Annotated in this window: 48 protein-coding genes and 5 pseudogenes (1 of these 53 running past the window's edge); 27 read left to right on the top strand and 26 right to left on the bottom strand. The window is 72.9% G+C overall.

Annotation, left to right across the window (positions count from 1 at the left end; translation table 11 throughout):
* Positions 1-161: 161 nt before the first annotated feature.
* Positions 162-599, top strand: a complete 438-nt coding sequence (locus ACGF13_RS28360; protein WP_392880301.1) for an Imm1 family immunity protein — start codon at positions 162-164, stop codon at positions 597-599.
* A gap of 133 nt (positions 600-732) precedes the next feature.
* Positions 733-984 (top strand): hypothetical protein, encoded by a 252-nt coding sequence (locus tag ACGF13_RS28365; RefSeq protein WP_392880303.1) that lies wholly within the window; start codon positions 733-735, stop codon positions 982-984.
* A gap of 153 nt (positions 985-1,137) precedes the next feature.
* On the opposite strand, the gene ACGF13_RS28370 is transcribed toward ACGF13_RS28365, so the two are convergent.
* From ACGF13_RS28370 to ACGF13_RS28385, 4 genes are all read right to left on the bottom strand, one after another.
* Positions 1,138-1,803, bottom strand: coding sequence for a hypothetical protein (locus tag ACGF13_RS28370; protein WP_392880305.1), 666 nt, complete (start codon positions 1,801-1,803; stop codon positions 1,138-1,140).
* Positions 1,804-1,815: 12 nt separating this feature from the next.
* Complete coding sequence (locus ACGF13_RS28375; RefSeq protein ID WP_392880307.1) at positions 1,816-2,118, bottom strand: RNase A-like domain-containing protein; 303 nt, start codon at positions 2,116-2,118, stop codon at positions 1,816-1,818.
* Between the two features lie 6 nt (positions 2,119-2,124).
* On the bottom strand, positions 2,125-2,289 hold the full coding sequence (locus ACGF13_RS28380) for a hypothetical protein (protein ID WP_392880309.1): 165 nt from the start codon (positions 2,287-2,289) through the stop codon (positions 2,125-2,127).
* Between the two features lie 242 nt (positions 2,290-2,531).
* Positions 2,532-2,954, bottom strand: a complete 423-nt coding sequence (locus tag ACGF13_RS28385; RefSeq protein WP_392880311.1) for a hypothetical protein — start codon at positions 2,952-2,954, stop codon at positions 2,532-2,534.
* 26 nt (positions 2,955-2,980) lie between these two features.
* Between ACGF13_RS28385 and ACGF13_RS28390 the strand changes: the two genes are divergently transcribed.
* Entirely contained in the window at positions 2,981-3,493 is a 513-nt protein-coding gene (locus ACGF13_RS28390; RefSeq protein ID WP_392880313.1) for a DnaJ C-terminal domain-containing protein, read from the top strand.
* A 708-nt stretch (positions 3,494-4,201) separates the two neighbouring features.
* Positions 4,202-4,849 (top strand): annotated as a pseudogene (locus ACGF13_RS28395) (aminoglycoside N(3)-acetyltransferase); the annotation flags it as partial.
* Between the two features lie 108 nt (positions 4,850-4,957).
* Here ACGF13_RS28395 and ACGF13_RS28400 read toward each other — a convergent pair.
* The 4 genes and pseudogenes from ACGF13_RS28400 to ACGF13_RS28415 form a co-directional block, all read right to left on the bottom strand.
* Entirely contained in the window at positions 4,958-6,484 is a 1,527-nt protein-coding gene (locus tag ACGF13_RS28400) for a M1 family metallopeptidase (RefSeq protein ID WP_392880316.1), read from the bottom strand.
* A gap of 186 nt (positions 6,485-6,670) precedes the next feature.
* Entirely contained in the window at positions 6,671-7,498 is an 828-nt protein-coding gene (locus ACGF13_RS28405; RefSeq protein ID WP_392880800.1) for a sulfurtransferase, read from the bottom strand.
* A gap of 480 nt (positions 7,499-7,978) precedes the next feature.
* Positions 7,979-8,404, bottom strand: a pseudogene (locus ACGF13_RS28410) (zeta toxin family protein); the annotation flags it as partial.
* A 220-nt stretch (positions 8,405-8,624) separates the two neighbouring features.
* Positions 8,625-8,759 (bottom strand): hypothetical protein, encoded by a 135-nt coding sequence (locus ACGF13_RS28415; RefSeq protein WP_392880318.1) that lies wholly within the window; start codon positions 8,757-8,759, stop codon positions 8,625-8,627.
* Positions 8,760-9,179: 420 nt separating this feature from the next.
* Here ACGF13_RS28415 and ACGF13_RS28420 point away from each other — a divergent pair, with 420 nt between their 5' ends.
* Positions 9,180-9,485 carry a hypothetical protein gene (locus ACGF13_RS28420; protein ID WP_392880321.1) on the top strand — a complete coding sequence of 102 codons (306 nt, stop codon included), beginning with the start codon at positions 9,180-9,182 and terminating at the stop codon, positions 9,483-9,485.
* On the opposite strand, the gene ACGF13_RS28425 is transcribed toward ACGF13_RS28420, so the two are convergent.
* The 4 genes from ACGF13_RS28425 to ACGF13_RS28440 all read right to left on the bottom strand — a co-directional run bounded on the left by ACGF13_RS28425 (position 9,451) and on the right by ACGF13_RS28440 (position 13,296).
* Positions 9,451-10,323: a bile acid:sodium symporter family protein gene (locus ACGF13_RS28425; protein WP_392880324.1), complete on the bottom strand. Its 873-nt coding sequence runs from the start codon at positions 10,321-10,323 to the stop codon at positions 9,451-9,453. The two genes, ACGF13_RS28420 and ACGF13_RS28425, sit on opposite strands and share 35 nt — an antisense overlap.
* Before the next feature lie 60 nt (positions 10,324-10,383).
* Positions 10,384-11,718 carry a Dyp-type peroxidase gene (locus ACGF13_RS28430; protein WP_392880327.1) on the bottom strand — a complete coding sequence of 445 codons (1,335 nt, stop codon included), beginning with the start codon at positions 11,716-11,718 and terminating at the stop codon, positions 10,384-10,386.
* Positions 11,719-11,737: 19 nt separating this feature from the next.
* Positions 11,738-12,676, bottom strand: coding sequence for a hypothetical protein (locus tag ACGF13_RS28435; protein ID WP_392880330.1), 939 nt, complete (start codon positions 12,674-12,676; stop codon positions 11,738-11,740).
* An 86-nt stretch (positions 12,677-12,762) separates the two neighbouring features.
* Entirely contained in the window at positions 12,763-13,296 is a 534-nt protein-coding gene (locus ACGF13_RS28440; protein WP_392880332.1) for a hypothetical protein, read from the bottom strand.
* A gap of 1,355 nt (positions 13,297-14,651) precedes the next feature.
* Here ACGF13_RS28440 and ACGF13_RS28445 point away from each other — a divergent pair.
* Positions 14,652-14,927 carry a hypothetical protein gene (locus ACGF13_RS28445; protein WP_392880334.1) on the top strand — a complete coding sequence of 92 codons (276 nt, stop codon included), beginning with the start codon at positions 14,652-14,654 and terminating at the stop codon, positions 14,925-14,927.
* 2 nt (positions 14,928-14,929) lie between these two features.
* A complete protein-coding gene (locus tag ACGF13_RS28450; protein WP_392880337.1) occupies positions 14,930-15,289 on the top strand; it encodes a hypothetical protein in 360 nt (119 codons plus the stop codon).
* 199 nt (positions 15,290-15,488) lie between these two features.
* Here ACGF13_RS28450 and ACGF13_RS28455 read toward each other — a convergent pair whose 3' ends face one another.
* A complete protein-coding gene (locus ACGF13_RS28455) occupies positions 15,489-16,664 on the bottom strand; it encodes a hypothetical protein (protein WP_392880339.1) in 1,176 nt (391 codons plus the stop codon).
* A 216-nt stretch (positions 16,665-16,880) separates the two neighbouring features.
* On the opposite strand from ACGF13_RS28455, the gene ACGF13_RS28460 reads away from it, so the two are divergent.
* The 5 genes from ACGF13_RS28460 (at position 16,881) to ACGF13_RS28480 (ending at position 20,986) form a co-directional block, all read left to right on the top strand.
* Positions 16,881-17,630, top strand: coding sequence for a hypothetical protein (locus ACGF13_RS28460; RefSeq protein WP_392880342.1), 750 nt, complete (start codon positions 16,881-16,883; stop codon positions 17,628-17,630).
* A 44-nt stretch (positions 17,631-17,674) separates the two neighbouring features.
* Positions 17,675-17,908 (top strand): hypothetical protein, encoded by a 234-nt coding sequence (locus ACGF13_RS28465; RefSeq protein ID WP_392880344.1) that lies wholly within the window; start codon positions 17,675-17,677, stop codon positions 17,906-17,908.
* 687 nt (positions 17,909-18,595) lie between these two features.
* A complete protein-coding gene (locus tag ACGF13_RS28470) occupies positions 18,596-19,399 on the top strand; it encodes a peptidoglycan-binding protein (RefSeq protein ID WP_392880346.1) in 804 nt (267 codons plus the stop codon).
* Positions 19,400-19,945: 546 nt separating this feature from the next.
* On the top strand, positions 19,946-20,578 hold the full coding sequence (locus tag ACGF13_RS28475; protein ID WP_392880348.1) for an SMI1/KNR4 family protein: 633 nt from the start codon (positions 19,946-19,948) through the stop codon (positions 20,576-20,578).
* 132 nt (positions 20,579-20,710) lie between these two features.
* A complete protein-coding gene (locus tag ACGF13_RS28480) occupies positions 20,711-20,986 on the top strand; it encodes a hypothetical protein (RefSeq protein ID WP_392880350.1) in 276 nt (91 codons plus the stop codon).
* Positions 20,987-21,132: 146 nt separating this feature from the next.
* On the opposite strand, the gene ACGF13_RS28485 is transcribed toward ACGF13_RS28480, so the two are convergent.
* Entirely contained in the window at positions 21,133-22,458 is a 1,326-nt protein-coding gene (locus ACGF13_RS28485) for a hypothetical protein (protein WP_392880353.1), read from the bottom strand.
* Positions 22,459-22,604: 146 nt separating this feature from the next.
* Positions 22,605-23,009: a DoxX family protein gene (locus ACGF13_RS28490; RefSeq protein ID WP_392880355.1), complete on the bottom strand. Its 405-nt coding sequence runs from the start codon at positions 23,007-23,009 to the stop codon at positions 22,605-22,607.
* Positions 23,010-23,234: 225 nt separating this feature from the next.
* Between ACGF13_RS28490 and ACGF13_RS28495 the strand changes: the two are divergent.
* Both ACGF13_RS28495 and ACGF13_RS28500 read left to right on the top strand, forming a co-directional pair.
* A pseudogene (locus ACGF13_RS28495) lies at positions 23,235-24,426 on the top strand (IS3 family transposase).
* Positions 24,427-24,636: 210 nt separating this feature from the next.
* Positions 24,637-24,939, top strand: a pseudogene (locus tag ACGF13_RS28500) (transposase); the annotation flags it as partial.
* 36 nt (positions 24,940-24,975) lie between these two features.
* Here the strand turns inward: ACGF13_RS28500 and ACGF13_RS28505 are convergent.
* From ACGF13_RS28505 to ACGF13_RS28520, 4 genes and pseudogenes are all read right to left on the bottom strand, one after another.
* Positions 24,976-25,491, bottom strand: a pseudogene (locus ACGF13_RS28505) (DUF6368 family protein); the annotation flags it as partial.
* Positions 25,492-25,851: 360 nt separating this feature from the next.
* Positions 25,852-26,850, bottom strand: a complete 999-nt coding sequence (locus ACGF13_RS28510; protein ID WP_392880358.1) for a ScbA/BarX family gamma-butyrolactone biosynthesis protein — start codon at positions 26,848-26,850, stop codon at positions 25,852-25,854.
* A gap of 206 nt (positions 26,851-27,056) precedes the next feature.
* On the bottom strand, positions 27,057-28,421 hold the full coding sequence (locus tag ACGF13_RS28515) for an SMI1/KNR4 family protein (RefSeq protein ID WP_392880360.1): 1,365 nt from the start codon (positions 28,419-28,421) through the stop codon (positions 27,057-27,059).
* A 196-nt stretch (positions 28,422-28,617) separates the two neighbouring features.
* On the bottom strand, positions 28,618-29,355 hold the full coding sequence (locus ACGF13_RS28520) for a TioE family transcriptional regulator (RefSeq protein WP_392880363.1): 738 nt from the start codon (positions 29,353-29,355) through the stop codon (positions 28,618-28,620).
* Between the two features lie 136 nt (positions 29,356-29,491).
* Between ACGF13_RS28520 and ACGF13_RS28525 the strand changes: the two genes are divergently transcribed.
* On the top strand, positions 29,492-30,679 hold the full coding sequence (locus ACGF13_RS28525; RefSeq protein WP_392880366.1) for an erythromycin esterase family protein: 1,188 nt from the start codon (positions 29,492-29,494) through the stop codon (positions 30,677-30,679).
* Here ACGF13_RS28525 and ACGF13_RS28530 read toward each other — a convergent pair.
* Entirely contained in the window at positions 30,613-31,752 is a 1,140-nt protein-coding gene (locus tag ACGF13_RS28530; RefSeq protein ID WP_392880368.1) for a LysR family transcriptional regulator, read from the bottom strand. The two genes, ACGF13_RS28525 and ACGF13_RS28530, sit on opposite strands and share 67 nt — an antisense overlap.
* 71 nt (positions 31,753-31,823) lie before the next feature.
* Between ACGF13_RS28530 and ACGF13_RS28535 the strand changes: the two genes are divergently transcribed.
* Complete coding sequence (locus ACGF13_RS28535; RefSeq protein ID WP_392880370.1) at positions 31,824-32,486, top strand: maleylpyruvate isomerase family mycothiol-dependent enzyme; 663 nt, start codon at positions 31,824-31,826, stop codon at positions 32,484-32,486.
* Positions 32,487-32,496: 10 nt separating this feature from the next.
* Here the strand turns inward: ACGF13_RS28535 and ACGF13_RS28540 are convergent, their stop codons facing one another.
* Positions 32,497-32,850 carry a hypothetical protein gene (locus tag ACGF13_RS28540; protein ID WP_392880372.1) on the bottom strand — a complete coding sequence of 118 codons (354 nt, stop codon included), beginning with the start codon at positions 32,848-32,850 and terminating at the stop codon, positions 32,497-32,499.
* Positions 32,851-33,041: 191 nt separating this feature from the next.
* Between ACGF13_RS28540 and ACGF13_RS28545 the strand changes: the two genes are divergently transcribed.
* The 8 genes from ACGF13_RS28545 (at position 33,042) to ACGF13_RS28580 (ending at position 48,806) form a co-directional block, all read left to right on the top strand.
* A complete protein-coding gene (locus tag ACGF13_RS28545; protein ID WP_392880374.1) occupies positions 33,042-34,211 on the top strand; it encodes a PP2C family protein-serine/threonine phosphatase in 1,170 nt (389 codons plus the stop codon).
* A 437-nt stretch (positions 34,212-34,648) separates the two neighbouring features.
* On the top strand, positions 34,649-36,028 hold the full coding sequence (locus ACGF13_RS28550; protein WP_392880376.1) for an MFS transporter: 1,380 nt from the start codon (positions 34,649-34,651) through the stop codon (positions 36,026-36,028).
* A 164-nt stretch (positions 36,029-36,192) separates the two neighbouring features.
* Positions 36,193-37,506: a non-ribosomal peptide synthetase gene (locus ACGF13_RS28555; RefSeq protein ID WP_392880378.1), complete on the top strand. Its 1,314-nt coding sequence runs from the start codon at positions 36,193-36,195 to the stop codon at positions 37,504-37,506.
* Positions 37,507-37,916: 410 nt separating this feature from the next.
* Positions 37,917-41,018 carry an amino acid adenylation domain-containing protein gene (locus tag ACGF13_RS28560; RefSeq protein WP_392880381.1) on the top strand — a complete coding sequence of 1,034 codons (3,102 nt, stop codon included), beginning with the start codon at positions 37,917-37,919 and terminating at the stop codon, positions 41,016-41,018.
* Positions 41,015-42,190 (top strand): acyl-CoA dehydrogenase family protein, encoded by a 1,176-nt coding sequence (locus tag ACGF13_RS28565; RefSeq protein ID WP_392880384.1) that lies wholly within the window; start codon positions 41,015-41,017, stop codon positions 42,188-42,190. Before ACGF13_RS28560 ends, ACGF13_RS28565 begins: the two co-directional genes overlap by 4 nt.
* A gap of 40 nt (positions 42,191-42,230) precedes the next feature.
* A complete protein-coding gene (locus tag ACGF13_RS28570; protein WP_392880387.1) occupies positions 42,231-44,054 on the top strand; it encodes an AMP-binding protein in 1,824 nt (607 codons plus the stop codon).
* 70 nt (positions 44,055-44,124) lie between these two features.
* Positions 44,125-45,972: a non-ribosomal peptide synthetase gene (locus ACGF13_RS28575; protein ID WP_392880390.1), complete on the top strand. Its 1,848-nt coding sequence runs from the start codon at positions 44,125-44,127 to the stop codon at positions 45,970-45,972.
* A complete protein-coding gene (locus tag ACGF13_RS28580) occupies positions 45,969-48,806 on the top strand; it encodes a condensation domain-containing protein (protein WP_392880391.1) in 2,838 nt (945 codons plus the stop codon). The genes ACGF13_RS28575 and ACGF13_RS28580 overlap by 4 nt, the downstream gene beginning before the upstream one ends.
* 130 nt (positions 48,807-48,936) lie before the next feature.
* On the opposite strand, the gene ACGF13_RS28585 is transcribed toward ACGF13_RS28580, so the two are convergent.
* From ACGF13_RS28585 to ACGF13_RS28600, 4 genes are all read right to left on the bottom strand, one after another.
* The gene (locus ACGF13_RS28585; protein ID WP_392880393.1) at positions 48,937-49,464 is read right to left on the bottom strand and encodes a hypothetical protein; all 528 of its coding nucleotides are present in this window, start codon (positions 49,462-49,464) and stop codon (positions 48,937-48,939) included.
* Between the two features lie 37 nt (positions 49,465-49,501).
* Positions 49,502-50,764, bottom strand: a complete 1,263-nt coding sequence (locus ACGF13_RS28590) for a VWA-like domain-containing protein (protein ID WP_392880396.1) — start codon at positions 50,762-50,764, stop codon at positions 49,502-49,504.
* A 77-nt stretch (positions 50,765-50,841) separates the two neighbouring features.
* On the bottom strand, positions 50,842-52,065 hold the full coding sequence (locus ACGF13_RS28595) for an AAA family ATPase (protein ID WP_392880398.1): 1,224 nt from the start codon (positions 52,063-52,065) through the stop codon (positions 50,842-50,844).
* Between the two features lie 128 nt (positions 52,066-52,193).
* Positions 52,194-53,561 (bottom strand): hypothetical protein, encoded by a 1,368-nt coding sequence (locus ACGF13_RS28600; protein WP_392880400.1) that lies wholly within the window; start codon positions 53,559-53,561, stop codon positions 52,194-52,196.
* A 268-nt stretch (positions 53,562-53,829) separates the two neighbouring features.
* Between ACGF13_RS28600 and ACGF13_RS28605 the strand changes: the two genes are divergently transcribed.
* Positions 53,830-54,525: a polysaccharide deacetylase family protein gene (locus tag ACGF13_RS28605; protein ID WP_392880402.1), complete on the top strand. Its 696-nt coding sequence runs from the start codon at positions 53,830-53,832 to the stop codon at positions 54,523-54,525.
* A gap of 25 nt (positions 54,526-54,550) precedes the next feature.
* On the opposite strand, the gene ACGF13_RS28610 is transcribed toward ACGF13_RS28605, so the two are convergent.
* Entirely contained in the window at positions 54,551-55,045 is a 495-nt protein-coding gene (locus ACGF13_RS28610) for a DUF1772 domain-containing protein (RefSeq protein WP_392880405.1), read from the bottom strand.
* A 249-nt stretch (positions 55,046-55,294) separates the two neighbouring features.
* On the opposite strand from ACGF13_RS28610, the gene ACGF13_RS28615 reads away from it, so the two are divergent.
* Together ACGF13_RS28615 and ACGF13_RS28620 are read left to right on the top strand one after the other, a co-directional pair.
* Complete coding sequence (locus tag ACGF13_RS28615) at positions 55,295-55,873, top strand: TetR/AcrR family transcriptional regulator (RefSeq protein WP_392880408.1); 579 nt, start codon at positions 55,295-55,297, stop codon at positions 55,871-55,873.
* Between the two features lie 96 nt (positions 55,874-55,969).
* Positions 55,970-56,585: the 5' portion of a GDSL-type esterase/lipase family protein gene (locus tag ACGF13_RS28620; protein ID WP_392880411.1), read on the top strand. 533 nt of this gene lie beyond the right edge of the window; the window shows 616 of its 1,149 coding nt (coding positions 1-616); its start codon is at positions 55,970-55,972; its stop codon lies beyond the right edge, outside the window.

A 56,585-nucleotide genomic window follows, 5' to 3' on the forward strand; every position in this document is an offset into this window, starting at 1 on the left:
GGCGGCCAACTGCCGCTCATCCCAAACCTCAGCCACCCGGGCAGGCTACTGGCAGTCGCCCTTCGCATACACGATCACGATCTACAGCCGGAGTACTAGTGGCTGGGAGTCGAAGCCCTACGGGACCGCTAGAGGAAAGAAGAAGTGGTGAGTGGAGAAAAATGGCAACGCGAGCCGAACTCCGGTACAGGGATGGTCGAATTGTCGAACCCGACTATCTCAATTCGGTCGACGAGGTCGACTCTCTGATTGGTGAACTTCTGACCGGTCCGGCGCATGAAAACTTGGCGCAAATTATTCATCTGGATCGTCCTTTGATGAGGCCTGAATGGCCCGACCATGAGCTTCTGATCGGAGTGGATAGGGCGGTTAATCTCGGCGTAGTTGCCTTCACCGATAGTGAAGGCAGCGTCATTTCTGCAGGGAGTCCCGAAACCAGGGCCGCGCCGGTGTACTACCTTGCCGGACACTGGACCGAACTCTCGGATCAGGTTGAGATTCCAATCGACATCGCTCGAAACGCCCTCAAAGAGTTCCTGATTTCAGGAGGGAAGCGACCCACGTGCGTCCCGTGGAAGGAGCGATTTCCTGACGGCTAGCCGGACAGCGACGTAGTCGCCTCTATCGCTGTTCGGGAAGACGCTGTTCCCGGTGTGCCATGCGAGTTCCGCATGGCACACCGGGGCCAACCGTCGCCGAGCTCTACCGTGCCGCCTGCGCGGCGGTGACCGCGTGACCTGGAGCTGGGAGTACCTCTCCAGCGAGCAGCACGTCACCGCCGGCGCCCTGGCCGACTTCCTGGCCGCCGTCGAACGGCGGGCCGCCGACCTCGTCCGGGCCGCTGAGGCGCTCTACCTGGACGGCACCTCCTACCAGGGCAGCGGCGAGCCGATGCGCTACCTCGACGTCGCCGGCGGCATGCTCGCCTACTACGTAGCCCCCCGCCTGGAGCTCGTCGTCTGCCAGCTCACACCCCCCATGTGACCGGGCAGAACCGACCGGGCCCCGACGTGGCACCGGCCTGCGCCCGCCGACTGCTACTCCGGAACCCCGAGGGGGCGAGCACGGCGTCAACCGGGCGGACTCAAACGAGTCCGGCCCCACCGCGTGAGTGGTGGGGCCGGAGCGATGTCCCGGTCAGTCTTCCAGGTCTGACCAGATGTTGAGACTGCCGTCCTCGACGACCCACTCGTGGTAGCCGAGCCTGCGGCCGATCTCCTCGAACCGGCTCAGCCGCGTTGGGCCAATGGGGATGAAGTACACCTTCATCGCCCGTAGGAAGAGGCGGAATCCGAGATCGGGACCGAGCTCGGTGACCGCGGCCTTCAGCGCCGGGACCACCGCGTGTAGCGGCGGCGGGTAGATGGTGGTGACTGCCTTCTCGGTCAGCGCGGGCCCGGCGCCCCGGAGTTCTGCCAGTACCGCTTCTCGCAGTTCCGGATGGTCGGCGGGGCCGGGTTCTCCGGGATCGAAGGACGGATCGTCTCGGCGGACAAAGCTGGAACAGGTGTCCGCGATCTGCTCCAGCCAGATGCGGATGCCGATTCCCGTGCCGGCCGGATCGAAGCGCGACTCCGTAGCTGCGAGCCACACCGTGGAGAGCACGGCATCGGGCAACGAGGACCGCGTCACACGGCGGACGTCCTCCGCCACCTCCCGTGCGTACGCCCGCCCTTCGACTTCGAGCAGGTTATCGACGAACGCGAGTATGCCGGCCGCGTCCCGGGGCGCGAGCCGGGACTGGAGGTACTTCGTTAGGCCACTCAACCCGAAGTCTTCGGTGAAATCGGCACGGGGCTTCATGCGGGTGCATCCTTACTTCGGGTAAGCGGTGTAGACGACGAACTTCTGAGGATGACCCCGAACGTACTTCAGGGTGATCACCACGTTGTTCCCAGTGGGTGTATCGGCCAGGGGCTTCGCCGGATCGTTGACGGTGTACGTCGTACCAAGGGAGTCTTCGTCCCTGAGTGCCCAGGTGAACGACTTCGTGTCACGCGTCGGATCGATCGGGGCATTCTTGCCGCGTCTTTCCTGCTTCGTGATCCAGTCCGCGAGTTTCTGCGCGTTGGTGCCGTTGGCGTACCACTGGTCGAAGGCCTTCTGGACCGCCCGCACGACGGTCTACTGGTCGGCCCAGACGCTCGCCACACCGTCCTTCGTGACCTTGTCAATGAGCCTCTGGCCGGAGATGTTGACGTGCTGGCTCAGGGTATGGGCCTCGTCGGCCACGGTGTTCAGACAGTTGTGGACGAGCAGATCCTGGCCCTGGCCGCCGGTGGCGCGCACGTAGAAGGGTGTGCAGGCTTCCGACAGTCAGGTTGTAGACCGCCTGGGGGTGCCAGACCGGGGCGATCCTGCAGGGCGCCGACCGTCCGCAGAGAACCGCCCGCAGTGCGCAGGCGGTCATTCGCGACCAGAGCGGAGGGCGGGGCGAGGGCGGTGGTCATGACAGACGACAAGATGCCGGTCGAGCGCCGGTGGGCAGCCGGTGCATGATGCACCGGCTGCCCACCGGCGTTCTTGTGATCTCAGGACGTCAGGTGGTGGTAGCCCGCCACAAGGAGTCGTCCGTATTCGAATTGAATCCCGAGGGCCACATACCGATCGTACTGTTTCTGGGTGACCTGTGGGCCGTAGGTGAGCGAGCCCAGGAGGAAGCGAAACGCCAGGTCAGGGCAGGCATGCATGGCCGTGTGGCTAAGTGCGGGCACCACCCCGGGAATGGACTTCCAGGAAGAGTCCTGTGCCAGCTCCAGGAGGCCGGGTGCGACGATCATGATCTCGTCCAGAACAACCCCGGTCAGGTGCTGATAAGGGCTTGGCTCCACCTCCTCCGGAGTAGCGAGGCCCTCTGTACTGAGCCGCTCCCGGCACAGCCGGATGACTTCGAGGAGCCAGTCGCGAGGGTCGATCCCCTCGCTCCTCAAGTTCAGACGGCGTTCGCTTCCCACCGCCCAGAGCGTTTCGAACACCCAGGTTGGCACGGCTGGAGCCGCGAGCCGGAGGGCAACCACCACCAGCCCTGCGAACGCTGCGCCCGGACGTCTACCCCGAACTCGACGACCTGGTCGCACGTCTGCTCGCCAAGAACCCCGACGACCGCCCCCAGGACGCCCACCAGGCCCGCACCGCCATCAACGAGATCGGCGACCGCTACTACGGCCGCCACGCACCCCGGCGCGGCAAGGACTACCCGACCGAGGTCACGCTCAGCCGGGAGGAGGCCCGGAACGGCACCATCGTTCCCCTGCGGGTCAGCTCCCGCACGACCTGCCCGGACTGCGCGGGCAACCCGAAGTACCAGGACCAGGGCTGGTGCCCGATGTGCCGCGGCTCCGGCCGCGTGCCCGCGCGAGTCCGGGAGCACCAGGTCCGTTTCCCCGCCGGCCTCCGCGAAGGACAGTGCGTCCGGCTTCGCGGCCTGGGCGAGCGCGGGACCAACGGCGGCGAGAATGGCGACCTCTACGTCACAGTGCACATCGAGCCCTGACCGCCGGGCGACTCAGGCTCGACCCCGCGTGTACGTGAAGTCGAGTTGTACCGACCAATGGTGGATGGACTATGAGTCCATCCCCGCCCCTTCGCTCTTCCCCACCCCGGCCGCGCCCGCCGCCTGCCCTGCCGACCAGGCCGGGTACGGGCGGCAACTACGAACCGATGCAGGCTGCGGTCGGGTGGGTGGTTAGGCGCGGCGTGCTCCGCCCCCACACCCGTGGCCAGCGCCAAGGGCTGCGCTGGACCAGCCCCTGCCGCCCGCCCTGCGCCGCCGGATCCGCGGTCGGGGCCGTGGCCGGCCCCGCCGCCGACCCGTCACCGCGCCGGCCGGACCGGGTGCGGTCGTGGGTGACGGTCCGGACGGCAGGGGCTCCCACCTCGCGGGGCCATGGTGGTGAGCGCCCGACGAAGTCCAGCCGCGGCCACCGCGGCTTGCCCGCCGCCCGGCCCGCTCCGGAACGGCGACGGACAGGAGGACGAGCCCGCCGTCCTGGCCGCCGACGAGCTGGCCGTCCACGGGCTCCTGATCAGCCCGCCGATTGCCAACGGCTGACGATCGGTTTCCGATCGGCTGGCCCGCCGATCCGCAGCCAATTGAGAAACCGATCCTGACCTGCGCAAACCGATCCAGCCGATCAGATCCGCCCACCCCCTGCCCAGCCCCGGAACGGAGCTCCGAAAGGACTCGGCGGGGCGTCCCGCGCTGGGTCGCGGCGAGGGCGGCGCGGCGGCCGTGGTGGCCAGCCTGCGCGAGGCGGTCGGGCCCGGCGGCACCGTCGCCGCTCCCACCTTCACCTCCGACACGGTCCGCGACCCGGCCCCCGGGCACATCGGCCCGCCCAGCCCCGGGGTCGCCGAACTCCGGGCCGCCGTCCCGCTGTTCCACCCCGGGCTCCCCACCGCCACGGGTGCGGTGGCGGAGGCGCTGCGCGCCCTGCCGGAGAGCCTGCGCGGCGCCCACCCGCAGGTCTCGGTCGCCGCCGTCGGCGCGCACGCCCGGGAGGTCACCGCCCGGCGCTCGCTCGGCTTCGCCGTCGGTCGGGAGTCGCCGTTCGGTGCGCTGCACGACCTCGGCGGGTACGTGCTGCTGGTCGGCGTCGGCCACAACCGCAACACCTTCCTGCACTACGCCGAGACCTTCGCCCCCAACTGCCGGCTCAAGCCCCGCCGCTTCCCGATGGCGATCCAGGGCGAGCGGGTCTGGATCGAGGCGCCGGACGTGGGGGACGACAACGGCACCCACTTCCCGCTCGTGGGGCGGGAGTTCGAGGAGCGGGCGGGCATTCGCGAGGTCCTGGTCGGCGAGGCGCCCTGCCGGTTGGTCCCGGTCCGCGAGCTCATACCCTTCGCCGTCCGCCGTCTCACCGAGCTGCTGGCGGCCGAGGGCTCCGGGGCCGCGCAGGCCGGGCCGACGGTCCCCGCAGTGCGCGCGGAACCGCCGGCCCGTCCCCGCGTGCCGTCAGTGACGGGCTTCGTGCACCGAGCTGGTTTCCTGGATCTTCTTCCAGGACTTCGGCTCGGCCGGCAGCTGTCCCTCGGCCCGGTCCGCGCCCGGCGCCGGCGAGGCCGCGGCCGCTGTGCCCGCCGGTACCGGTCCGACGGCGGGCTTGCTCGGGGTGAACAGCCAGGTGTTCAGCAGATCGCCGAGCTTCTGGCCCGACACCTTCTCCGCGTACGCCTGGAACTCCGGGATGGTGGCGTTGCCGTAGCGGCGCTCGGTGGGCCAGCCCTTGAGGATCTGGAAGAACTTCTCGTCCCCGACGGCGTTGCGCAACGCCTGGACGGCCACCGCACCGCGCTCGTACACGGGGCTGGAGAACTGGTTCTCCTCGCCCGGGTCGCCCGGCTTGACGGTCCAGAACGGGTCGTCGGCCGGGTGCGAGGCGTAGATGTAGTCGGCCAGTTCCTGTGCGGTGCCCTTGTTCTCGTGCTCGGACCAGAGGAACTGCGCGTACTCGGTGAAGCCCTCGTTCAGCCAGATGTCGCTCCAGCGGGAGAGCGAGACGCTGTCGCCGTACCACTGGTGGGCCAGCTCGTGCACGACCAGGGAGTCGTTGGTGCCCTTGGCGAACTGCCGGGGGCTGTAGAAGGCCCGGGTCTGGGTCTCCAGGGCGAAGTCGGTCGGGACGTTGGGCACGTATCCGCCGACGGAGCTGAACGGGTACTCGCCGAAGTAGCCGCTCAGCCAGTCGACCAGCTCGCCGGTGCGCTCGACGCTGGCCCGGGCCGCGTCGGCGTTGTCGCCGAGGTCCTTGCTGTACGCGTTGTAGACCGGCAGCCCGCCGGCCGTGGTGTCCTGGGTGATGTCGAACTTGCCGACCGCGAGCGTGGCCAGGTAGGTCGCCTGGGGGTTGTTCTCGCGCCAGCTGTACTTGGTCCAGCCCGCCTGCGAGGAGGTGCCGGTCAGGATGCCGTTGCTGATCACCTGGTTGCCGTCCGGCACCAGCACCGAGACGTCGAAGGTGGCCTTGTTGCTCGGGTGGTCGTTGCTCGGGAACCACCACCAGGCCGACTCGGGCTGACCGGCCGCCACCGCGCCGTCCGGGGTGCGCAGCCAGGCGGTGAAGCCGTACTTCTTCACGGTGGACGGCACGCCCTTGTAATGGACCACCACGGTGGCCTGGCTGCCCTTGTCCAGCGGGCGGGCCGGGGTGATCTCCAGTTCCTGCTCGCCGCTGGTGGCGAAGGTCGCGAGCTGCCCGTTGACCCGGACCTCGGAGACGTTCAGCGCGAAGTCGAGGTTGAACCGGGAGAGGTTCTGGGTGGCTGTGGCGAGGATGGTCGTGGTGCCCTCCAGTTCGTCGGTCGCGGGCTGATACTTCAGCCGGATGTCGTAGTGCGAGACGCGGTACCCGCCGTTGCCGTAGGTCGGGTAGTACGGGTCGCCGACCCCGGCGGCGCCGGGTCGGAAGTCGGTTGCCGAGGCGGGGACGGCAAGGAACAGGCTCAGGGCACTGGCAGCGGAGACGATCAGCCTCTTGCGCACGTGGTCCTCCAGGATCACCGGAACGATGGGTCGGATCGATCCTTGTCTCGGTGGTCCGCAGTCCGCTCCCCGATTATGAGACGTTCATGAAAAAAACGCGCCGAAATGACGGCGCCGCAAGGCCGTCACCCGCCCCGCCCGTCACCCCGCCCCACCCGGCCGGCCCAGCCCGGACTCCGGTGGCGCTCACGCCCCGAGCGCCACCGGAGCCCGGACCAGCGAGCCGTACTCCGTCCACGAGCCGTCGTAGTTCTTCACATGCGGGTACCCCAGCAGCTCGGTGAGCGCGAACCAGGTGTGCGCCGACCGCTCGCCGATCCGGCAGTACGCGATCACCTCGCGCTCCGGCTCCACGCCCGGCCCCCCGTACAGCGCCCGCAGCTCCTGCGCCGAGCGGAACGACCCGTCGTCGTTGGCCGCCTGCGACCAGGGCACGTTGACCGCCCCGGGGATGTGCCCGGGCACCTGCGCCTGCTCCTGCGGCAGGTGTGCCGGCGCGATCAGATCGCCCCGGAACTCCGCCGGGGAGCGGACGTCCACGAGCACCGCGTCCGCGCCGGGTTTGGCGAACACCTGGGCCCGGGCCAGGACCTCGTCCCGCAGTGCCCGCAGCTCGGGTCGCTCGGGGCCGGTCAGCCGGTAGGTGGTGTGCTGGTAGTCCATCACCTCGTGGGTGAGCTCCCGCCCCTCCAGCTCGCACTTCTTGCGCCCGCCGTCCAGCAGTCGCACCGGCCCGTAGCCGCGCAGCCGCAGCAGCCAGTAGGCGTACGCGGCGAACCAGTTGTTGTTGCCGCCGTACAGCACCACGGTGGTGTCGTCCTCCACCCCGACCGCCCGCAGCAGGTGCTGGACGCCGTCGCGGTCGACCTGGCTGTGCAGGTCGGTGGTCCAGTCCCAGCCGACCGCGCCGGGGCTGTGGTCCCGGTCGTAGGCGGTGGTGTCCTCGTCCACCTCGACGACCCGGATCGTCCCGTCGTCCCCGGGCCGGGACGGGCAGCGCAGCCACCGCCGCAGGCCTCTCCAGCCGGCGCGACTGCAGGAGATGCGGCATGAGTGGCAGGGCCAGCGCGCCGATGGCGACCAGGTCGTCGCGGTACTGCGGCATCGCCGCGTGCAGGCCCCGCTGGACGGTCCAGAACGCGGCCGCCTCCTGCTCGGTGTAGGGACGCGCCTGCTCCGCGAGTAGGGCCAGCGCCGCCGCTCCCTGCCGCGGCCGCTCCCCGCCGGCGGGCCGGCTGCGGTACAGCGCCGTGAAGTCGCGCCGATCCGCGGGTCGTTGACGCGGCGTTCGCTCGCGGCCAGCTGCCGCCGGAAGCGGCCGGTCTCCACCGCGTCCCACGAGCGAGTCCGCTCGGCGACCACGGCCTGGGCAGCGCGCGCCGGGCTCACCCAGCGCCCGTCCGGGTCGAGCCTGTTGGCGTACACGGTCTCCAGCAGGGTGTCGGTGCTGCGCCGCACCACGAAGACCCGGTCGGCCAGGTGCCCGGCCTCCACCTCGGCCAGCGCGGCGGGCAGCGCTGCGGCGCAGGCGTCGTGGTTGTCCCAGCCCACGTAACGGGCCCGGCCTTCGAGGGCCAGGCGCAGGTAGCGGTCCAGGACGCCGAGCTGGCTGAGCGCCCCGGGAACGGCCAGGGCCACGATCTCGATCCGGTAGCCGGCCCGCCGGTAAGCGGCGATCTCGGCCAGGAACTCCTCGGGGCGGCCCAGCGGCGCCTCCACCACCGCGTCGAAGCGGCTGGCCCGCAGCCGCTCCTCCACCCGGGCCTGCCAGCCGTAGGTGTCCGTGCGCACCCGCACCCCGGCAGTGCGCACGTCCTCGACCAAGAACCCGGAGTACGAGGGATGGACGGCCTTGTAGGCGTCGCGGTCCACCCGCACGGCGCCACCCCGCTGGGCAAGGGCGGCGTACACCAGGTCCACGACGAGCGTCTTGCCGCTGCCCGCCTGCCCGCCTGCCCGGCCACGAACACCACCACCGGCCGCACCTGCGGCAGCGCCCCCGCGAACGCCTGCGGCAGAATCAGCTGCCGCAGCACCGCCTTGCTCTCGGCGTCGGACAGTACGTCCGGCGCCACCTCCCCCTCACTCACCGCGCCTCCAAGCGGTCCGTGACCAACTGCCCCTGCCCCACTGCGGTTCGTCAGGAACCGCCCTTCTGCTCCTGCTCCAGGCGGCTACGCAGCGTCTGGAGGGGCTCGTCGGTCTCGCTGACGACGTACTGGCCCCAGCCGTTGATCTCGCTGCCCACCTGGGCCTTGAGCGTGGGGGAGGGCAACGAGAAGACCTGGCCGTCAGGAACCCGGCGGGGGGAACGCGAGGCTGCCCCGGCCCTTGTGGTCCGTTCACCCTGAACGGACCTTCACCTGCCCGGCCCATGGGCCGATCGTTCAGGGTGAACGGACTTTCGCATACGACGGCGGGTAGGAGACGGGTGTGAGCACGTTCCCGTACGGCTTCGACGCGGCGAAGCTGCGGGCCGCCCGCACCGCCGCGGGCGCCTCGGTCGCAGGATCGCCTGTGAGGTCGGGGTGAGCGAGCGGGCAGTGAGCCTCTACCTTCCGGGTAGCCGCGTTCCCCGCCCGGAGCTGTCGCCCCGGCTGGCCGGGGCGCTCGGCGTGGCCCCGGCGGCCCTGTGCACCGTCGAGCACGAGCGCCTGGTCCACCTGCGCGTGTTCCCGGCCGCAGCCGCGCCGAGATGGCCAAGGCGCTCGGCATCGCCGAGGAGACCTACCGCCAGTTGGAGACCACCGGGCGCCGCGGTACCCGCGCCCACTACGACCGCGCGCGTGACGAGTGGATCGCCTGGGACGACTGGGCTGCGTCGGCCTTCCACGCCAACGAGGGCCGCTACGAGATGCGGGAGATCGTCAACGCGTTCCTCTATCAGTCGCGGACCGGCTGCCAGTGGGACTATGGGGCACCGCCGGTTCCCGGTCCATGTGGTCGGCCACCGGCCCCGTCTTGTGTCACCGCTGCTGTGGGGTCCTTCGCCGGCTGCTGAGGACCGTGGCGATCGGCAGGGCTGCTGCCAGGCCGCTGAGAAGGATGGCGGCGAGGGCTCCGAGGATGGCGGGCTGGTCGTTGAAGGCGATGCCGATGGCGGCCAGTGCGGGACCGGCGTTGCGTACCGAGGCGACGCCGCCCATGGTGGTGCGCCGCACGGGTGGGCCGGTGGCCAGCAGCGTTCCCGCGGCAAAGGCGATGGCTGCGAGCAGGAACCCGGCGAGAAGGGTCAGGGAGCCGAGGAGCGCGACGACGTCCTGCCAGCTGCCGAGCAGCATGCCCGCCAGCACGATCAGGAACGTGATGTTGGAGACTGTCGCTGCCGTAGGGTGCCACGACCGTGCGGTGGGTTCGGCGTACCGGCGGATCAGCAGGCCGATGGCGAACGGTGCGAGTTGCAGCAGGGCCACGGTGCGTACCAGTGTTCCCACGTCGAGGGAGACGTCGGTGCCTACGTCGGCGGCGGTCAGGAGGCCGTTGACGGTGGGGGCGAAGGTGATACTGCCGACGGAGGCGAGCAGTACCTGCATGGCCGCGCCGCCGACGGTGTCACCGCGTTGGACCATGGCGAGTTTCGCTCCGAAGGGGCCGCCCGGGGAGGAGGCGACCAGGATGAGCGCGATGAGGGAGGCGGAGGGGAGGCCGAACAGGGCACCGATGCCCAAGCCGAGCAGTGGGACGACGACCAGGTTGGTGATCAGCGCCAGCAGCAGGAGCGGGATGTCGGCGAGAACTCCGCGCAGTGCCGGGACCGTGGCGCCCAGACCGGCGGCGAACATGGTGTCCGCGATGAAGATGACGGTGACGGCGTTGAGTACCAGGTGCAAGGTCTCCATCAGATTCCCTCGGGCGGCGGGGCACGTGGGGACGGCGCCGGGGCGTTTGGCGCCGCGCTGTCAGTCGTGCAGGCCGCCGAGCCGGCGCAGGGCGGTCAGGCTGGGCAGGAAGCAGTACTCGCCTCCTCGGGTGACGACGAATCGCGGCAGTGCGGCGAGGCGCCGGCGCAGGGGCCGGCGGGGGATGGTGAAGTCGGTGGAGCCGTCGTGGGATCCGGTGACGGGGTCCTGGGCGCTGTTTGCGCCGACGAAGACGCCGTCGTTCATCCACTGCGTCTGGACGAACTCGAACTGCCGCCCGGGGTGTGCGCCGATGAACACGAACATCAGGCCGCGGTCGGCTCCGTCGTCCTCCAGTACTCCCTCGGGCAGCGGCGGGCCGTAGACGGCGCCGCGGCGGATCATGCGGTGCAGTCGCACCTCGCCGGCCACCGCGGCGTCACGGGGGTTGGCACGGCGGATGTGGCAGCCTCCGGGCGTCTTGAATCCCGCCGGGTCGTCACTTTCGTACAGGAAGGTGTTGCGGCGGTGCGGGTCGGCGCCGAGCGAGGGGTCGTCGTGCTGCGGTGCCAGGGCCAGGGGGGCGCCGCTGCGCCAGCGTCCCATGATCTTGGCGGCGACCAGCTCCTCGTCCTCGGGTCCGGTGGAGTTGTCCTTCAGGTAGTGGCGGAAGTCGGCGACGTTCTGGTGGAGTTTGCGGAAGACCGCGTAGCTGCCGTTGCGTCCCAGTACGGTCGGCTGCGGGGTCTGGACGCCGCCGAGTTCGTCCGGGTAGCCCAGGACGAACTCACCGGCCTTCAGGGGAACTTCCAGCTGGTTGGAGCCCGGTATGCCGCTGCCTTCGACGGCTGGATGGCTGACTCCGTCGCGATAACCGAAGTGCTCGGTCTCGGTGGGCAGCGCGTAGCAGTCCTGCCGCCATATCGCCGTCACGCCGGGGAGCCGGTCGTAGGCGGGTCGGGCCCGGTCGACGGCCGCCTCCAGGCGCGCCGGGTCGGGCGCGACCGCTGTGAGCACCACATGGACGTCGGGGCTGCCCAGCGGCGCTTCCCAGTGCTCGGGGCTGCTCGCGCCCACATCACCCAGCGCTTCGGCGCGGGCGGCCATTCCCTGCCGGAACTCCCAGGCGAACGTGTCCAGCGAGGCGCGTGGCACTCCCAGCGCCTCCAGGCCGCGGCAGGTGACGGCCACACTGACCCATGTCTCTCCCGAGGGGCTGAGCGAGTCCGCCGCGGAGGTCGCCGCGTAACTCGAGCGCCGCATCAGCTCCCGCCCGTCGCGCTGGTCGTCGATGCGGAAGACGAGATACGTCGCCGCGTATGGCGTCGGCCGGGGACTGAGCACCCCGCGCTGGATGTCGTCGAGTTCCAGCGAGACGTCCGTGTGCACTCTCACCGTTGACCTCCCGCCGGCCTTACCTGGAGACGAGGTTGCGCCAGAAGTTGCGCAGGCTGTCGTCCCCGCCGAACAGAGAGCTGAAGATCGTCGAGTCCGCCAGCAGCAGATCGCCCGCGCGATCACCACTGGGCGGCATCCACAGGAGCATGTTGAACTCGGTGTTGCCGGCCTCGGTGAACGGATGCGGCCTGGAGGTGTCGATCGGCTGCCGGGCCAGCACGCGGACGGCGTCCGGGGCGTCGGTGGTCACGTCGTAGTGGGGCAGGTGCAGGTGGAAGTTGAAGTTCGTCACCCCTTCCAGCCAGCCCTTCGCATCCAGGTCCCGGACGGTGGACAGCGGGGCGATCCGATTGCCCTCGCGGGTTGCCGGACGCAGCCCGTACCGGTTCGTGACCGGCACGCCGAGGCCCTTCATCAGGTCCCGGACGTAGGTGGCGAACCGCTGCTGCCGGGGCACCAGCGGATCACCGTGGTGGCGGTATTCCATCTCCCGGACCTTCAGGTCGTCCGAGGCGCCGACATCGTGGTGCGGGCCCAGGACGAGACAGGCGTCCTCGCGGCCGAGGAACGCCCGCAGAGCCTCGATCTCCCCGGGCTGGGCCTCCTGCTCGGTGACCGCGTGGTCCAGCCCGAACACGAACAGCACGTCGGTGTCGTTGAGGACCCGCTCGTCGAGCGGTGTGAAGAAGCCCGCCTGGTCGATGCGCTGGTACACCGGAACGGGGTGTCCCGTGACCTCTTCGACGTAGTCCTGGAACGGCACCCAGGCCCGGAAGAACAGCTCCAGGGACCCGGCGATGCCCTGCTGGAACCGGTACGGGTCCGACCACTTCGGCTCCTCGTACGCGGGCCAGGCCACCCGCCTGACCTCGGTCATCGTGGAGAAGCGGTTGTCCAGCTCGGCCGCGTCGCGCCCGGCCTCGGCTGGATAGCTCCACGACACGTAAACGCTCACCCGCCGACCGTCAGGGGTCTGATCGCGCGGAATGTGCCGCTGGTTGTACGTGCGGGCGGTCCTGACCTCGCTCATTTCGCTCAGCCTCACTGCATCTGGTCGAGCATCTCCGACAGAGCGCTCTTGATCCGCAGAGCCTTCTTGATCTCGTCCGCCGTCACGTACGGATACTCCCCGTACTCGATGAAGCTCGGACAGTGGTGTTCCCGTACGAACCGCACGAACGCCTCCGGGTTCGTCCGCCAGTCCTCGGGAAACCCCTGGAGGTTCTCGAAGGCGGTGCTCACACCCGCCTTGCTGAACAGCGCGACTGCGTCCTCGGTGTACTTGTCGAAGTCGGTGTCGAAGATCCCCTGGTACATGAAGCGGGTGTCGTCGTCGAAGAGGACCCAGCGCAGATAGTGCAGCTTCAACGGCGCCAGAAGGTACGGATCCTGCTCCAGCGCCCTGGCCAGGGTGCGGCCGTACTCTCGTATCGCCTCGGCCCTGCCCGGCTTGACGTCCGCGATGATGGTGAACCCGTAACAGGCCGGAGTTCTCGGAAAGACGGGGCCGTACTTCCCCTGTTCCAGATGGTCGGTCTCCTTGGGGAGGACGACCGCCTGCGGCTTGATCTCCATGTCCGCACCTCCGCATCCCCAGGCCGGAACCCATCTTCAGCGTTGCACCAGACCGCTGGAAGCGCCCACTGAGCGCGGGGGCCGAGGGGATAGCGCCAGCCATGGAGGCGGGCGAGCGTGTCTGCCTTCCTCGCCGATGCCCTTCCCTTCAGCCCGCCCGCCGGGGCCCGCCCTCCGCCAGTGTCGGCAAACCCTCGTTTGCCGACACTCAGCCCGGTGATCCCATCCGCTCAGGTGGGACGTGTCGGGAATCCGATCCGTAGCCGGCATGGCATCGCAGGCCGAGCGGCGCTCAAGGCGGCGTTGGTCGGTGTGGCCGGGCGCTGCGCTGTGCTTCTTGTTTTCGCGTCCCGCTGGTGTCGTCCGCTCGTGTGGGTGGGGTGAGGCGCGGGCGGTGGTCCCGTGGCGGTCAGGCGGGTTCTGGGGGTGGTGGTCGCAGGAGGCGGACTTTGCCGCAACGGGCGCGGGCGGCGTCCGCGCCGAGTCCGAGCGCCTCGCCGATCGTGGCCCAGGTCGCGCCGGCCTCACGGTCGGCGACCACCGCGCACCGGACCGGTTCGCGGGTCAGCTGCTGAAAGTCGGCCGCCGCGATGCAGTGGGCGCCGGGCAGCGCCTGCCCCGCGTGCAGCGCCCCGGCGAGGGGAGTGCCTGGCTGATCTGGAGCAGGGCCACGCGCGCCCGGATCGCGGCCTTGGCACGCCCGCGGGCCCGGTAGGCGGCCTGTCGGCAGGGCCGCGGGCGCGGGCAGTACCGGCGGCCCCACCCGGAAGGACCACTGTCCGTGGACAGTCTGTCGTGCTGTCGCGCCCGCCGTACACCCCGGTCCCGCCGCTGTACACAGCCACCGCCAGGCGCGACAGCGCGACAACCGCGACAGCTGTACAGACACCCAGCGTCACCTTGATGACCGGCCCGAGGGGGTGTCAAGGTTTCCGACGGAGACCTTGACACCCACCCCGAGCGTCACCAAGGTTTCCGATGGATACCTTGATGACCGCCCCGGGCCGGGTTGCCGCCCCGTCCCTGCGCCGCCAAGGTTGGCGGTACACCTTGATGCCCGGGTTGCGGACCGGTGGCCGCCCCCTCGCGGACCTGGCCCCAGCGTGTCGAGGCGGGATCCGCTCCTGGAAGGATCGGAAGGCGGTGCGCGCCGCATCCCATTGCCCGTGGCGCGCACCGCCTGGACGGCCGGGCGCAGCCGGGGATCCCGGGCTCGCGCCGGGGAAGGGGGCGTTCGCGGTACTGGCGCTGACCGCCGTCGCGGTGCGAGGGTGCGACCATGCGGCGGGCGATCGCGTTGGCGATGGCGCTGCCGTGTTCCTTGCGGATCAGGTGGAGGCAGGTGTCGACGATGCGTGAGCTCCTACGGCATGCAGATCGCGGCCTACTCCCACGAAGGGGATGACTTCGTCGGGTTCCTGGAGGATCTGCAGGACTATCCCAAGGCGCTGACGATCGTGCGGGGCGCTGACGGTGCACCGTACCTGCTGGCGGGCTGCCGCACCGGTATTCTCTCGCTCTACCTGATGGACCGGCCGGTGAAGCAGGGCATCTTCGCCAAACTCGAGGATCGCTGGCTGCCGCGGCGCCCGGCGCAGTACCGCCTTGCCGCCACATCCCACGGAAAGTAGCCATGGCTGAGACCAAGCCGCCCGAGCAGGTCGAACCCGCTCCTTGGCGCGACCGTCGATTCCAGGTCTTCGCGGCGGGCAACTTCGCCAACAACCTCGGCGAAGCGGCCTACAAGGTCGGCCTCCCCCTCTACGTGTACGACCTGACCGGTTCGCTGGCCACCATGTTCCTGATGGCGGCCCTCGCCCCGGCGATGCTGCTGATCAGCCCGTGGCTGGGCGCCGTCGTCGACCGCTGCGAATCGGTGGTGCCGCCTTCTGCCGCCGCTCGACCCCGCGACCGTGACGCCACTTCTGGCCGGTCCGGCGGGCGATGCCGACGATCCGGCACGCCTCGGTGTTCGTATAGCCCTGCTGCATGAGCCGGGAGTATGCCTCCCGCTCCCGGCGCAGCTTCACAGGGCCCTGGGCCGTCCGGTCCTTGCGGATCTCGAAGTCCAATGCATCCCCTGAACTGGGGTGTTGCAACGACTCCTAGAACCCAAGCGAGCAGTGGGAGGCCGGGCCCTTCGGCTTCAGATGCGGGGTTGCGGTGTCAGTGCCGCACCGCGGGGGTGGGTGTCAGTGCTGGATGGTGGGGTGCAGGGTGGTGGCGGCGCTGTAGTGGCCGTCGGAGGCGGCGCCGACCTCGATTCCGACGGGCGCGGTGGGGGTTCGCTTGAGGCCGACTCGGAAGGTGTACGTGATCGGGTTGCCGTTCATCATGCCGTCCAGTTGGGCCGGTGCGACGCCGAGTCGTCCGTTGCAGTCCTCGGTCACTTCGAAGGACTTCCACTCGTTGCCGATCTTGGCCTCGACGGTGACGTCCTGTCCGGTGAGGCCCTGGCTGGAGGGCAGGGACAGGTAGACGGTCGGGCGCAGCCGGTGCGGGCCGTCGGGTGAGGTGATGTTGAAGGTGAACTCGGTGGGGGTTGTGCCGGTGACGAGTGGGGTGGGCTTGGTGGCGGAGGCCACGGTGGGGCGGTGGCTGTCGATGACGGAGGTGGTCACGGTGCCCTTGGTGAGTACCTGGTGGGTGGACGGTGTGACGGCGTCGGCTTCGATGAGCAGTCGGCCCGGGTGGTTGCTCGTGTCGAGGACCATGCGGTACTCGACGGTGCGGCTCTCGCCGGCGGCGAGGGTGAAGGCGGCGTCGTTGCCGGTGCCGGTGTAGTCCGTGCCGCCGCCCTGGCTGAGTGAGGGCATGGCCTTCCAGCCGGAGGTGTCCTTGCGTTCCAGGGTGCCCTTGGCCATGGAGAGTATCCGCTGGCACTGCGCGCCTTCGTACTGCTGGGTGGCGACCACCGGGGCCACGCTGCGGGTGCCGGTGGCGTCGTTGTTCTTCCAGGTGACCGAGAACGAGACCTGGTTGCCGACCTGGATCTTCTGGCCCTGGTGGAGGCCGTTGAAGGTGATCCCGATGCCGCCGGCGGGCTTGGCCGGGGCCTTCGTGGGGGGCTTCGCGGTGGGCTTGGTGTCGGCCTTGACGTCGGCCTTGGCGGGCACGGCCGCGGGGGCCTGCCCGGCCGGGGCCTCGGCGGCGGGCGTGGCGGTGGTCGGCGCGGCCGGGGTGGTGTCGGCCGGGGCAGGGGTGGTCGGGACGGCGCCCGCGCCGGGGGTGGCCGAGGAGCTGACCGAGGGGGCGGAGGCGGCGACGGACGACCCGCCGTTGGTCGGGCCGCAGGCGGCGACACCGGCGGCGGCGACGACGGCCAGCGGGACGATCTTCGCAATACGGGCGATAACGGACGCGTTCATGTGACAGTCCCCCCAAGGACACGGTGATGGTGGTTTCGATCGGATGAGCGGGCGCCCACTGTCGCGCCCCGAGGAGCCGGCCCGAGCCCCCCGGCTTCGCCGGCTCGCTCTCCCGGCCTCTCACCCTGATAGACGTCCATCCCGCCGGGGGGTTGCAGCCGGGTTCGAAGAACTTTTCGCGAGCCGGGGCGGGGGGCCGACCTCGCCCGCACCGCCGTGCGCGCCGCCCGCCAGGCCGCCCGCACCAGCGGCAACGCCCTCGCCCAGCGCACCACCCGGCAGACCACGGCCGCGCCGCGGCGCGGCCCGCGCGAACCCGAGCTGATCACGGACGTGTTCCTCGCCCTGGTCGCCGCCCACGGCTGGACCCTCGGCACCGCCCGCGCAGGCCTGCGCGACCGCTGGCCTGACATCGTCGGCCCCGACGCCGCCGCCCACTGGACCCGACCACCCGCCACCTGCGCGTGGTCGCCGACTCTCCGACCTGGGCCGCCCAGCTCCGCTACCAGACCAGCCACATCCTCACCGACCTTGACCGGCTGCGCGCCGGCACTGTGCGGGCCATCGATGTCCGGGTCGGCCCTGCCCCCGTGGTGCAGCACGACCAGGACCCCGACGACCGACCGGCCCGCCGCGCAGCCGGCCCGGCCCCCGCTCGCCAACTACCACGCCTACCAGGAACTGCGCCGCCGGATGCGCGAGGACGCCGCCGCCCGCCGGACCGCACTCGACGAGGCCACCGCCGAGCAGGAGGCGATCCTGCGTCGGTACTACAACCGGCTGCGCGAACCCGAGGGTGCCCACCGGCCCGCGATCGAGGACATCCCGGCCACCGACACCGCCGACCACCCCCGGCAGCAGCGCGAACGCCACCGCGCCGCCCTCGCCGTCGCCCGCGCCACCCGGGCCGGGGCGATCCCACTGCGCACCGCCCGCCCGGTTCCGCCGCAGACCGGAGCGGCGTGAGCCGGCCTCGCTCGTTTGGGGAAAGCCGGGACAATCGCGCGGCAGTGGACTGGATCGATGTTCAGGGTGTTTATGCGGGCAGCCATTCAGGCCACCACGTGGGGATGTTACTGGATGGGCACAGGCTGCTGTCGCTGACGATTCCGGGAACGGTGCCGATCCAGGCGAATTGGAGCCAGGTCATCGCGATGAGGGAAATTGCTGTGACTGCGATGGGCATCAGTGAGGATATTCTTCTCCGATTTGATCTGCGGGCGGCGATATGTGTGATTCCGTAGGCGGAGAGGGCGACGAATATTCCCACTGCGATCGACAGGGGGAGTTCGTAGTGCCAGATGCTGCTCCAATTCGTGTGCTCTTCCTGGTAGGAGCCGCAGTGTCTGCGGGCTGCGTCCGCGAGTGCCCAGGAGGCGGCCCCTGCGGCCAGTCCGGTGAGGGCTGTCAGGCAGCCTGGATTGCAGCTCGTCCCTGAAGGTTTGTCCACCTCCTCCAGGACGTTTGATGGCGGGGTGTGGTTCCCCGACAGGTGTGGGACTTCTTCGGAGCCGCTCGGCGGTGCTTGTCTCGAGCGAATTTAGACATGCCATCGCCAAGTCGCCCTTGAGGGTCTCTTCACCTGGATTTTAGCGTGGCCAAACTGGACTTAAGAATTTATTTCGACATATTAATTCTTCGCTCCGCACGCTTCCCGAGGGGCGGCGAAAGTGAACGCAAATAATTCATTTGATTGCATGGCGAGGTGTACGTATGGTCAATCGTGCCCGGTTCAGGGTTCGGCCGGACGCAAACTTCTAGATTCTGGGGGGAATGTATGAGGTTTATTACGTGTGCGGAGTGGGGTGCTCGGATGCCGCAGAACGGGCACCCTGAAGTCGCGACGAATAGGGGCGTCAAGATCCACTACTTCGGGTCGCTGTTCGTCGGAGTCGAGCACAGCCAGTGCCCGCGCAAGATGCGCGAAGCACATGGACGGCAACGGCTGGGCCGACATCGGCTACAGCCTGGCCGTGTGCCAGCACGGCTACGTGTACGAGGGCCGGGGCAAGAACGCGCAGAACTCGGCCAACGGGAACCCGCAGCTGAACCGCGACCACTACGCGGTGCTGGCGTTCGTCGGCAGCTCCATCATCACCGAGCCCAGCAGCGTCCAGATCGCGGGCATCCAGGACGCGATCGCCTACCTCCGCCGACACGGCGCCGGCAACGAGGTCCGCGGACACCGCGACGGCTACGCGACCGAGTGCCCCGGCGGCCCGCTCTACCGCCTCGTGCAGGCCGGCACGCTCGACCCCGGCACGCTCTACGACGGCGGCATCCACACTGTCCAGGTCGGCGACAGCCTGGAGAGCGTCAGCCTCAAGTACAACATCCCGAAGATGTACATCATCGCCGTCAACAACCTGCAGGCGCCCTACGCCCTGATGGTCGGGCAGAAGCTCAAGGTCCCGGCCCGCGGAGTCAACCTCGGCGAAGGGGTGCCCGAGGGCGGTGACGGCGGAGGCGAGACCCCTACCCCGACCGGCTACACCCCCTTCCCCGGGACCGAGTGGTTCATGTCGAACCCGAACAGCCCGATCGTGACGGCGATGGGGCAGCGGCTGGTCGAGGAGGGCTGCGGCAAGTACACGAGCGGCCCGGGGCCGCAGTGGTCGGAGACCGACCGGGCCTCCTACCAGGCCTGGCAGGAGAAGCTCGGCTACTCCGGCACGAACGCCGACGGCTGGCCCGGCAAGGGCAGCTGGGACAAGCTCCTCGTCCCCAAGAGCTGACCGCCAGGGCCGCGGCTCGGTGAGCAGGGACCCTCCAGCACCCTTTCACCTTCGGCCCCGGCCGGGAACGGGGCCAGTTGCGGATTGCGACCGACACCTGCACCATGACGGCGCATCGCCTGGAGTGTGCCGCTGGCCCCGGCCCTGGGTCCGTGCTGGAGGGGGCCATGCCAGCACCGCACCCCCGCAGCACCTCCATGTCGCCATGAGGGAAGTCCCGACCGCCGGAAGACGGTCGGGACTTCCCTCATGGCGACGCGCTCGGCGGCGCCCTCAAGCAGTGGTGGCTGCGCGCCGAGCTGTACCGCAACCCGGAAGGCGACCGCATCCACGCCGCCGTCCAGGCCGGCACCGCCCCCGGCACCTCGGCCACCACGCTCCTTTGCCGACTCGGGGCCCAGTGAGCGACGACAACACCGCCACCGACTCCTACCGCCTCGCCAGCACCCGAGCCCGAGCCGAACAACAGCAGGCGGTCAGCTAACCCATCACCACCTGATCAGGCCCTCGACCTGCCCTGACGGACGTGTGCGGCAGGATGACGCCATGCCCCAGCAGACACTGCCCCCATCGGAGTCATGGCGCCGGATCGAATCCTGGCTGGCGACGCACTCGACCTCCGGCCTGGCGTTGCTGAACCCGCCGGCAACACCTGGCGAGCTTCGAGACGCCGAACAGACCCTCGGCATCCCGTTTCCCAGCGATCTCGCTGATTCCCTGCGCTGCCACAACGGGCTGACCACCTGGGCGACCCTCCTGCCCGAGCAGTCGCCCCTCTCGGTGAGCGAAATCGTGGACCGCTGGCAGACCTGCATGGACGTCGCGACCGAGAACGACGGTCTGACCAGCCGCCCATGGGACGACGAACCCTGGTGGCACCCACTCTGGGTGCCCTGGGCCGAGAGCGCCGACGGCGGCGCACAGGTGATCGACCAGCGTCCCGGCCCAAGCGAGGGGCGTCTCGGCTGGGCCGGCCACAGCGGTGGGGGCGACTTCACCGACCCCTGGCCCGGCCTGGCAGATCTACTTCACGCCGTCGCGCTCGCGCTTCACGACGGCGGAGGCGTCCGCGGGCTGCACCCTTACCTCACCACGCAGGGCGAGCTGTGGTGGGACGAAGAGGACTGCCATGAGCTGGACGGTCAGCCGCTGACACCCGCACCGATTGGGCTGTCCTGACCGCCAGCCACAGACCCGAACTCAGCCAACCGTTGTTACTTCTCACCAACATTGAGCGGCGATCGCAGCACCTCGCGCTCTCACCGCCGCCGCTGCGGGCCTGGCGAACGCCGGCGACGAGGTCGCGGCGCGGTGGCGGCGCGGTGGCGGCGCGACCCGGAGCAGGCGGCCGCCCTGGCGCGCGAGCTCGCGGCCAGCGTCGAGCACTTCGTGGCCGAGGTCCTCGACGCGGCGGTCGACACCACCATGCAGACCGGCCCCGGCCCCGGCCCCGCGCATGCGCCGCCGGGGCCGGCGGCCTCCGCCCGCGCGGGAGAGGGCTCCGTACGGGCCGACCGGCTCGACGGGTCCGTCCTGGTCCCTGTCGAGACCGTGTCTCAGGGGGTCCGGTTTAACCCGTTTCGCTAGGACGGGTCCCAGCCGTCTTCCCTGGCGAGGGGCGCTACGCGACCGAGCTGGGGCAGATGCTGGGACATCCGTCGTGCTTGGGCCGGTTGTCCTCTGACACGCGACCTTGACCGTTTGCCAAGCGATCTTGACCGACAACGGGTGCCTCAGGGATTGCGGTACTGCGCCCACGGATCGAGGAGCGGGGCGTTCGGGTCCTCTCCCTCGGTGTCCAGGCCAACGTAGGCGCGTAGCGCCGGGCGGGTACCGGGCAGGCCGAGGGAGGTGAGCGTCTTGTTCATGTCTGATCCGAACGGCCAGGTCTGGTAGTCGTCGGCGGTCAGGAGGTCGGCGAGGGCGGTCAGGAGTTCTCGGCGGCCCGGGGTCAGGTCGTCGAAGGCGACGGGTACATCGGCGGGGGCGAACAGGGCGGTGAGGACGCTCGCGGCCTGGCTGGGGAGAGGGCGGGGTACGAATCCGGTGCCCTCGATCCGAGGCAGGGTGGCGATGATCGCGCGGAGGGCCTTGTCGGTGTGTTCCGCGTTCTCCATGAGGCCCACCATCGTGCGGACCGTGTAGCTGTGCGGGTCGTGCTCGTGGTGGAAGGTGGCGGGTTCGGGGGCGGGCCGGGTGCCGAAGGCGGCGAGTTCGTCGATGACGCGGTCCGCAGGCGGGGCGCCGGCGGTGTCGGGGCGCAGGATCAGGTGGCGGGCGAGCGCGGTGGCGGCAGCCCACCGCACGAGCGGCTCCTGGTCGTCGAGACGGCGGGCGATGCCACCGTCCCCGTCGTGGTCGGTCAGGAGACCGGCCGCGATCAGCAGGGTGGCGGCGGTGACCGGGTCACGTTCGGCCTCCAGGCGCCGCAGCAGCGGCTCCGCGACGGTGCCGGCTTTCTCCGGGAACCGCCCGAGAAGGTAGGCGCAGCGGCTGCGGACCTCCGGATCCGGGTCGTCCAGCAGGGGCATCAGAAGGGGCAACTCCGCTCGGACCGCGTCGTAGGAGCACAGTGTGCCCTCGCGGGCGTCGATGGGGTGGCCCGCCGCGCAGTACTCCCGGCCCTCGCGAAGTTTCTCCAGCCGGGCCTCGTCCGTCTCCGCGGCGATCTGCTCGTCGTACCAGCGCAGGTTCTCCTCCGGGCTGATGGCCGCGGCGCGCCAGGCGGCGGTGTCGATGCCCAGTGGCAGGTCGTAGGTGTCGTGCCAGTCGACGGCCAGCCGCAGCAGCAGCATCAGCGCCTCGGTTCGGACGCCGTCCGGACCCGCGACGGCGATCCGGGCGAGGAACGGCACCGCGAACGGGGAGGACGAGTACCTGCTCCCCTGGTGGCAGATGCTGTTGAAGAGACGTTCGAAGGCCCGATCCCTGGCTTTCTCGTCCTCCCCGCACGCGGCCCGCAGCTCGCCTGGCACATCCTCGGCGCTTCCGTAGGCGTGCCTCAGAGCAGCCCAGTCGATGTCGTCCAGCCCAGCCAGCAGGTCGTCAGATCCGTTCATGATCCACACGCTCGCATGCGCCACTGACACCGCCCCCGCAGACGAGCCGCCCGGCAGCACCAGGCCCTGAACCAGGCGGTCAAACTCACCTGTCAATCGGTCAAGATCGCCTGACAGAGGACACCGGTGGTCCTGCAAGCACCCGGTCAACGACGGAGGCCGAGCAGCTCGGCCGTCTCGGCGCGTCGGTTCCAGGCGATGATGGCCAGCGGCACCATGAAGAGGAACGGGGTCCCGGCGTTCTCCCCGTGCATTGCGGCGAGCTGGGTGACGAACGCGAACACCAGAAAGACGATGAGCGCCGTCGCGGCCGGCCCGGCCAGCCGTCCGACCAGGAGACCGATTGCCCCGGCGAGCTCCACCAGTCCGGTCAGGTACATGAACCAATGGCCCCAGCCGATGGCGTCGAAGACGGTCGTGGCGGCGGGGAGCGCGAGCAGCTTGGGCAGCGCGCTGGCCAGGGCGAAGAAGAGCGCGAGCAGGATCCGCAGCGTCCAGACCGTCCGGACGACGGCCTGGCTGGACTTCACGGCGGTGGCGGTGCTGGACATTTCAGGTCTCCCCGGGCAGTTGTCGTTGCTTTCTCGGATTTGACTGCCGCCACCATCCGAACTCATCGGTCCGGTGAGAGGAATTTTCTCCCCGGGGCAGGTGGCGCCCTGCGGGCTCTGCTCGGCCGGCGCCGCGACCAGCGGGTGACGCTGACGGTGGGCTTTAACCCGATCAGTGGACACTTCTGAGAAGCGGATCTTGGGGTCCGTGGAGGGGATGTCCTCATGGGTACTGCGAGGTACTCGGGGGAGTTCAAGCGGGACGCGGTCGCGCTGGTGGAGTCCAGTGGGCGGCGCATCCCGTCGGTGGCGCGCGAGCTGGGTGTCAACCCGGAGTCGCTGCGCCAGTGGGTCGCACGGTCGCGCGCCGAGTCGACTTCGGGTACGAACGGTGAGGGCCCGTTGACCCCGGCCGAGCGCGAGGAGCTGCGCCGGCTGCGCAAGCAGGTCCGTGAGCTGGAGTTGGAGAAGGAGATCCTGCGGAAGGCGGCCGCCTGTTTTGCCAAGGAGATGGGTCGATGACCGGCCGCTGGCGGTTCATCTCCGATCATCGTGACCTGTACGGAGTACGGCGGCTGTGCCGAGTGCTGAGCGTGTCGGCGTCCGGCTTCTGCCGATGGATCGCTGCGGCGCCCGCACGCGCCGCACGGAGGGCGGCCGAGGACGATCTCGCCTCGACGATCGAGGAGATCCACGACGAGTCCAACGGCGCGTACGGTGTCCCGCGTATCACCCGGGAGCTGCGGGAACGGCATGGTCCGGTGAACCACAAGCGAGTCGCGCGCCTGATGCGCGAACGCGGAATCGCCGGCCGTCACCTGCGGCGCACGGTCCGCACGACGGTGGCGGACCGGAGGGTGCCGCCGGCACCGGACCTGGTCGGGCGGGTGTTCGCGGCTGCGGCCCCGGACGTGCGCTGGTGCGGCGACATCACGTACTTGCCGGTCGGCGGCGCCTGGATGTACCTGGCCACGGTGATCGACATGCACTCGCGGCGGGTCGTGGGATGGTCGCTGGCGGAGCACATGCGCGCCGACTTGGTCGTCGACGCGGTACGGGCCGCAGTCGACGCTCGGGGCGGTGACGTGCGTGGCGTGGTCTTCCACTGGTTGAACCTGGTCAGTACACGTCCGCGGCGTTCGCCGAGGTCTGCCGGGCGCACGGGATTCGGCGCTCGATGGGCCGGGTCGGCTCCAGCTACGACAACGCCCTCGCCGAGTCGTTCTTCGCCACTCTCAAGCGCGAACTGCTCTACGGTTCACGCTGGCTGAGCCGACCCCAGGCCCGAACCGCGGTCTTCTCCTGGATGGCCTGGTACAACCGAAGGCGACGCCACTCCGCCCTCGGCTACCGAAGCCCTGTCGACTACGAACGACAGCACGCCACCAGCGTCGATAGCCTGGACCTGGTGGCATAGCAGGCAAGTGTCTACGAAATAGGGCAAAGCCCGCCCCGTCATCCGCGACCGCGACCCCTTTGGCACCTACGTCCCCGAGCCGACTCTGCCAAACGGCAACCTCGACATCATTCCCCGGTACGACGACCCGTTCTGGTCGCACTGAACCACCACCCGGCAGCGCTCGAGGCGAGCCGAACTCTCGAACAAGCTCAGTACGATCCCGTCCTGGCCCAGGGCCCCGAACTCGACGCCCTCACCAGTCACGTCAGGTCCTTTGCCCAGATGGTCACCGGGCGTGAGGGCGAGCGGCTACCACAGTGGATCGACGCGGTCCGGCGCGACGACCTCCCTGGTCTCCACACCGTTGCCGTCGGACTTGAACGCGACCTGGACGCCGTAATGGCCGGCCTGACCCTGCCCTGGAGTTCGGGAGCGGTCGAAGGCCATGTGAACCGAATCAAGATGCTCAAGCGACAGATGTGCGGACGAGCGGGATTCGACCTCCTGCGAAAGCGTGTCCTTCTCGCGGGCCGAACACGTTCTCGCCGCCGACTGTTTGAGAAGCCTGAAACCCGGTTGAGCAGCCCACGCGCGCAGGAATTCCGCCGTGCCGAACACGGCCGGCAACGGGCCGTCCGTCATCGCGAGCACACCCGGAAGTCCGTCCACGACTGCAACCTGGTCATCCGGTAGCTCAGCGTTGGCAACGCCGCCGACCACGTCCATGATGGCAGCCGTCAGCAGGGCCGTGGCGAGGTGATCGATCGGTCTGTTGCACCCGGCGATGACATCCACAGCGTGTGTCGGGCTGAAGCCGATGAGGGGTTCCAGATCGGGGCCGTCCGCGTGCTCGGCCTCGAAGGTCTCCTCGTCGCCGATTCCGGGACCCATTGCATAAACCAGGAATGGCCGGCGACCGTCGACTTCCCCTGGGTCCGGGGCGCCGAGTCGGTCGGCGAAGACGTTGAGGTCATAGCCGCCAGGGCGCTTCTCCTCGAAGCAGGCTGACGATCCCACCAGGAAACCCCGGAGTCGCTTAACAACTGCGGCCGGAACCGCCTCGGCCAACTCAATCACCAACACCGGACCACCTGTAGCGGGAGCCTAACCAGCCGAGCGGCATGCCCCCCAGTCCATTACTCAACGTGACCGTGCCACGCAAGTTCTTTGTACAGGCCTGTGAACAGAGCCGGAGCGGCTCAGCTCGGGCGGGTCCGGGTTCCCGTGGCGGGCGCGGATGCCTGGGGAGAGCTCGACGACCTCGGCCAGGTGGGCGTCCCGGGCGAGTTCGAGCAGTGTGCGCCGATCGTTTGGCCTGTGCTCCTCGTCGAGCCAGTCGCGTATTGGGCAAGCCGTCGGCACGTGGACGGCCCGCCGGACCGGGAGGGTCGGGCGGGCCGTTCGGGCGGTGCGGCGGTGGTGGCGGGGTCGGTGGTGGCCGGGTCAGTGGTGGTCCGGGTGGTCGGTGAGCACGGTGGTGAAGATCGGCTCGCCGTGTTGGTGGCCGGTCACGGTGATGGTGACGGCGTCCGGGGTCTCACCGGGGGTGTGCCGGGCGGTGATCGTGGTGGGGGCGTCGTGTTCGGCGTACCGGTGGAAGGTGGTGGCCGCGGCGGCCGGGGTGATGGTGGCCGGGCTGCTCAGCGCGTTGGCCGCCTGCCGGGCCGCCTCCAGCAGCACCATGCCGGGCATGTGGTCGTTGGCGTGGTCGAAGAGGGTCGGGTGCCGGAAGTCGGGGGTGAGGTGCCAGCTTCCGGGGGCGTCCGCCGGGGTCAGCACGACGTCGCACGGGCGGAGTCGGCCGACCCGGGCCGGCGGGAGCGGTTCGGCGGTCACGAGCGGCGTCGACGGGTGCTCGGCGTCGTGGCGTCCCTGGCGCAGCCGCTGGTAGGTGGAGTCCGGGACGGTGGTGAAGCGGGTGTGCCCGGTGGCGGCGAGCTGCGGGCCCCGTCGGACGACGGTTTCCAGCGTGAAGTCGACCGCGCTGCCGGAGCGGCGCGGCCGGGCGAGGAGCTGGACGTCCAGGGTGAGGTCGGTCGGCGCGGCACCGATCAGCAGCTGGTGCGGGCGGGTGGTGTAGTCGAGGTTCCACATCATGAACTTGTGGTCGAGCGGTATGCCGAATCGGGTGTGGGCGAGGTAGAGGCCGGCTTGGCGAATCGTTTCAGCAGCTTGGAGCGGGTCGTGCCGGGTGCCGTCCGGGGTGCTGAAGAAGGTGTGGGCGCGCGGCCACCGCGCGGTGACGGTGAAGGCGGTGTCCGTCAGCTGCTCGCTGCCGGTGAGGAAGACCTCGGCGCTGCAGACCCGGTGGACGTACTCCTTGGCGACGGTACTGGTCGGACAGGGTGCCGGGGTTGTTGGTGCGGCCGGGTCGAGGAGCGGTGCGGAGTCCGTTTCGATGGCGAGGGCGGGTGTGGGCGTGCGGGAGGCAAGCAGAGTCATGGGGAGCACTCCGAGGGACCGTGACGGGCGGGGTGGGCTGCTCAGGGCTCGTAAGATACGTACCTACCGGTTTGGTTTTCAAGGAGACGGAACAATTGTTCGTCGGCCCAGCGTGATCGTACGGGCACGGTGAGTGGGTGACCGGGGTCTGAGCTGGGCTGTCCCGGCGGATCCCGGGAGCCCTGGACGAGATCACAGGCGTGGGATCAACTGTCGGGCAGGTCCGACGGGGCGAGGTTCCCCTCGACGATGGTGTGGGGGATCGGCGGGCGGTCCCAGAGGGCGAGGAGGTCGTTGACCACGCTCACGACGGCCACCGGGTGCTCGTTTCCGCGCGCCTCGACGTCGGCGGCGGAGAGTCCGCGGGGGACCGCCCCGTTGTCGAGGAGGACGCGCCACTCGTCGGGCCCGAGGGAGAGGAATTCCAGCCCGGGCAGCCCGGTGATCTCCAGCGGGTCGGCGAGCGTGCCGGGGAGTGCCGTGAACGTGCGGACCCGGGGCAGCCCGACGATGGGGGCGAGGCTGAGGGGCGCGCCGCTGTGATGGAAGATCCGCACCACTTCCAGGTCGGGGTGCGCGGCGGATTCGAGGTCGGCCAGGTCGTGGTGGTCGCCGACCCGGGCGATGGCCGGCGACCGCCGCTCCCGGCGGCGGGTCGGGCCGCTGCTCTCGAAGCCGTTGAGGATCAGCTCCGTCAGGGACTCGCCGTACGGTTCGGCGCCGATGCTCTGCTCGTGGTCGATGAGGATGACCTGTCCGAGGTGGCCGCGCGGGCCGGGCGTCAGGTCGACGGCGAACATGTCACCGCCGTTGCTGCCGAAGACGATCCAGCCGGGCGAGCCGACCAGGCCCTGGACGGCGGAGTCGGGCGGGGTGACGACCGCCTCCGTCGCCGCGAACTGCCACGGGCAGGGCCGCCGGTCCGCGTCCAGGGCGAACAGGTCTTCCAGGGAGGAGAGTTCGCAGCCGACGGCGGATTCGGCGGCCCGCAGTTCCGCGAAGTCGGCCTCCCAGTCGCCGGATCCGTCCGGACCGGCCGGGCGCACCCTGGTCGCCCGGTAGAACGCCTTGAGCTCCTCGGGCAGTGCGACGCCGAGCCGCTCCTCGGTGGCGGCGATCTCCTCGTCGGTCGCACCGACGGCGTCGGGGAGCCTCTCGCGCAGCGTCCGCTCCAGCAGGGCCGGGTCCGCGGACGGCGCCGGCACCGCCCCGGGCATCGGGTCGGGCAGGCGGCGCCAGGGTTCGGGGACGGCGTCCTCGACCAGGACGAGCGTGCCCGGGCTCGGGTTCCGGAGGCCGTACTCCACGGCTGGGCTGGTGCCGAACACGTGCAGGACCGCCTGCCCGCCCGGCGAGACGTCCGCCACGAACAGCGCCTCGTGGCTGCCGGCCTCCACGAGTGCGCGCTGCACCGGCGCCATGGCCTCGCCGACGGGCCGCTGCCGGCTCAGGGGCAGACTCCACCCCGTCCGGCTGATGCTTCCCACCACGGGGCGGGTGCGGTCGGGATGCACGGCCCGGAGGAGCGTCAGCAGCGGCTCCCAGGTGGCGAAGTCGTGGAGCGCGGGCACAGGTGTCCTCCGAACGGTACGGCGGGTCTCGGTTGGTGGGTGGTGGGTGGCGACTCGAAGGACCCTACCGGCCGTCACCGACACCCGTGGGCCCGGATCGCCTCGGGGTGGAACGGGGCGAGGAGGGCTTCCGGGTCCCCGCCGCGCTGGGCATGTTCGACGGCGGCCACGACCCGCTCGACGGCGAGGACGCAGGTCAACCCCGTCGGGGCGTCTCGGGGCGCAGCCTCAGGTAGTCGTCGAGGCGGGCCGAGGCGGTGAGCATCGCCAGGCCCCGGGTGGTGAGGCGCTGCTGCCAGCCGTCGAGGGCGGCGGCCGGCTCGCCGGTGCCGCCCGCCGTGCGGATCTGCCGCAGTACGGCGGCGATGCGGTCCAACAGGTAGCCGCCCCGGCGGAGCAGGTGGGCGAGTTCGGCGTCGCGGACGTCGGACGGAAGGTAGCGGCGGTGGCCGGTGGCGCGGTCCCGGGCGGGGGCGAGGATGCCGGCGGCCTCCCAGGCCCGCAGGGTCGCGGGGGTGACACCGAGCCGGTGGGCGACCTCGCCGACGGAGCGCGGGCCGGGCAGCGCCGGAAGTCCGGTTCCGGCGGTGGTGCCGCCGGCCGGGCGGGTGCCGCCGGTCAGGTGGCCGACGGCCTCGCGGACGGTGGCGAGGGTCTCCCGGTCACGCAGCAACTGGGCGTGGCCCCGGTCGAGTTCGGTGAGGGCGTCGCCGATCCGGTCGGCATGGACGGCGGTCATCACCCTGGCGGCGGTCGCGCGCCCGTACGCCGGGACGAGGGAGAGGTAGGCGCGTAGGGCGGCCGCGTGCTGCTCGGTGTAGATCCGGTATCCGGTGGGCGTGCGTTCGGCGGGCGGGAGGCAGCCGTCGCGCTCGTAGTTGCGGATCGCCTGGGTCGAGATGCCGTGCTCGCGCGCGAGGTCGGCGGGTCGCATGGTCGTCTCCCGTTCCGGGCCGGTTGGGCGTTCGGAGCCGATCGATTGTTCGGGACCGTTTGAGGCTTTCTGCCGCGGCTGAGCGCCGGTGACGGGAAAAGTCTCAACCGTTCCTTCAAGGATACGCTTGAGGTCCATGAACCAGGACATGCATGACTTCGTCACTCCGGCGTGCGAGCTTCTGGGCCTCGGTGAGCCGACCCACCAGGAGCCGGCGTTCGGGCTGGTCCGCAACGAGCTGTTCGCCCGACTGGTCGACCGGGGCTTCCGGTCGATCGCCCTGGAGACCGACCGGGTCGCCGCCTTCGCCGTGGACGCCTACGTCCGGGAGGGCGTCGGCACCCTCGACTCGGCGATGCGGGACGGCTTCACCCACGGCTTCGGGGACCTCGAACCCAACCGCCGACTCGTCGCCTGGATGAGGGAGTTCAACCGGGAACGGCCGGCCCGCGAGCGACTGGCCCTGCACGGCTTCGACATCCCGGCCGAGACCACCAGCGCACCCAGCCCGCGCCGCTACCTCGAACACGCCCGCGACTACCTCGGGCTCGACCTCGACCTCGAGCTCGCCCGTCTGGCAGGTGAGGACGAGCGCTGGAGCCGCACGGAGGCGGTGATGGACCCGGAACAGTCGCCCGGCGGCACCGCCGAGGCGGCGCGGCTGCGCTGCCTTGCCGACGACCTCCTCCTCCAACTCGACATGCGGGCACCGGAACTGATCGCGGCGACCTCGTCCGCGGAGTGGTTCGCGGCCCGCACCCGGCTGACCGCCGGGATCGGACTGCTGCGCTACCACGCGCAGTCGGCGGTCCCGGGCCTCACGACGAGCGACCGGGTCAGCGCCCTGTCCGGGGTGCGGGACGCGCTGATGGCGCGGAACCTGCTCGACATCCGCACGGTCGAGGCCCGGCGCGGACCGACCCTGGTCTTCTCCCACAACCTGCACCTGCAACGGAACCCGAGCGCCTGGTCGTTCGGCGAGCTGGACTGCCGGTGGTCGGGGGCGGGCCGCATCGTGGCCGCGCTGCTGGGCGAGCGATACGCCTTCGTCGCCGGGAGCCTGGGGCGCAGCGAGGCGATCGGGCTGGCCGAGCCGGCGCCGGGGACGTACGAGTCCCACCTGCAAGAACGCGGTGTGGTCTGGGAGTTGACGGACACCGCACTGCCGGTCGAAGCCCGTACGCGCACCGACACCGTCCCGCGGCAGGGCTACTTCCCGCTCGACCGGGAGGTGCTCGACGGCGCGGACGCGCTGCTTCACGTCGCCGACGGCGCGGCGGTGCTGCCCGCCACCGGCGGAGCGGCGGTGCCGGCCGGAGGCTGAGCGGCGGCAGGCCCGGGGTAGGCCTGCCGCAGGTGGGCCACCAGGGCGGCGGTCGGCGGGGAGGCGGGATGCCCGGTCGACCAGGCCAGCGCGATCCGGACCCGGGGGACGGGGTCGGTCAGCGGGCGCACCCGCAGACCCGGCACCGGGCCCGGGTCCGGTACGACGGCCACCCCCAGGCCGTGCGCGGCGAGTTCGGCCAACTGCGGTGGCGCGGCCGCCTCGACGCCGACCGCCGGTTCGACACCGGCCTCGGCCAGGGCGCTCTCCAGCGCGGTGCGCAGACCGGTGCCGCGCGGGGTGCTCAGCAGGGCGTGCCCGGCGAGCGCGGCGACCGGCAGCGACCGCCAGCCGGGCGCGGAGCCGACGGAGCCGACGGAGCCGACGGCAGGGCCTGGGCCCGATGCCGCGCCCGAGGCGTCGGCAGGATCAGGACCAGGACCAGGAGCAGGACCGGGGCCAGGATCAGGACCCGCCCCTTCCACGAGCGGGTGCCCCACCGCACAGGCCGCGACCAGCGGGATCTCCAGCACCGTGTGCAGGGCGAGCCCGGTCAGCGCTGACCAGCCGTCGTCGCCCTCCCGCCCGCTCGCGGGGGCGGGCAGGCCGACGACGGCGAGGTCCAGCCGGCCCTCGCGCAGGGCGGTGAGCATCCGCGCGGTGGTGTCCTCGGCGAGCGAGAAGTCGATGCCGGGGTGTTCCTGGCGGAACGCCGCGAGCGTGGTGGCGAGCCCGGGGAAGGTCCCCAGCTCGGACGGCGGGGTCAGGGCCGCCCCGGCGACCATGCCCAGTCGTACGTGTCCGCGCCGCAGCCCGCCGAACTCCTGGGCCGCGCGGTGGGCCGCCGCCGCGGAGGCGAGGGCCGCCCGGGCGTGCGGCAGCACCGCCTCGCCGGCCGGGGTGAGCCGCACGGTGCGGCCCGAGCGGTCGAGCAGCCGGTGGCCCAGCTCCCGTTCCAGCTGCCGGATCTGGGAGCTCACCCCGGGCTGGGTCAGGTGCAGCAGCTGCGCGGCCCGGGTGAAGCTGCCGTGCTGGGCGACGGTGACGAAGTACCGGAGCTGCCGCAGTTCCATAACTCCCGATCATAAGTGCCAGAACTTTCCGCTCTTGGACGGGCGTACGGTTCCGGCCGCAGGCTGGAGGCATGGAAACCGTGCCGCGCAACGAGGACACCGGGCAGCTCCACTGGATCCGCGAGCAGATCGCGGCCGAGCGCCGCGAACTCGCTCGGGTGTTCGCCGCCTTCACCCCCGAGCAGTGGAACTCGCCCTCGCTGTGCGCGGGTTGGCGGGTTCGCGAGGTGGCGGCGCACATGAGCACCGGCTTCCGGTACTCGACGACGCGCACGGCCGTCGAACTCGCCCGCTCCGGCGGCAACCTGCACCGCATGGCCGACCGGATCGCCCGCCGCGACGCGGCCGCCATGAGCGAGCGCGAACTCGCCGCCGCCCTGGCCGACCACGCCGACCACCCCTGGCGTCCGCCCGTCGGCGGCCGGATCGCGGCCCTCGCCCACGACGCCGTCCACGGGCTCGACATCACCGTGGCGCTCGGCCTGCCCGCTCGCCTCCCGCTGCCCCGGGCGGCCGCCCTGCTGTCCGCCCTCACCCCACGCGGCCTGCGGTTCTTCGGGGCCCGACTGGACGGCGTCCGACTGGTGGCGACGGACACCGGCTGGTCGCACGGCGAGGGGCCGCTGACCGTGGAGGGGCGGGCGGAGCACCTGCTGCTGGTGGCCTACGGACGTCGGGTCCCGGGGGGCCTGCTGACGGGGCCCGGCGCCGGGCGGTTCGTCGCCGGCGGGTGAGTGCGCGTCCTCACCTCTGCCGGGTCTGGAGCCACTCGGTGAGGGCGGCGTGCAACAGCTCGGCCTGGGCGCGGTCCAGGATCACCGTCGCGGCGGAGCCCGGGCCCTGCGAGCCGTCCTCCGGTGGCCGGCCGAGGCCGAGCCGGAGGTGCTCCACCGGGACGGGCCAACCGCCCTCGGGTTCCGGAAGGCCGCTGAACCGCACGTCGGGATGGCAGTGGTTGGGGATCACGCTGAGCTCCAGCCAGCCCCCGCGGGGGTCGTCGTCGGCGGGGCTGACGTGTGAGCCCTGGTAGATCCTCGGGGCGGGCCCGTTGCTGTGGCTGTCGTCGCCGAGGTACAGCCAGGTGGCGAAGATGGACATCGGGTCCTCCTCGGGGATCCGGATCGGGAGCGGCCGAGGCCGGCGGTCCGTCGTCGGACTCACCTCCGCGGCCTGTTCGAGGAGAGACCCCAGAGCGGGGCCAGGGCGGCCGTCATGCGGGTTTCGGGGGGCCGTGACTACGATCGGAAGAAGTCCTTCCGGATGGTGGTGAGACGGAAGCCAGGTCGCCGATGGCCCCGAGGTCCGTGCAGTGGCCGCCGTACGTGCGGGTCGCGCCGTGGTTGCTGACCGCCGGCGGGCTGGTGTGGAACGCGCTGGAACCGACCGACTACTGGGGCGACCCGCTGCTCGCGGCGGCGGCCGTGCTGGCGGGGGCGCTGCTGGCGCTGCGGGACACCGTCGCGGTGGGGGCGGCCAACGTCCTGGGCATCCTGGTGCTGTCCACCCAGGACGGATCGCTCGGGACCGGAGCCGGCTACCTGGAGCTGGCGAACACGACGTTCGCGGCGCTGCTCGGGATCTGGGTGAACCGCGTGGTGGCCCGGCATGGCCGGCGGTTGGCGCGGGTGCGGTCGGTGGCCGAGGCGGCGCAGCGGGCCGTGCTGCCGGAGCCGCCCGCGCGGGTCGGGCGACTGTCGGTCGCGGCCTGCTACCGGGCCGCCCAGGACGAGGCGCTGATCGGTGGGGACGCGTACGCGCTACAGGTCACCCCGTACGGCGTGCGCGGGCTGATCGCCGACGTGCGGGGCAAGGGACTGCACGCGGTCGGGGTGGTCTCGGTGCTGCTGGGCGCCTTCCGGGAGGACTCCCACCGGCTGCCGGACCTGTCCGCGCTCGCCGACGCGCTGGAGGGCTCGCTGCTGCGGGAGAGCGAGCGGATGAGCGAGGAGCTGCGGTTGGAGGGGTTCGTCACCGCCCTGCTGGTCGAGTTCCCGCCGGGGGAGGAGAGCGTGCGCACGCTCGACTGCGGGCACCCCGGCCCGTACCTGCTGGGCCCGTACCCGTCGGGCGGGGCCGCGCCGCCGGTGCGCCGGCTGGACGCGGCGGACCCGGGGCTGCCGCTGGGGATGGGCGGGCTGGGCGGGGCGCGTCCGGCGCCGGAGAGCCGGCCGTTTCCGGCCGGGTGCACGCTGCTGCTGGTGACCGACGGGGTCACCGAGGCCCGGGACGCGGCGGGGGAGTTCTACGACCCGGTGCTCGGCCTGGCCCCGCTGGGGCCGTTCGCCGGGCCGGGGGAGGTGCTGGACGCGCTGGTGGCGGACGTCGGGCGGTGGACCGGCGGGCCCAGGGACGACGACATGGCGGTGCTGGCGATCACCCACCGGACGGCGCGGGCGTCGGCACAGGGACCGGCACGGACGCAGGTGCGGGCGCGGGCGCGGGCCGAGACGGACGGGTAGTCGAAGCGTGCGGCGGCGCGGCCCCGGCCCGGGCGGCCCGTTTCGGTGGCGGCCGGGTTCCGGGAGCGGCTCGTAACCCGCCCGGTGATCCCCTTCTACGGCTCGCTTCGGTCACGCCGGTATCACGATGAGGTGTCGGTGGGGCTGCACTCCATGGAATCCGGCCAAGTTGACGGCCGCCGTCCGGTGGCTGGAAAACTTGCGTCCGAATATCGGACAAGAAAATGGACGGGCGGGCCCGGGGGTGATCGGAGTGCCCGTCGGCCGGTGCCGCCTAGGCCGACGGGCACCGCGGGTGGCGCGGCAGCACGGGAGGCCGCCGTAAGGAGCGTGCAAGGGTCGGCCGGGGGAGTGGCGGGATTCGGCCGACCTGCGGTCCGTCCGGAAACGAACCTGGTGCTTGCCCCGTGTCGAAGGGGTGACCGAGAGTCGCACCGATGAACGAGAAGCCCAGCTCCCACCAGGCCCGTCTGCTCGGCCACCGCGATTTCCGGCTCCTGTTGACCGGCGCCGCAGCGGCCCAGACGGGCAGTCAGGTCACCCTGGTCGCCCTTCCGTTGGTGGCGGTGATGGTGCTCGACGCCACGCCGTTCCAGGTCGGCCTGCTGACCGCCGCCGAGACCGCCGCCTTCCTGCTCGTCGGACTCCCGGCAGGCGCCTGGCTGGACCGCATGCGCAAGCTGCCGGTGCTGATCCGGGCCGACGTGGTGCGCTGCCTGGCCGTGGGGTCGATCCCGCCGGCCGCCGCGTTCGGGGTGCTGACCATGCCGCAGCTCTACGTCGTGGCGCTGGTCACCGGGGTGGCGACGGTGTTCTTCGACGTCGCCCACCAGTCCTTCCTGCCCGCCGTCCTGCCGCGCGAGCAGCTGGTCGGCGGCAACGGGGCGCTGGAGACGGTCCGCTCCTCGGCGCAGATCGCCGGGCCGGGCCTCGGCGGCGGACTGGTCCAACTGCTCGGGGCGCCGCTCGCCATCGTGGCCGACGCCTGCGGCTACCTGGCCTCCGCGCTGCTGCTCGTCCGGATCAAGGCCGAGGAGCCGCGACCGGAACCCGCGCCGGGGCGCTCGCTGCGCGCCGAGGTCGGGGAGGGCGTGCGGTTCGTGCTCGGCCACCCGCTGCTGCGGGCGATCGCGACCGCCACCGCCACGTCCAACCTGTTCTCCGCGGTGCTGACCGCCGTGCAGACGGTGTTCTGGGTGCGGGTGCTCGACCTGTCGCCGGGCGCCATCGGCGTACTGCTGTCGGTCTCCGCCGTCGGCGGACTGGCCGGCGCGCTGTGCGCCGGGCAGCTCGCCCGGTGGATCGGGCAGGCCCGGCTGATCTGGGTGTCCACCGTGGTGACGGCGCCGTTCGCGCTGCTGTGGCCGCTGTCCGGCAGCGGCGCGGGCGTGGTGCTCTTCGGTCTGGCCTCCGGGGTGGTGCTGTTCGGCGCGGTGGCCTACAACGTTGCCCAGGTGAGCTTCCGCCAGAGCGTCTGCCCGCCGGAGTTGCTCGGCCGGATGAACGCCACCATGCGCTTCCTGGTGTGGGGCACCCTGCCGATCGGCGCCCTGGTCGGCGGCCTGGTCGCCGACGCGGCCGGGCCGCGCACCGCGCTCTGGCTCTGCGCCGCGGGCTTCCTGCTGGTGCCGCTGCCGCTGCTGCTCTCGCCGCTGCGCCGGATGCGCGAGCTGCCGGGCCCCGACCGTACGGGCGGCCAGGCCTCGGGCAGCGACGCTGCCGAGGGCGTCACCGAGGGCGTCACCGAGGGCGTCACCAAGGGCGTCACCAAGGGCGCCACCGACGAGGAGAGTGCCGTGAGCCCCAGCGCGCCCTGACCGTCGGCCCGCCCGTACCACCCGGACCTGAGCAACGCCCCGGCCGAATCCCGGCCGAACCCCCTGACCGACTTCCCCGGCCGAATCCCCCTGGCCGACTTCCCGGCCGATCCCCCCGACCGATCCCCGACCCGAGCCGCGACCGGAAACCGGAGACCGTTCCCGTGCACGCCAGCATCACCGCCGCCTACCTCGCCCGGTACCGCTCAGCCGCCGCCGAATCCCCGGTGGAGCTGCTCCCGCTGACCGGCGCCCAGCGGCGCTTCCTGATCACCCGCCGGCTCGCGCCGCAGAGCCGCACCGACATCGTCCCGCTGCTGTTCGCCTACCCGCGCGGCACCCTCGACCTGGACCGACTGGCCCGCGCCGCGGCCGCGGTGGCCGCCCACCACCCGGCGCTGTGCGGCGGCTTCGCAACCGTGCGCGGCACACCCGTGCTGCGCGCCGGCGGCCCCTCGGCCGAGGTCGCCCGGATCGCCGTCGCCCCCGGCGGCACCGCCCGCGCGGCGCTGCGCGAGGCCCTGCTGGACTGGCCCGCCGACGGACCCGCGCTGCGCCTGCTGGTCGCCGCGGACCCGGACGGGGACGAGGAACTGCTCGCCCTCGCACTCGACCACGCCGCCTGCGACGAGCAGTCGCTCGGCGTGCTCACCGCCGAGCTCAGCGCCGCCCACGAGCAGGACGAGGCGCCGGCCGACGGGCCCGCCCCCCAGGCGCTGGCCGACTTCCGGCAGGCCGTCGAACTGCAGCTCGCCGCCGAGGACGCCGCCGGCGGCCCCGCCGCGCAGGCCCACTGGGGCCGGCGGCTGGGCGGCCTGACCGGGGCGGGCGGCAGCGCCGCCACGTCCACCGGCATGCTCACCGAGCGGCTGCCCGCCGCCGACGGCGCCGCCCGCGGCGCCGTCTTCCCGGCGCTGCTGGACGCGGTCGGCTCGGCCCTGCACCGGGTCCACCAGTCAGTGGGGGCCGACCGGGCGGAGGCCGGGGGAGCGCAGCTCGCACTCGGCTACCCGTGGGGCGGCCGACCGGTGGGCGTGCCCACCGTGCTCGGCTGCTTCCTCAACACCCTGGTGCACCCGGCGACTTCGGAGCGGTCCACGGACCTGGACGCCCTCGCGGACGCCTGGTGGGACGACCTGGACCACGCCGGCACCCCCTTCGACGAGGTGGTCCGCGCCGCCCGCACCGCCGGGGCCCCCTGGTCGGGCGCCCTGGACGCCCTGCTCACCATGGAGGACACGCACCGCCGCCCGCCGCTGGTGCTCGGCGGCGCCGCCGGCCGGGAGGTCCACCTGGAGGGGCGCCCGCTCGCCGCGCCACTGGCCGTCTCCGCCTCGAACGGCGACGACCTGCTGATCCGGCTGGCCTGGGACCGCGACCGCTTCCCCGAGGCCGACGCCCACGCGGCCTTCGGTGAACTGCTCGCCGTGCTGCGGCACCACCTGCACGCCCGACCGTCCCCGCTCCCGCAGGCCTGAACCGGCCTGCCCGAACACGGCAGGCGTGAACGGGCCCGCCCGAACACGCCCCGCCCTCCGGGGCACGCCTGAACACGCCCCGCCCTCCGGGGCACGCCTGAACACGCCCCGCCCTCCCGGGCCCGCCCCTTCGAACCCACCCGCTCCGAACCAGCCCGCCTCGTACGCCCGCGCCCGCACGCCCCAGGCTGCCGGCCCACCCCGCGGGCCCCGAACTCCCACACCGGATCCACCACATCGGACCCACCACGCCCGCCCGCGCGCGTCCTGCACGCCGCCGGACGGGATCCCCGGGCCCCGGGCCGCACCTCACCCCGGTGCGGCCCGGCCCACCGGCCGACGCGGGAACACCCCACGCCCGCTTCCGGCCACAGCAGTGCCGACACGCCCACCACACAAGGGAATCGACCATGTTCGCACTCACGCCGTCGCAAGAGATCGTCTGGCTGCACGAACAGATGCTGCCGGGCAGCCGCGCCTACAACTTCACCGCCGTCCTCGACCTGTGGGGCACCCTCGACCGGGACGCGCTGCACACCGGCCTCGCCGCCGTGCTGGCCCACCACCCCGGCCTGCGGCTGGAGTTGGTGCCCAGCCCGGAGGGGCTGCCCGGCCAGCGGGTCGCCGAGGACTGTGAACCGGAGCTGCGCCAGAGCGACTTCAGCACCGAGCAGGACCCGGAGGCCGCCTTCCGCCGGCTGCTCGCCGCCGAGGCCGAGGAGCCGCTGGACACCGGGCGGGCACCGGTGCTGCGCTGGCACCTGGTCCGGCTCGCCGAGGACCACCACCGGCTGATCCACGTCGAGCACCACCTCGTCCACGACGGCCACTCCTTCGCGATCCTGCTGCGCGACCTGTTCACCGTCTACCGCGCCACCGTCCTCGGCGAGCCGTACGAGCTGCCCGTCGCCCCCTCGTACGAGGACCACGCCCGCGCCGCCGCCGACCTCCCCCGGGACCGCGGACTCGACTTCTGGACCAGGGAGCTGGCCGACGCGCCGCGCGAGGTCACGCTGCCCGGGCTGGCCCGGCCGCGCGCCGAACGGCGCCACCGCGGCGGCCAGTTGCGCCAGTCGATCGGCGCCGACCTGGCCGAGCGGCTGCGCGAGCGCAGCAAGGTGGACGGCCACACCCCGTTCAGTACCCTGCTCGCCCTGTTCGCCGAACTGCTGCGCCGGCACAGCGGCCACCGCGAGCTGGTGATCGGCACCGCCGTCGGCAACCGCCCGGAGGGCTTCGAGAGCACCGTCGGCATGTTCGTCAACACCGTCCCGCTGCGCCTGCGGCTGGACCCGACGGCCCCCGGCACCGAGGCCGTCGACGAGGTGACCGACGTCCTGCTGCGCGCGCTGCCGTACCAGGACCTTCCGGTTCAGGAGCTGACCCGCCGGCTCGGACTGCACACCACCGGCGCCGACAACCCGCTGTTCAACGTGATGTTCAGCGCGCACGACGCGGCCCTGCCCGACGTCCAGGCGCCCGGCCTGGAGGTCTCGCTGTACGAGGGCTTCAACACCGGCACCACCCGCTTCGACCTCGACCTGGTGCTGCTGCCCGACGACCGCCGGGTGGTCGGCGAGAAGCACGGCGCCGCCGGGATGACCCTGGTCTGGGACTACGACGCCGACCTGTTCCGCGAGTCCGACGCGGTGCTGCTCTCCGAGCGACTGCTGGAGCTGCTGCGCTGCTACCTGGACCGCCCGCAGGTGCCGATCGCCGACCTGGACCCCGCGCCCGAGGCTGCGCAGGCCACCCCGGTCGCCCCGATCGCCCTGGCCGCCCTCGACCCGGCCGCCGCCCACGACCCGGCCTCGCTCGCCCTGATGGCCGGCACCGAGCGGATCAGCTACGGCGAACTCGACCGCAGGGTAGCCGAGGTGGTCGAGCGGCTGCGCGCCGCCGGGGTCGCGCCGGGCCAGCCGGTGGCCGCCGTGCTGCCGCGCGGCGCCGACAGCGTGGTCGCCCTGCTCGCCTGCCTGCGCCACGGCGCCGTCTACGCGCCGCTGTCCACCGAGGACCCGGCCGCCCGGCTCGGCCTGCTGCTGGAGCGGCTGAACCCGGCACTCGTCCTGGCCACCCGGCAGAGCGCGCTCGCGCTGCCCGCCGAGGGCTTCACCCCGGCGCTGCTGGACGGCCCGGCCTTCCCGAAGGCCGAGCCCGCCGCCGTCCTGGACGGCGCCGCCTACCTGATCCACACCTCCGGCTCCACCGGCGTGCCCAAGCCCGTCCAGGTCGGCCGCGAGGCCCTCGCCGGGTACGTCGCCGCGATCGTCGACCGCTACGAACTCACCTCCGCCGACCGGGTGCTGCTGTTCGCCCGGCCGTCCTTCGACGTGGCCCTGGAGGAGGTGCTGCCCGCCCTCGCGGCCGGCGCCGCCCTCGTCGTGCCGCAGCGCGAGGTGCCCACCGGCCCCGAGCTGGTGGCCGTACTGGCCGCCCGCGGCGTCACCGTCGCCAACCTGCCGACCAGCTACCTGCTCGCCGTCCGCGAGGACCTGCGCGAGGCGCTGGGCGACGGCCGCTGGACGCCCCGGCTGCTGGTGCTCGGCGGCGAGCGGCTGCCCGCCCGGGCCCTGGCCGGCCTGACCGAGGCCACCACCGTGCTGAACGCCTACGGCGTCACCGAGGCCACCGTCACCTCCACCGTGTACGAGGTCACCGCCGCCGACGTCGCCGAGGACGGCGAGATCCCGCTCGGCGCCGAACTCGGCGGCGTGCTGGTCCACGTCCTGGACGACACCCTGCGCCCGCTCGCCCCCGGCTGCGTCGGCGAACTCGTCGTCGGCGGCGCCATGGTGGCCGACGGGTACCTGGGCCTGCCGGAGCCGACCGCGGCCCGCTTCGTGACCGTCCCCGCGCTCGGCGACGCCCGCGTCTACCGCACCGGCGACCGCGGCTTCCGCGACCTGGACGGCCGGCTGCGCTTCCTCGGCCGCGCCGACAACCAGGTCAAGCTGCGCGGCCACCGGATCGAGCTGGAGGAGATCGAGGCCGCCGCCTCCGCCGAACTCGGCGGCCGCTCCTGCGCGGTGCTGCTGCACACCGACCCGCGGACCGGCCCCCGCCTGGTCGGCTTCCTGGAGGGTTCCGACCGCCCCGACCAGGCCGCCCTGCACGAGGCGCTCGCCCGCCGGCTGCCCGGCGGACTCGTCCCGGCCGGCTGGACGGCCGTCGCCGCGATGCCGACCCTGCCCGGCGGCAAGCCCGACCGGGCCGCCCTCGCCCGACTGGCGGACGAGGCCCAGGAGGCCCCCGAGGCGGGCGAGAGCACGCCGAGCGAGTTCACCGACCCCGGCCAGCGGCTGATCGCCGCCGCCTGGCGCGAGGTGCTCGGCCACGACCGCTTCACCGCGGACTCGCACTTCTTCGAGGTCGGCGGCCACTCGCTGCTCGCCGCCCAGCTCGCCGCCCAGCTGGAGCCGCACCTCGGCAGCCGCCCGCCGCTGCGCACCCTGTTCCGCCACGCCGTGCTGGCCGACCAGGCCAAGGCCCTCACCGGAGGTGCCAAGTGAGCTCCCCCTCCGCCGTCCTGGAAGACGGCCACCGCGAACTCGTCGAGGCCTTCGAGAGCTTCGTGCGCCGCGAACTCGTCCCGCTGGCCGCCGAGTTGCCCGAGACCGCCGACCAGGTCCCGGCCGACCTGCGGACCTACGTCCGCAAGCGCTCCGCCGCCCTCGGCTTCTACGCGGGCGACTACCCCGAGGAACTCGGCGGCGCCGGCATGCCGTTCACCGCCGTCGTCCTGCTGCACCACGCCGCCGGGCGCAGCGGCTGCGTGCTCGCCCCGTACGCGCTGGCCGGCGCCGACGGGCCCAGCCCGCTGCTGCGGCACGGCACCCCCGAACAGGTCGAGCGCCACCTGGTTCCGCTGGTGCGCGGCGAGCAGACCCGCTGCCTCGCCCTCACCGAGCCGAACGCCGGCTCCGACGCGTTCCGCCTCGCCACCACCGCCGTGCGCACCGGCGACGGCTGGGTGCTCAACGGCCGCAAGACCTTCGTCAGCAACGCCGAGCACGCCGGGATCGCGCTGGTCGTCGCCGCCACCGACCTCGGGGACGGCGCCGGGCCCACGGGCGGCGCCACCGCCTTCGTGCTGCCGATGGACCAGCCCGGACTGCGGCTCGGCCAGCGGTACGAGGGCATGTCCGGAGAGCCGCTGTCCGAGCTGCTGCTGGACGGGGTCACCGTCGGCCCGGAGGCCGTCATCGGCGGCGAGGAGGGCGTCGGCGCGGCCACCGCCCTCGCCATCGACAGCCTCTCGCGCGGTCGGCTGGTGGTCGCCGCGATGTGCAACGGCATCGCCGAGCACGCGCTGAGGATCGGTGTCGAGTACGCCAAGGACCGGCGCGCGTTCGGCCGGGTGATCGGCGAGTACCAGCACGTCCAGGAGCACCTGGTCGCCACCCTGGCCGAGGTCGAGGCCTCCAAGCTGCTCACCCTCGCCTGCGCCCGGCTGGTCGACGAGGGCACCGAGTCGCCCGAGAACGCGGCGCTCGCCAAGCTCACCGCCTCCGAGACCGCCGTGCGCGCGGTGGACCGCTCGCTCCAGGTGCACGGGGCCACCGGCTGGGTGCGCGGGCACCCGCTGGAGTTCCTGTACCGCTACGTCCGGATGACCACGATCATCGAGGGGACCTCGGAGGTCCAGAAGGTGATCATCGCCCGCTCGATGGGCCTGAACTGACGGTTCGTCACCTACGTTCGCCACCTTCCTGGAGATGATGATGGAACACCTTGACACCACCAAGGCCCCGAGCACCGAGGGCCTGAGCATCGCCTACGGCCGTCCGCACCAGGACGGCGCGGTGCTCGACCTGTTCACCACCTGGGTGCACCGCACCCCCGACGCCCCCGCCCTGATCGACGGCGAGCAGGTCCACAGCTACGCCGAACTCGACCGCCTCGCCGACACCGTGGCCGAGGCGCTGCGCGGCAGGGTCGGCCCGGGCGACCTGCTCGGCGTCTGTCTCGCCCACTCGGTCTCGCTGGTCGCCGTCACCCTGGCCGCCGCCAAGCTCGGCGCCGTCCACCTGCCGCTCGGCCCGCGCCCCGGCGAGCGCCGGCTTCGCGCCGTCGCCGAGCAGCTCCGCCCGGCCTGCCTGGTCGGCGAGCCGGACCTGCTGCCGCCCGGCGGCGAGCGGCTGGCGCTGGACCTGCCCACCCCCGGTGTGGTGGCCGCCCTGAACCCCGGCGAGCAGGTACGCGTCCCGGTCGGCACCCACTACGCGGTGCTCACCTCCGGCTCCACCGGAACCCCGAAGGCCGTCGCCGTCACCGAGCCCGCGCTCGGCGCGCTGCTCCAGTGGTACCGCGGGCTGGCCGGCCTCGGCCCCGGGGAGCGGCACAGCCTGCTGATCGGCGTCGCCTTCGACCCGCACCTGCAGGAGCTGTGGGCCGGCCTCACCTCCGGTGCGGCCCTGGTCGTCGCCCCCGAGGCGGTCCGCTGGGACACCGGTGCGCTCACCGACTGGTGGCGCGAGGCCGGCATCACCGCGTCCATCCTGCCCACCCCGCTGGCCGAGCCCGTCCTCGGCCGGCCCTGGCCCGCCGGCCTGGCGCTGCGCCACCTGGTGATCGGCGGCGACCGGCTGCGCCTGGCCCCCGGGCCGGACGTCACCGCGACCGTCCACAACGCGTACGGGCCCGCCGAGGCCACCGTCACCACCACCATGCACACCATGGCCCCCGGCGGCGACCACGGCGCCGGCGCCCCGCCGATCGGCCTGCCGATCGACGGCGCCGTCCTCCTGGTCACCGACGAGGACGGCCGGCCGGTGCCGCGCGGCACGGCCGGCGAGCTGCGGATCGGCGGCCGAGGCCTGGCCGCCGGGTACCTCGACCCCGAGCTGACCGCCCGCCGCTTCGTCGACGCGCCCGCCGGCGTGGTCGGCACCGACCGGGTCTACCGCACCGGCGACCGGGTGGTCATGCGAGCGGACGGCGTGCTGGAGTTCCACGGCCGCCTGGACGACCAGGTCAAGGTCAGCGGCGTGCGGATCGAACCCGCCGAGGTCGAGGCCGCCTTCGAACGCGACCCGAAGGTGCGGCGGGCGGTCGTCGCCGCCGAGCAGGCGCCGACCGGTGGGGCGCGACTGCTCGCCTTCGTCCAGGCCGAGGACGGCGCCGACCCCGCGGCGCTGCTCGACGCCGTCCGCCCCTGGCTGCCCGAACAGGCCGTGCCCTCCGCCGTCCGGCTGGTGGAGCGCTTCCCGCTGGACGCCAACGGCAAGGTGGACCGCCAGGCCCTGCTGGCCGACGCCCCGGCGGCGGGCCAGGACGAGACGGCCCCGAGCGAGGAGGGGAGCACCCCGGTCGAGCGCACCGTGCTCAAGCTCTGCCGCGAGCTGATCGGCCGCGGCGACCTCGGACCGGAGGACAACTTCCTGGCCGCGGGCGGCAACTCGCTCGCCGCGGCGAGACTGCTGGAGGCTCTGGAGAACGAGTACGGCGTCCGGCTGCGCGCTCCCCTGGTGCTGCGCCAGCCGGACCTGCGGGCCGTCGCCCGACTGGTCGAGGAGCGGGTGGCCGAGCTGACGACCACCGCCTGACCCCGCCCGAACCTCCTCAGCGCGGCGCCCCGGCCCACCCGGCCGGGGCGCCCGGAAGGGAACCACCACCATGACCACCGCGACCTCGCCCGCCGCTACGTCGCCCGCCTCGGCCCCCGCGAACCCGTCCGGCCTGAGCGCCGCGACCCTGCCCGCGCTGCCCGTGCCCGCACTGATCGCCCGGCAGGCCGGACTCCGGCCCGACGCGCTCGCCGTGACCGACGGCTCCACCGTCCTGACCTACCGCGAACTCGTCGACGCCGCAGGCCGGTTGGCCGCCGTCCTGGCCGCCCGGGGGATCGGCCCCGGCAGTGCCGTCGGCCTGCTGTGCGCCCACTCGACCCGGCTCGTCGTCGCCCAGCTCGCCGTCTGGCGGGCCGGCGCGCTCGTCGTCCCGATCGACCCCTCCTACCCGCGCCCCCGGATCGCCGAGATGACCGCCGACGCGGACGTCCGGCTCGTCCTCGGAGACAAGGCCCTGCTCGCCGAGGCCGGGCTCCCCGAGGAGCGCACCCTCGTGCTGACCGAGCGCGGCACCGAGGCCACCGACGGCACGGCACCCGACGCCGCCGACCCGGCCGCGCCCGCCCTGCTCTACTACACCTCCGGCTCCACCGGCCGTCCCAAGGGCGTCCTCGTCCCGCACGGCGCCGTCACCGACCTGGTCACCGCCGAGGACACCGTCGCCCTCGGCCCGCGCGACCGGATGCTCCTCCACTCCACCGTCTCCTTCGACGCCGCCACCTTCGAACTGTGGACCCCGCTCGCCCGCGGCGCCGCCGTGGCCGTCTCCCCGGCCGAGCGGCCCAGCGCCGAGGACCTCGTCCGCGACGTCGAGCGCTTCGGCGTCACCGCCGTCTTCCTCACCACCGCGCTCTTCCACCACCTGGCCGCCCGGCGGTCCCGGGTCTTCGGCGTGCTGCGCACCGTCGTCGTCGGCGGCGAGGCGATCTCCGCCGAGCACGCGGGCGCCGTACTGCGGGCCTTCCCCTGGCTCGAACTGGTCAACGGGTACGGGCCGACCGAGGCCACCACCTTCACCACCCTGCACTGGATCACCCGCGCCGACTGCGCCGGCTCCGTCCCGATCGGCCGGACCTTCGGCGGCGCCCGCGCCCACGTCCTGGACGAGCAGCTCGCGCCGGTGGCGCCGGGCGCCGTCGGCGAGCTGTGGATCGCCGGCGACCGGCTGGCCCTCGGCTACCTCGACCGGCCGGAGCTGACCGCCGAGCGCTTCCGCGAACTGCCGGGCGTCGGACGCGCCTACCGCAGCGGCGACCGGGTCCGCCGACTGCCGGACGGCTCCCTGGAGTACCACGGGCGCACCGACGACCAGGTCAAGGTGCGCGGCTTCCGGATCGAACCCGGCGAGGTCGAGCACGCGCTGCTCCAGCTGCCCGAGGTCGCCGAGGCGGCCGTCGTGGTCCGCCGGCCCGGGCAGGCCGACGCCGCGCTCACCGCCTGCCTGGTGCTCGCCGAGGGCGCCCGCCCGGCCGTCGAGACGCTGCGCGCCCGCCTCGCCGAGCAGCTGCCCGCCCACCTGGTGCCCACCGCCTGGACCGTACTCGCCGCGCTGCCGCTGACCGGCAGCGGAAAGGTGGACCGGCGGGCGCTGGCCGCCGACGGTCCGGCCGAGGCGCAGCCGTCCGCCGAGGCCGAACTCGGCCCGATCCAGCAGGTCGTCGCCGAGGCGTGGAGCCGGGCCCTGGAACGCCCGATCACCGACCCGGCCGCCGACTTCCTCGCCGAGGGCGGGCACTCGCTGCTCGCCATGTGGGTGGTGGACGACCTGCGCGAGGACCTCGGGGTCGAGCTGTCGCTCGCCGACTTCCTCGCCCATCCGACCGTCGCCGCCCAGGCCGAGCTGCTGGAACGCGCCCTGCTCGCCGCCGACGACACCCCGGGAGCCGACCGATGAGCACCGTCGACCAGACCGACCTGCTGCGCCGCGCCCGCGGCCGCCGCGCCGCCGCCACACCCGCCGCCGCGCCCGCCCGCCCCGTCGCGGACGGTGACCAGGCCCCCCTCTCGCACGCCCAGCAGCGGATGTGGCTGATGGACCACCTCGGCCAGGGCGGCGCCCTCTACAACGTGCCGGTCGCCACCCGGCTGCGCGGCCCGCTCGACCGGGCGGCCCTCGCCACCGCGCTCACCGGCCTGACCGAGCGGCACGCCGTCCTGCGCACCCGCTACCCGCGCCGGGGCGACCAGCCGTACCAGCAGGTCGACCCGGTCACCCCGGTGCCGCTGCCGGTGCTGGACGCCACCGGACCGGAGCAGCTCGCAGCCGAGGCCGCCCGGCCGTTCGACCTCGCCACCGGGCCCGTGCTGCGCGCCGTGCTTCTGCGGCACGGGCCCGAGGACCACACGCTCCTGCTGACGATCCATCACATCGCCATCGACGGTGGAGCGTTGCGGTTCGTCGCGGAGGACCTCGCCGAGCTGTACCGCGCCGCGCGCGACGGCGTGCCGGACCGGCTTGCGGCCCCGGCCCCGTCGTACGCCGACTACGCCCGCCAGGAGCGCGCCCGGGACGCCGAGTTGACGGCCGCCGCCGACACCCTCGCGGCCGGGCTGTCCGGGGCGCGCCCCCTGTCGCTGCTGCGGCCCGTCCCGCCCGGCGCCCGCGAGCGCCGCGCCGTGCTGCACACCGCGCCGCTGGAGCCGGCGGTGCTGGAGGAGCTGCGCGTCCTCGGCGCACGGCACGGCGCCACGCTGTTCACCGTCGTGCTGGCCGCCGCGTTCGCCGCACTGCACATCGCCTCCGGGCAGGACGACCTCGTCCTCGGCTGCGCCAGCGGCCACCGCGCGCGGCCCGAGTTCCGCCGGACCGTCGGACTCGCGGTCAACACCCTCGCCGTGCGGGCGGATCCGTCCGGGGACCCGACCTTCGCCGAACTGCTCGGCCTGGTCCGCACCGCCCTGCTCGACGCGCAGCAGCACCACGAGGTGCCCCTTGACCTGGTGGTCGAGCGGCTCGGCGCGGCCGCGCGCGGCGCGGACGGCACCCCGCTGCTCTCGGTCAGCTGCGACCTCGTCCAGAACGTCGACCCGCTGGTGCTGCCCGGCCTCGACACCGAGAACGTTGAACTCGACCTGGGGCTGGCCAAGTTCGGCCTCACCCTGCTGGTGGAGGACGGCCCGGAGCCGCGCTGCCTGCTGCAGCACGACGGGGACGCGCTGGACCAGGACACCGCCGCCCGGCTGCTCGACGCCTTCGCGGCACTGCTCACCGCCGTGGCCGGCGACCCGCGGCGGCGGCTGTCCGACCTGCCCGGAGAGCGGTTGACGATCGCCGAACACCCGGTCGTGGAAGCCCTGTCGGCCCACCCCGCGGTGGTCGAGGCGGCCGTGGTCGACAACCCCGGCGGCCCGCCGCTCGCCTACGCGGTGGTGCGCGGTCCGGTCGTCCCGAGCGGGACCGACCTGCGGGCCGGCCTGCGCGGGCGCCTCCCGGCCGGCGAACTGCCGCTCGCCGTCACCCTGGTGGACCGGTTGCCCCGCCACCCCGACGGCACCCCCGACCGCGACCGGCTGCCCGGCGCCGCGCCGCTGTCCGACCGCCCGGCTCCGCCGTCCGACCAGGCTCCGCCGCAGGAAGGCCCGCTGGACGTCGTACGGCAGGAGTTCGGTGAACTCCTCGGCACCACCGCGCCCGCCGACGGCGACTTCTTCGCCCTCGGCGGCCACTCCCTGGTCGCCGTCCAGCTCGCCGAACGCCTGCGCACCCGCACCGGGCTGCCGCTCACCGGCCTCGACATCCTGGAACAGCGCACCCCGCGCGCCCTCGCCGCCCTGCTCGCCACCCGCGCCGACGAGCGCAGCGCCGCCCTCGCCCGGGCCGGCGCCCGCCCGCGGACCACCGGCGCCCGCACCGGCACCGTCCTGCTCACCGGCGCCACCGGCGGGGTCGGCGCGGCCGTGCTCCAGGAACTGATGGCCCAGGGCCGACCGGTCCGGGTGCTGGTCCGGCCCGAGTCCGCGCACCTGCCCGCACTGAACGGCGCCGAGGTGGCGGAGGGCGACCTCGGGGACCTCGACAGCCTGCGCCGGGCCGTCGAGGGCGTGGACGCCGTCATCCACTCCGCCTGCACCTTCACCGACCACGCCACCGACCTCGCCGCGATGCGCGCCCTGGTGGACGGCTGGCGGGGCGGCCCGTTCGTCTTCGTCAGCAGCATCGACGCGTACGGCCGCCCGGCGGGCACCGAAGTCGCCGAGGGCGGCCCGAGCGGCGCTCCCGTCACCCCGTACGGGCAGGCCAAGCTGGACTGCGAGCGGATCCTCTTCGAGGCCGCCGCCACCGGCCGCGGCCAGGCCACCGCCGTCCGCGCGCCGATCGTCTGGGGCCCGCACCACCGCCTGCGCGACCAGCTCCGCTGGGGCGCCACCGGCCCGCTCTACCAGGCCGCCCTGGCCGGCCTGCCGATCGCGGTGCCGCCCGCCGACGCGTGGTACGGCGCCTCCTGGGTGCACTCCGCCGCCCTGGCCCGCGCCCTCACCGCCTGCCTCACCCCGGACCACCCCGCCGCCGGCCGGGTCGTCAACGCGGTGAGCGGACACGTCTCCTGGGCCGACTTCACCACCGAACTGGTCCGCCTGCTCGGCTCCGACAGCCCCGTCGCCGCCACCCCCGACGCCGAGGAGGAACTCCACCGCCCCTGGCACTACCGGGCGGACACCCTGGCCGGCCCCCTCGCCCCCGAACCCGGCGAGGACTGGCGCGACGTTCTGGCGGCCATGGTCCGCTGAGCGCCCGCCGCGGGCGGAGGGGCCGGCGGCCGGTCCCTCCGCCGGCGGGTGGCTCCTCCGGCCGCGGTTGGTCACTCCGGCCGCGGCCGGTCCTTCCGCCCGCGGTTGGTCACTCCAGCGGCAACGCCCGCTACCGGCGGCGCCGCAGGCGGGAGGCCGCGATGTTGCGGGTGCGCCGGGTACGGCCGCGCTCGGCGAGGAGGTCCAGCACGCGCCTCGCCGAGGACTCCTCGGCGAGGCGTGCCTGGAGCCAGGTGTCCGCCTCGGACAGCTGCTCCTCCTCCCACGGCTCGTCCAGGGTGATCGCCCGCAGCAGCGCCCAGTCCCGCAGGCGCCGGCCGGCGAAGGGGTCGGCCGCCGTGGCGTCGGCCAACTCCCGGTGCCAGGCCGGGAAGCCCGGTTCCGTCAGCAGCTCCGCCGCCCGCCGGTCCAGGTACTCGCAGACCGCGCAGCTCGCCATCGAGTGCTCCGGGTCGGTCAGCACCCGGGCCGCGAGGCCGGCCGCGTCCTCGGGCGCCACCTCCGCGAAGGCCCTGCGGTACCGCGCGAACCGTACGTGCTCGTCCGGCTCGAAGCCTTCCGCGCCGGCCACCGCCGTCCGCGTCACCGAGCTGTCCCCTTCCGTCGCCGCCCTGGCCAGGGGCCCCGTGTCCGTCACCTGCCCGATCCTCGCACGGCCGCGACCGGACGCCCGCTCAGCCGATGGTCACCACCCGCGCCCACTGCGGTGGGGCGCTCGGCCGGTACTCCGCCCGGTTCTCGTTGTACCGGATCGGCCTCGGGAAGAGCCCGACCACCGTGCGGCAGGCCGGGGCGGCGGAGGGCCACGGGGTCTGGCCGTCGGTCAGGACCACCACCACGTCCGGGCGGGGATGACCGCGCAGGGCGGCGTCGAAGCCGGTACGCAGGTCGGTGCCGCCCCCGCCGATCAGCGGGATGCCCTCGGCCCGGCAGAGCTGGTGGACGGCCTGGGCGGCCGCGTCGCAGGGGACGACGGTGACCTGGTCGCGGCGGCCGCCGACGGCCCGGCCGATCGCCGCGACCTCCAGCAGCGCGCTGCCCAGTTCGTCGTCCGAGACCGAGCCGGAGGTGTCGATGATCACCGAGACCCGGGGCGGGCGCCGCCGCAGGCTCGGCAGCAGCACGCCCGGCACCCCGGCCGAGCGGCGGGCGGGGCGGCCGTAGCTGTAGTCCTCGCCCGCTCCCGCGCCGGACACCGCCGAGCGCACCGCCGCGCCCAGCAGCTGCCGCCACGGCTGCGGCGGGTGGAACGCCTCCTCGGCCCAGCGCTTCCAGCCCGCCGGGGCGGTGCCGGGGCGGCCCCGGATGCCCTCGGCGACCCGGAAGCGCACCGCGTCGCGCTCCTGGGCGGTGAGCCCGTGACCGCCGTCGGGGCCGAGGTCCCACGGGCGGTCCAGGCCGTCGGCGCCGCTGCCGCACTCCAGCCAGGCCGCCTCCAGGTGGCCCGGGTGGGAGCGGTACCGGCGTACGTACTCCTCCATGAGCAGCCCCTCCGGCAGTTGGAGCATCTCCGCCCTGATGGCGCCGGCCGGGCTGGTCAGACCGTCGCCGTACACGTCGTCGTTGATCTCGCAGTCGGCGGCGATGTTCATCCGCAGCCGGGCGGCCGGGCCCTCCAGATTGAGTTCCCGGGCGAGCCGGTCGCCGCGCCCGTGGTGGTCGCGCAGCAGGTGCGAGACCTCGTGCACCCAGACGCCGGCCAGCTGGTCCACCGGGGTGCGGGCGACGAAGGCCGGCGAGGCGTAGCAGCGCCAGTACCGGTCCACGGCCATGGTCGGCACCTGCCGGGACTCCACCAGGTGGAGGGCGAACAGGGCCGTCGCCAGGTAGGGGCGGACCCGGGCGGCGTACAGCCGGGCGGTGTACAGCTTCTCCAGGTCCAGCGGTGGGGACGGCGCGTTCGCGGTGCCGCCGGGGCTTTTCGTCGCAGCGCTCATCGCCCCGCCGCCCGCCGTGCGGCTCGTCGGTCCGCCGCTCGCCGTGCGGCTCATCGCCCCGTCGCCTGCCGTGCCGCTCATCGCCCCGCCGCCCGCGCCTGCCCGCTGCCGACGAGGTCGGCCCGGCGGGAGACCGCGAGCGCCGGGGTGAGCCGCTCGATCGCCGCCGGCACGTCCCAGTCCTCCCGGCGCAGCGAGGCCAGCGTGGTCGCCGGGACGACCAGCAGGTCCGGCGCGCCCGTCTCCAGGGCCCGGACCAACAGCGCCCAGGCCGCGTCCCAGCGCGCCCGGTCCGGCCGGTTGCGGACCGCCGCGACCACCCCGTCCAGCACCGCCTGGCGCAGGTCCCCGCGTTCGGGCAGCACCGCGCCGGCCGGGTCGGCGAGCAGGTCCTCCGGATCCGGCAGGTCCATCCGGTCCGTGTACGCCATCAGCTCCAGCCCCGGGCCGTCCCCGACGGCGCCGCGCACCAGCAGCGACAGCACCTCCCGGGAGGACCCGGCCGCGGTCGCGAAGGCGATCAGCCGCAGCGTCATGTCCCAGCTGCGCGGGGAAGGCCAGGCGCCGCCGCGCCGGGTCTCGGTGGTGGGCAGCCGGTGCACCAGCTCGGGGCGGGCCGCCAGCAGCCCGCACACCGCGCGCCGGGCCAGTGCGACGGCGGCCGGCAGCGCCTGCGGGTCGAGCCGGGGCAGGGTGGCCACCGGCCAGACGCCGCCGAGGCCGCGCACCACCACCTCGTGGTCGTGCGCCCACTGGAGGTGGACGAAGCGGTTGGCCAGCGGCGGACTCAGCTCCCAGCCGTCGGCCGCCGAGGAGCGCGGGTTGGCGGCGGCCACGATCCGTACGCCGGGCGGGAGTTTGAGCGTGCCGATGCGCCGCTCCAGGACCAGCCGGAGCAGTGCGGCCTGGACGGCGGGCGGCGCGGTGGACAGCTCGTCCAGGAACAGCAGCCCGTGCCCGGCCCGCACCAGCCTGACCGCCCAGTCCGGCGGGGCCATCGGGACGCCCTGCTGCGCCGGGTCGTCGCCGACGATGGGCAGGCCGGAGAAGTCGGAGGGCTCGTGGACGCTGGCGATCACCGTGGTCAGCGGCAGTTCGAGGGCCTCGGCGAGCTGGTTGAGCGCGGCGGTCTTGCCGATGCCGGGCTCGCCCCAGAGCAGCACGGGCAGGTCGGCGGCTACGGCCAGGGTGAGCGCCTCCAGCTGGGTGTCGGCGCGCGGTTCGGTGGTGGTGTCGGCCAGCAGGTCGAGCAGCTGCCGGGCGACGTCGAGGCGGGCGGCTTCGGGAGTGCGGACGGGCATGGGTGATCACCTCAAGGTGTCTGGTGCGGAAGGGTGTTCGGAGCTCGGCGGTCAGCGTCGGCTTCGGCTTCGGCGTCAGCGTCGGTACCGGTGTTCGGTGTTGGTGTTCGGTGCCGGCGTCGTCGGCTTCAGCGGAGCGAGGCCAGACGCGGGCGGGCCCGGAACGAGGCGTGGCGCGGGCGGAAGGCCGGGCTGCCCGGGCGCGTGCTGTGGCGCACGCGTGGCAACGGGTAGTTGAGGACAGCGGCCCCGGTCAGACCCGCCCGGTAGAGGCCGTAGGCGATTCGCCGCTCGGCCGCCGCCGCCAGCTCGTCACGCAGCGGTCCGTCGCGCAGCACCGCCTCCGGTCCGAGCAGGGCCTCGACCACGGCCAGCGCCCCGGAGGTGTCGCCGTGGTCCAACCGCTCACGCACACCGGTCAGTTGGGCAGGTCGGCGGTGCGTGAGGTCGATCGCCCGCAGACAGGGCAGCGGGGTGCCGGACAGGGCGGCCAGCAGCTCCTCGCGGCGCAGCTCGGCCGGCTCGTGGTCGAGCGGGACGAGCGCCCCGTCGACCAGCCCGATCCGGTGCAGCGCCCCTCGGCAGTCCACCAGCCGGTGGGGCTCGGGCCCTGTCGCCGCCCGCGTCAGGGGTGCCTGCCCGGGCGCCAGCGCGGCCGCCACCAGGGGGTGCAGCCGCTCGGCCTCGATCGCCCCGCTGCGGAGCAGGTCGAGGTCGGGCGGCACCCAGGTCGCGGCATCGGGCAGCAGCGGCAGCCCCGAGACGTTGCCGAGGGCCTCCGCCGTTGACCCGTCCGGTCCGAGCAGAAGCCGCCGACGACGTCCGAGCCGCACCACCACGGGCCCGGGCGGCAGCCCGTCCGCGCGTAGCAGCAACTCGGCCTCGGCAGCCCAGCGGTCGGCCGCCCAGCGTCGGGACGGATCGGCAAGTTCCGTAGCGGGCCCGTTGGTTGGTGGATCTCCGGTTCCGGACCGGACGGCCAGCTCCGTGCTGCGCCCGGCGTCCCAGAGGTGCCGGTGCAGGTCGTAGCGGAACCGTCGGCCGGGACGCGGACGCGGGTGCGGCGACCGGCCGTCGTCACCGAGCCCGTCCCAGAGCGCCAGGCTGACCCGCTGCCCGTACTCCGCCCAGGCGGGCGGCGTGCGAACCACGAGGAAGACCGGCGGCTCGCCGGGGTAGCGGGCCAGCGGCACGGTGAGCCCGGGCCGCAGCAGCCCGTCGGGAGCGGACCTCGGTAGGTGCCAGCGCAGCAAATCCGGTGCCAGGCAGCGGAGATCGGCCCGTATTCGGTCGGCGAGCTCCCGCCCGTGGACGCGGGCGACGTCCCGCAGGCGGAAGTCGACCTCGACGTTGGCGGCGGCGCAGGCCCCGGCCCAGTCGCCGACCAGGCGGCGGGCGGTGGCGGTTTCGATCATGGAGGGCGGCACGGCGTACTCGCGTACGCGCCGCCAGAAGGAGAGGCGGGAGTCGTTCCCGTGCGCGGGGTGAGTGGGCATCAGCACTCACTCTTCGCGGACGGGACCCCCATTCTGTGGACAGCGTGAGTGGTCATCGCGGGGGAGCATAGCCTCCCCGTACCGTTGTTCGCCACACCGTTCCGATTCGCCGGATGGTTCCGCGACCCCGGTCCGGCGGGGCCTGCCCCCGGCCCCCGCCGTACGACTGGCCGATTCCGTTCGCCGGCGACCGACGAGGGCTCGCGGCGGACGGCCCGCCGGGAGCAGACTGGCCGAGGCACGGGAGTTCCGACCCCAGGGGGCAGGCATGTCCGTACGACCCGGCAGGCGCAAGGCAGTCGGCAGGCTCCGGACCGTGATCGGCGCCCTCGTCGTCGCCCTGGCGGCGGGAGCCGCGGTGGCCCTGCCCGTCGCGGACGCGGAGGCGGCCGGCACCAAGGGCGGCAAGGTGGTCTACCTGACCTTCGACGACGGCCCCAGCCCGGCGTACACGCCCAAGGTCCTGGCGACGCTCGCCCGGTACGGGGTGCGCGCGACCTTCTTCGAGATCGGGCAGAACGTCGCCGCCCACCCCTCGGTGACCGCGCAGGTCGCCAGGCAGGGCCACAGCGTGCAGAACCACTCCTGGTCGCACCCGGACCTGCGCAAGCTCTCCGCCGCGGCGCTCAACGCCCAGGTGGCCAATACCGACAAGGCCATCCGGGCACAGACCGGCCGCACCCCGAGCTGCCTGCGCCCGCCGTACGGCGCGGTCAACAGCACGGTGCGCTCGAAGGCCTCGGCGCTCGGCAAGCAGGTCGTGCTCTGGTCGGTGGACCCGGCGGACTGGTCCCGCCCCGGCACGGCCGCGATCAGGTCGCGGGTGCTGAGCAACGTCCGCCCCGGCTCGGTGATCCTGCTGCACGACGGCGGCGGCGACCGCAGCCAGACGGTGGCCGCCCTGCCGGAGATCATCTCCACGCTCAAGGCGCGCGGGTACGGCTTCGCCACCCTCTGCGGCTGAGCCCGGCGGGCGGCAGTGAGCCCGGTCAGCTCCGGCCGTTGAGCACGAGCGCCCAGGCGAGGCAGGCCAGGGCGCCGGTCGACAACAGCGCGCGCAGCACGTTGAAGCGCACCCAGCGCGCCTCGAAGCGGCTGCGCACCGCGGCCGGGTCGGTGATCCGCTGGACCGGCCCGGCGGCCTCGAGCTCGTCGTTCAGCGGGATGTTGACCGAGCGGGTGACGCCGATCACCGCGACGTACAGCACCAGCGCGGCGACGGTCGCGGGCAGTGCGTCGTGCCCGTCCGAGGGCAGGTGCAGGGCCACCGCGGCCGCGGTGGCGAGCAGGGCGCCGACGAAGCCGAGGGCGAACCAGCCGTTCAGGATCGCCTTGTTGACGCGCTGCATGACCTCGATGAACGTCCGGTCGTCGACCCGCGCGAGCGCGGGCATGACCGAGCACGAGTAGCCGTAGAACAGTCCTGCGGTCAGTCCGCAGGTGACGGTGGCCGCCACCAGGACGAGCGTGCGCGCCGTTTCCATCGTCGTGAGCCCCTCTTCTCGCTGTCGATGTCGATGTCGCTGTCGGTGTCGCCGTGCCGCGGGCGCCGTCTCTCGGGCCGTATCCCAGGCGCCGATCATCCGGCATCAGGGCGGCGCCGAGCCACCTCAATCGCTCCTGGTGGGTCGATCGGGCCCTTTGCCCCTTCGCCATTTCACCGTTTGCCTAAAGTATTTAGGTAATCCGATACTGTCCGTAGAACGATGACGTGACGGTACGGGAGGACGCACATGGCCAGGGCAGGACTGACCGTCGACCGCCTGGTCGTCGCGGGCGCCGAACTCGCCGACCGGGTCGGCTTCGACCAGGTGACCGTCGCCGCGGTCGCCCGCGGCTTCGGCGTCCGGACCGCCAGCCTCTACTCCCACGTCAAGAGCTCCCAGGATCTCAGGACCCGGATCGCCCTGTACGCCCTGGAGGAGCTCGCGGACCTCGTCGCCGACGCGCTCGCCGGCCGGGCGGGCCGCGACGCCCTCGCCGCCTTCGCGGACGCCTACCGCGACTACGCGACGCGCCACCCCGGCCGCTACGACGCGACCCGCCTACGTCTGGACCCCGAGACGGCCGCCGGCAGCGCGGGTGTCCGGCACGCTCAGATGGCGAGGGCGGTCCTGCGCGGCTACGACCTGGGGGAGCCGGAGCAGACCCACGCGGTACGGATGCTCGGCAGCGTCTTCCACGGCTACATCAGCCTGGAGGCGGCCGGCGGCTTCGGTCACACCCCCGTCGACCCTCGGCAGTCCTGGGGGTGGATCATCGACTCCCTCGACGCCCTGCTGCGCGCGGGCGGAGCCCGTGCGGCCGGCTGATGCGTTCCTCGTGCGGCCCGGGGTGCGCCCGCACCGGCCGTATGTCCCAAGGAACTTGCGCGACCTGTATGCCTGGACGAACCGGAGAGTGGCACCATGACGACGATCACCACCCCCGTCACCGAGGGCCTCCTCCGCGGCCACCTCGATGTCGAACACACCCGCCGCGGTCTGTTGCCGCACCGCCTGCCCGCCGGTGCCCGTCGGCGGATTCCGGACGAGCAGCTCGCGATGGCCGAGTCGCAGCCCTCCGGTGTGCGGTTGGCCTTCCGTACCCGTGCCACCGCTGTCACCCTGCACGCCGTCCCCACCAAGCGGGCCTATCCGGGTGTCCCGGACGGCGTCTACGACCTCCTGGTGGACGGCCGACTGGCCGCGCAGGCCGGTGTCCCCGGCGGGAACGTGCGCACCGTCGACCTCGCCACCGGCCGCGTCGAACTGACCGAAGGGCCGCCGGGCAGCGCCCGGTTCACCGGCCTGCCGGGGCGGGACAAGACCGTCGAGATCTGGCTTCCGCACACGGAGACCACCGAGCTGATCGCGCTGGAAACCGACGCCCCGATCGAGCCGCTCCCGGCCGGCACGCGCAAGCGCTGGGTGCACCACGGCAGTTCGATCAGCCATGGCTCCAACGCCGAGCATCCGACGGGCACATGGCCTGCCCTGGTGGCCAACGGCGCGGGTCTGGACCTCGTCAACCTGGGCTTCGGCG

It is taken from the genome of Kitasatospora sp. NPDC048286, assembly GCF_043201735.1.
Taxonomy (GTDB): Bacteria; Actinomycetota; Actinomycetes; order Streptomycetales; family Streptomycetaceae; genus Kitasatospora.

What these genes read in the sequence shown, in the direction of transcription:
- ACGF13_RS28360 (WP_392880301.1), top strand. Translation starts at nt 162, where the DNA reads ATGGCAACGCGAGCCGAACTCCGGTACAGGGATGGTCGAATTGTCGAA.
- ACGF13_RS28370 (WP_392880305.1), bottom strand. Translation starts at nt 1,803, where the DNA reads ATGAAGCCCCGTGCCGATTTCACCGAAGACTTCGGGTTGAGTGGCCTA.
- ACGF13_RS28420 (WP_392880321.1), top strand. Translation starts at nt 9,180, where the DNA reads ATGGCCAAGGCGCTCGGCATCGCCGAGGAGACCTACCGCCAGTTGGAG.
- ACGF13_RS28425 (WP_392880324.1), bottom strand. Translation starts at nt 10,323, where the DNA reads ATGGAGACCTTGCACCTGGTACTCAACGCCGTCACCGTCATCTTCATC.
- ACGF13_RS28440 (WP_392880332.1), bottom strand. Translation starts at nt 13,296, where the DNA reads ATGGAGATCAAGCCGCAGGCGGTCGTCCTCCCCAAGGAGACCGACCAT.
- ACGF13_RS28450 (WP_392880337.1), top strand. Translation starts at nt 14,930, where the DNA reads ATGGCTGAGACCAAGCCGCCCGAGCAGGTCGAACCCGCTCCTTGGCGC.
- ACGF13_RS28455 (WP_392880339.1), bottom strand. Translation starts at nt 16,664, where the DNA reads ATGAACGCGTCCGTTATCGCCCGTATTGCGAAGATCGTCCCGCTGGCC.
- ACGF13_RS28470 (WP_392880346.1), top strand. Translation starts at nt 18,596, where the DNA reads ATGGACGGCAACGGCTGGGCCGACATCGGCTACAGCCTGGCCGTGTGC.
- ACGF13_RS28475 (WP_392880348.1), top strand. Translation starts at nt 19,946, where the DNA reads ATGCCCCAGCAGACACTGCCCCCATCGGAGTCATGGCGCCGGATCGAA.
- ACGF13_RS28485 (WP_392880353.1), bottom strand. Translation starts at nt 22,458, where the DNA reads ATGAACGGATCTGACGACCTGCTGGCTGGGCTGGACGACATCGACTGG.
- ACGF13_RS28490 (WP_392880355.1), bottom strand. Translation starts at nt 23,009, where the DNA reads ATGTCCAGCACCGCCACCGCCGTGAAGTCCAGCCAGGCCGTCGTCCGG.
- ACGF13_RS28510 (WP_392880358.1), bottom strand. Translation starts at nt 26,850, where the DNA reads ATGACTCTGCTTGCCTCCCGCACGCCCACACCCGCCCTCGCCATCGAA.
- ACGF13_RS28520 (WP_392880363.1), bottom strand. Translation starts at nt 29,355, where the DNA reads ATGCGACCCGCCGACCTCGCGCGCGAGCACGGCATCTCGACCCAGGCG.
- ACGF13_RS28525 (WP_392880366.1), top strand. Translation starts at nt 29,492, where the DNA reads ATGAACCAGGACATGCATGACTTCGTCACTCCGGCGTGCGAGCTTCTG.
- ACGF13_RS28530 (WP_392880368.1), bottom strand. Translation starts at nt 31,752, where the DNA reads ATGGAACTGCGGCAGCTCCGGTACTTCGTCACCGTCGCCCAGCACGGC.
- ACGF13_RS28535 (WP_392880370.1), top strand. Translation starts at nt 31,824, where the DNA reads ATGGAAACCGTGCCGCGCAACGAGGACACCGGGCAGCTCCACTGGATC.
- ACGF13_RS28540 (WP_392880372.1), bottom strand. Translation starts at nt 32,850, where the DNA reads ATGTCCATCTTCGCCACCTGGCTGTACCTCGGCGACGACAGCCACAGC.
- ACGF13_RS28545 (WP_392880374.1), top strand. Translation starts at nt 33,042, where the DNA reads ATGGCCCCGAGGTCCGTGCAGTGGCCGCCGTACGTGCGGGTCGCGCCG.
- ACGF13_RS28550 (WP_392880376.1), top strand. Translation starts at nt 34,649, where the DNA reads ATGAACGAGAAGCCCAGCTCCCACCAGGCCCGTCTGCTCGGCCACCGC.
- ACGF13_RS28560 (WP_392880381.1), top strand. Translation starts at nt 37,917, where the DNA reads ATGTTCGCACTCACGCCGTCGCAAGAGATCGTCTGGCTGCACGAACAG.
- ACGF13_RS28570 (WP_392880387.1), top strand. Translation starts at nt 42,231, where the DNA reads ATGGAACACCTTGACACCACCAAGGCCCCGAGCACCGAGGGCCTGAGC.
- ACGF13_RS28575 (WP_392880390.1), top strand. Translation starts at nt 44,125, where the DNA reads ATGACCACCGCGACCTCGCCCGCCGCTACGTCGCCCGCCTCGGCCCCC.
- ACGF13_RS28580 (WP_392880391.1), top strand. Translation starts at nt 45,969, where the DNA reads ATGAGCACCGTCGACCAGACCGACCTGCTGCGCCGCGCCCGCGGCCGC.
- ACGF13_RS28590 (WP_392880396.1), bottom strand. Translation starts at nt 50,764, where the DNA reads ATGAGCGCTGCGACGAAAAGCCCCGGCGGCACCGCGAACGCGCCGTCC.
- ACGF13_RS28595 (WP_392880398.1), bottom strand. Translation starts at nt 52,065, where the DNA reads ATGCCCGTCCGCACTCCCGAAGCCGCCCGCCTCGACGTCGCCCGGCAG.
- ACGF13_RS28600 (WP_392880400.1), bottom strand. Translation starts at nt 53,561, where the DNA reads ATGCCCACTCACCCCGCGCACGGGAACGACTCCCGCCTCTCCTTCTGG.
- ACGF13_RS28605 (WP_392880402.1), top strand. Translation starts at nt 53,830, where the DNA reads ATGTCCGTACGACCCGGCAGGCGCAAGGCAGTCGGCAGGCTCCGGACC.
- ACGF13_RS28610 (WP_392880405.1), bottom strand. Translation starts at nt 55,045, where the DNA reads ATGGAAACGGCGCGCACGCTCGTCCTGGTGGCGGCCACCGTCACCTGC.
- ACGF13_RS28615 (WP_392880408.1), top strand. Translation starts at nt 55,295, where the DNA reads ATGGCCAGGGCAGGACTGACCGTCGACCGCCTGGTCGTCGCGGGCGCC.